General features: G+C 43.0%; 48 protein-coding genes and 1 tRNA gene (1 of these 49 cut by a window edge). 41 read left to right on the forward strand and 8 right to left on the reverse strand.

Annotated features, from left to right (window positions below; genetic code table 11):
- Window positions 1–800: the 5' portion of a glycosyltransferase family 2 protein gene (locus LDK34_RS10355; RefSeq protein WP_178942636.1), read on the reverse strand. It extends 148 nt beyond the left edge of the window; only the first 800 of its 948 coding nucleotides appear in the window; its start codon is at window positions 798–800; its stop codon lies beyond the left edge, outside the window.
- Between the two features lie 413 nt (window positions 801–1,213).
- Between LDK34_RS10355 and LDK34_RS10360 the strand changes: the two genes are divergently transcribed.
- The 17 genes from LDK34_RS10360 (at window position 1,214) to LDK34_RS10440 (ending at window position 13,935) form a co-directional block, all read left to right on the forward strand.
- The gene (locus tag LDK34_RS10360; RefSeq protein ID WP_178942635.1) at window positions 1,214–1,663 is read left to right on the forward strand and encodes an OsmC family protein; all 450 of its coding nucleotides are present in this window, start codon (window positions 1,214–1,216) and stop codon (window positions 1,661–1,663) included.
- 212 nt (window positions 1,664–1,875) lie between these two features.
- Window positions 1,876–2,076, forward strand: coding sequence for a hypothetical protein (locus LDK34_RS10365; RefSeq protein ID WP_178942634.1), 201 nt, complete (start codon window positions 1,876–1,878; stop codon window positions 2,074–2,076).
- Window positions 2,077–2,312: 236 nt separating this feature from the next.
- Entirely contained in the window at window positions 2,313–2,876 is a 564-nt protein-coding gene (locus LDK34_RS10370; protein ID WP_178942633.1) for a phosphoribosyltransferase, read from the forward strand.
- A gap of 91 nt (window positions 2,877–2,967) precedes the next feature.
- Complete coding sequence (locus tag LDK34_RS10375) at window positions 2,968–3,867, forward strand: RluA family pseudouridine synthase (RefSeq protein ID WP_236941815.1); 900 nt, start codon at window positions 2,968–2,970, stop codon at window positions 3,865–3,867.
- Window positions 3,868–3,942: 75 nt separating this feature from the next.
- Window positions 3,943–4,470, forward strand: coding sequence for a YqeG family HAD IIIA-type phosphatase (locus LDK34_RS10380; RefSeq protein ID WP_178942632.1), 528 nt, complete (start codon window positions 3,943–3,945; stop codon window positions 4,468–4,470).
- On the forward strand, window positions 4,467–5,612 hold the full coding sequence (gene yqeH, locus LDK34_RS10385) for a ribosome biogenesis GTPase YqeH (RefSeq protein WP_236941816.1): 1,146 nt from the start codon (window positions 4,467–4,469) through the stop codon (window positions 5,610–5,612). The genes LDK34_RS10380 and yqeH overlap by 4 nt, the downstream gene beginning before the upstream one ends.
- Before the next feature lie 17 nt (window positions 5,613–5,629).
- Window positions 5,630–5,944, forward strand: a complete 315-nt coding sequence (locus LDK34_RS10390) for a YhbY family RNA-binding protein (RefSeq protein WP_178942630.1) — start codon at window positions 5,630–5,632, stop codon at window positions 5,942–5,944.
- Window positions 5,945–5,981: 37 nt separating this feature from the next.
- A complete protein-coding gene (locus tag LDK34_RS10395) occupies window positions 5,982–6,623 on the forward strand; it encodes a nicotinate-nucleotide adenylyltransferase (RefSeq protein ID WP_178942629.1) in 642 nt (213 codons plus the stop codon).
- A complete protein-coding gene (yqeK, locus tag LDK34_RS10400; protein WP_178942628.1) occupies window positions 6,616–7,233 on the forward strand; it encodes a bis(5'-nucleosyl)-tetraphosphatase (symmetrical) YqeK in 618 nt (205 codons plus the stop codon). Before LDK34_RS10395 ends, yqeK begins: the two co-directional genes overlap by 8 nt.
- 26 nt (window positions 7,234–7,259) lie before the next feature.
- Window positions 7,260–7,622 carry a ribosome silencing factor gene (gene rsfS, locus LDK34_RS10405; protein ID WP_161003292.1) on the forward strand — a complete coding sequence of 121 codons (363 nt, stop codon included), beginning with the start codon at window positions 7,260–7,262 and terminating at the stop codon, window positions 7,620–7,622.
- The gene (locus tag LDK34_RS10410; RefSeq protein ID WP_178942627.1) at window positions 7,619–8,359 is read left to right on the forward strand and encodes a class I SAM-dependent DNA methyltransferase; all 741 of its coding nucleotides are present in this window, start codon (window positions 7,619–7,621) and stop codon (window positions 8,357–8,359) included. The genes rsfS and LDK34_RS10410 overlap by 4 nt, the downstream gene beginning before the upstream one ends.
- Window positions 8,360–8,363: 4 nt before the next feature.
- Window positions 8,364–9,512: a nucleotidyltransferase gene (locus LDK34_RS10415; protein WP_236941817.1), complete on the forward strand. Its 1,149-nt coding sequence runs from the start codon at window positions 8,364–8,366 to the stop codon at window positions 9,510–9,512.
- An 84-nt stretch (window positions 9,513–9,596) separates the two neighbouring features.
- Window positions 9,597–10,148, forward strand: coding sequence for a YceD family protein (locus LDK34_RS10420; protein ID WP_178942625.1), 552 nt, complete (start codon window positions 9,597–9,599; stop codon window positions 10,146–10,148).
- 64 nt (window positions 10,149–10,212) lie between these two features.
- Window positions 10,213–10,398 (forward strand): 50S ribosomal protein L32, encoded by a 186-nt coding sequence (rpmF, locus tag LDK34_RS10425; RefSeq protein ID WP_017261723.1) that lies wholly within the window; start codon window positions 10,213–10,215, stop codon window positions 10,396–10,398.
- 253 nt (window positions 10,399–10,651) lie between these two features.
- Entirely contained in the window at window positions 10,652–11,518 is an 867-nt protein-coding gene (locus LDK34_RS10430) for a sulfite exporter TauE/SafE family protein (protein WP_178942624.1), read from the forward strand.
- A 123-nt stretch (window positions 11,519–11,641) separates the two neighbouring features.
- On the forward strand, window positions 11,642–12,358 hold the full coding sequence (locus LDK34_RS10435; protein WP_017261725.1) for a response regulator transcription factor: 717 nt from the start codon (window positions 11,642–11,644) through the stop codon (window positions 12,356–12,358).
- A gap of 35 nt (window positions 12,359–12,393) precedes the next feature.
- Window positions 12,394–13,935, forward strand: coding sequence for a HAMP domain-containing sensor histidine kinase (locus tag LDK34_RS10440; protein ID WP_236357402.1), 1,542 nt, complete (start codon window positions 12,394–12,396; stop codon window positions 13,933–13,935).
- A gap of 197 nt (window positions 13,936–14,132) precedes the next feature.
- Here the strand turns inward: LDK34_RS10440 and yidC are convergent, their stop codons facing one another.
- Window positions 14,133–15,092, reverse strand: coding sequence for a membrane protein insertase YidC (yidC, locus tag LDK34_RS10445; RefSeq protein ID WP_236941818.1), 960 nt, complete (start codon window positions 15,090–15,092; stop codon window positions 14,133–14,135).
- Window positions 15,093–15,172: 80 nt separating this feature from the next.
- The gene (locus tag LDK34_RS10450) at window positions 15,173–15,448 is read right to left on the reverse strand and encodes an acylphosphatase (protein ID WP_178942622.1); all 276 of its coding nucleotides are present in this window, start codon (window positions 15,446–15,448) and stop codon (window positions 15,173–15,175) included.
- A gap of 98 nt (window positions 15,449–15,546) precedes the next feature.
- Here LDK34_RS10450 and LDK34_RS10455 point away from each other — a divergent pair, with 98 nt between their 5' ends.
- The 10 genes from LDK34_RS10455 to LDK34_RS10500 all read left to right on the forward strand — a co-directional run bounded on the left by LDK34_RS10455 (window position 15,547) and on the right by LDK34_RS10500 (window position 25,592).
- Window positions 15,547–16,317 carry a TrmH family RNA methyltransferase gene (locus LDK34_RS10455; protein ID WP_178942621.1) on the forward strand — a complete coding sequence of 257 codons (771 nt, stop codon included), beginning with the start codon at window positions 15,547–15,549 and terminating at the stop codon, window positions 16,315–16,317.
- Between the two features lie 132 nt (window positions 16,318–16,449).
- Window positions 16,450–16,953 carry an HD domain-containing protein gene (locus tag LDK34_RS10460; RefSeq protein WP_178942620.1) on the forward strand — a complete coding sequence of 168 codons (504 nt, stop codon included), beginning with the start codon at window positions 16,450–16,452 and terminating at the stop codon, window positions 16,951–16,953.
- A gap of 47 nt (window positions 16,954–17,000) precedes the next feature.
- Window positions 17,001–17,342 (forward strand): winged helix-turn-helix transcriptional regulator, encoded by a 342-nt coding sequence (locus LDK34_RS10465; protein WP_161001530.1) that lies wholly within the window; start codon window positions 17,001–17,003, stop codon window positions 17,340–17,342.
- 386 nt (window positions 17,343–17,728) lie between these two features.
- Window positions 17,729–18,775: a phenylalanine--tRNA ligase subunit alpha gene (gene pheS / locus LDK34_RS10470; RefSeq protein ID WP_017261732.1), complete on the forward strand. Its 1,047-nt coding sequence runs from the start codon at window positions 17,729–17,731 to the stop codon at window positions 18,773–18,775.
- A gap of 9 nt (window positions 18,776–18,784) precedes the next feature.
- Window positions 18,785–21,196, forward strand: coding sequence for a phenylalanine--tRNA ligase subunit beta (gene pheT / locus LDK34_RS10475; RefSeq protein ID WP_236941819.1), 2,412 nt, complete (start codon window positions 18,785–18,787; stop codon window positions 21,194–21,196).
- Window positions 21,197–21,442: 246 nt separating this feature from the next.
- Entirely contained in the window at window positions 21,443–22,561 is a 1,119-nt protein-coding gene (gene mltG / locus LDK34_RS10480) for an endolytic transglycosylase MltG (RefSeq protein ID WP_161001373.1), read from the forward strand.
- Window positions 22,562–22,581: 20 nt separating this feature from the next.
- Window positions 22,582–23,259, forward strand: a complete 678-nt coding sequence (gene udk, locus LDK34_RS10485) for a uridine kinase (RefSeq protein WP_178914931.1) — start codon at window positions 22,582–22,584, stop codon at window positions 23,257–23,259.
- 185 nt (window positions 23,260–23,444) lie between these two features.
- Window positions 23,445–23,930 (forward strand): transcription elongation factor GreA, encoded by a 486-nt coding sequence (gene greA, locus LDK34_RS10490; protein WP_017261736.1) that lies wholly within the window; start codon window positions 23,445–23,447, stop codon window positions 23,928–23,930.
- A 228-nt stretch (window positions 23,931–24,158) separates the two neighbouring features.
- Window positions 24,159–25,160: a lipid II:glycine glycyltransferase FemX gene (locus tag LDK34_RS10495; protein WP_178942618.1), complete on the forward strand. Its 1,002-nt coding sequence runs from the start codon at window positions 24,159–24,161 to the stop codon at window positions 25,158–25,160.
- A gap of 114 nt (window positions 25,161–25,274) precedes the next feature.
- Complete coding sequence (locus LDK34_RS10500) at window positions 25,275–25,592, forward strand: HesB/YadR/YfhF family protein (protein WP_178942617.1); 318 nt, start codon at window positions 25,275–25,277, stop codon at window positions 25,590–25,592.
- Window positions 25,593–25,737: 145 nt separating this feature from the next.
- On the opposite strand, the gene LDK34_RS10505 is transcribed toward LDK34_RS10500, so the two are convergent.
- Window positions 25,738–28,377 carry a YfhO family protein gene (locus tag LDK34_RS10505; protein WP_236941820.1) on the reverse strand — a complete coding sequence of 880 codons (2,640 nt, stop codon included), beginning with the start codon at window positions 28,375–28,377 and terminating at the stop codon, window positions 25,738–25,740.
- Window positions 28,378–28,547: 170 nt separating this feature from the next.
- Here LDK34_RS10505 and LDK34_RS10510 point away from each other — a divergent pair, with 170 nt between their 5' ends.
- The 6 genes from LDK34_RS10510 to LDK34_RS10535 all read left to right on the forward strand — a co-directional run bounded on the left by LDK34_RS10510 (window position 28,548) and on the right by LDK34_RS10535 (window position 32,967).
- Entirely contained in the window at window positions 28,548–30,623 is a 2,076-nt protein-coding gene (locus LDK34_RS10510; protein ID WP_017261740.1) for a peptidoglycan D,D-transpeptidase FtsI family protein, read from the forward strand.
- A gap of 98 nt (window positions 30,624–30,721) precedes the next feature.
- Window positions 30,722–30,871, forward strand: coding sequence for a 50S ribosomal protein L33 (gene rpmG, locus LDK34_RS10515; RefSeq protein WP_081495844.1), 150 nt, complete (start codon window positions 30,722–30,724; stop codon window positions 30,869–30,871).
- 89 nt (window positions 30,872–30,960) lie between these two features.
- Window positions 30,961–31,515 carry a 5-formyltetrahydrofolate cyclo-ligase gene (locus LDK34_RS10520; protein ID WP_178943466.1) on the forward strand — a complete coding sequence of 185 codons (555 nt, stop codon included), beginning with the start codon at window positions 30,961–30,963 and terminating at the stop codon, window positions 31,513–31,515.
- On the forward strand, window positions 31,515–32,210 hold the full coding sequence (locus tag LDK34_RS10525; protein WP_236941821.1) for a rhomboid family intramembrane serine protease: 696 nt from the start codon (window positions 31,515–31,517) through the stop codon (window positions 32,208–32,210). The genes LDK34_RS10520 and LDK34_RS10525 overlap by 1 nt, the downstream gene beginning before the upstream one ends.
- A gap of 39 nt (window positions 32,211–32,249) precedes the next feature.
- Window positions 32,250–32,492: a YqgQ family protein gene (locus LDK34_RS10530; RefSeq protein ID WP_178942613.1), complete on the forward strand. Its 243-nt coding sequence runs from the start codon at window positions 32,250–32,252 to the stop codon at window positions 32,490–32,492.
- Window positions 32,493–32,553: 61 nt separating this feature from the next.
- Complete coding sequence (locus LDK34_RS10535; protein WP_225439093.1) at window positions 32,554–32,967, forward strand: rhodanese-like domain-containing protein; 414 nt, start codon at window positions 32,554–32,556, stop codon at window positions 32,965–32,967.
- A gap of 107 nt (window positions 32,968–33,074) precedes the next feature.
- Here LDK34_RS10535 and LDK34_RS10540 read toward each other — a convergent pair whose 3' ends face one another.
- Window positions 33,075–33,251 carry a DUF3042 family protein gene (locus LDK34_RS10540; RefSeq protein ID WP_017261745.1) on the reverse strand — a complete coding sequence of 59 codons (177 nt, stop codon included), beginning with the start codon at window positions 33,249–33,251 and terminating at the stop codon, window positions 33,075–33,077.
- 105 nt (window positions 33,252–33,356) lie between these two features.
- Between LDK34_RS10540 and LDK34_RS10545 the strand changes: the two genes are divergently transcribed.
- From LDK34_RS10545 to LDK34_RS10575, 7 genes are all read left to right on the forward strand, one after another.
- A complete protein-coding gene (locus LDK34_RS10545; protein WP_178942612.1) occupies window positions 33,357–34,133 on the forward strand; it encodes a glycerophosphodiester phosphodiesterase in 777 nt (258 codons plus the stop codon).
- A complete protein-coding gene (gene miaA, locus LDK34_RS10550; protein WP_236941822.1) occupies window positions 34,130–35,053 on the forward strand; it encodes a tRNA (adenosine(37)-N6)-dimethylallyltransferase MiaA in 924 nt (307 codons plus the stop codon). The genes LDK34_RS10545 and miaA overlap by 4 nt, the downstream gene beginning before the upstream one ends.
- A gap of 151 nt (window positions 35,054–35,204) precedes the next feature.
- Window positions 35,205–35,579: a MerR family transcriptional regulator gene (locus LDK34_RS10555; protein ID WP_178942610.1), complete on the forward strand. Its 375-nt coding sequence runs from the start codon at window positions 35,205–35,207 to the stop codon at window positions 35,577–35,579.
- A gap of 60 nt (window positions 35,580–35,639) precedes the next feature.
- Window positions 35,640–36,980, forward strand: coding sequence for a type I glutamate--ammonia ligase (glnA, locus tag LDK34_RS10560; RefSeq protein WP_236941823.1), 1,341 nt, complete (start codon window positions 35,640–35,642; stop codon window positions 36,978–36,980).
- Window positions 36,981–37,255: 275 nt separating this feature from the next.
- On the forward strand, window positions 37,256–38,248 hold the full coding sequence (locus tag LDK34_RS10565; RefSeq protein WP_017261750.1) for a hypothetical protein: 993 nt from the start codon (window positions 37,256–37,258) through the stop codon (window positions 38,246–38,248).
- Complete coding sequence (locus LDK34_RS10570) at window positions 38,238–39,365, forward strand: hypothetical protein (protein WP_178942608.1); 1,128 nt, start codon at window positions 38,238–38,240, stop codon at window positions 39,363–39,365. Before LDK34_RS10565 ends, LDK34_RS10570 begins: the two co-directional genes overlap by 11 nt.
- Before the next feature lie 22 nt (window positions 39,366–39,387).
- Window positions 39,388–39,927 (forward strand): dUTPase, encoded by a 540-nt coding sequence (locus LDK34_RS10575; protein ID WP_178942607.1) that lies wholly within the window; start codon window positions 39,388–39,390, stop codon window positions 39,925–39,927.
- A gap of 96 nt (window positions 39,928–40,023) precedes the next feature.
- Here LDK34_RS10575 and LDK34_RS10580 read toward each other — a convergent pair whose 3' ends face one another.
- The gene (locus LDK34_RS10580; protein WP_178942606.1) at window positions 40,024–40,698 is read right to left on the reverse strand and encodes a TetR/AcrR family transcriptional regulator; all 675 of its coding nucleotides are present in this window, start codon (window positions 40,696–40,698) and stop codon (window positions 40,024–40,026) included.
- Between the two features lie 467 nt (window positions 40,699–41,165).
- On the opposite strand from LDK34_RS10580, the gene LDK34_RS10585 reads away from it, so the two are divergent.
- Window positions 41,166–41,239, forward strand: a tRNA-Arg gene (locus tag LDK34_RS10585).
- Between the two features lie 138 nt (window positions 41,240–41,377).
- On the opposite strand, the gene LDK34_RS10590 is transcribed toward LDK34_RS10585, so the two are convergent.
- Together LDK34_RS10590 and LDK34_RS10595 are read right to left on the reverse strand one after the other, a co-directional pair.
- On the reverse strand, window positions 41,378–42,505 hold the full coding sequence (locus LDK34_RS10590) for a tyrosine-type recombinase/integrase (protein WP_236941824.1): 1,128 nt from the start codon (window positions 42,503–42,505) through the stop codon (window positions 41,378–41,380).
- 425 nt (window positions 42,506–42,930) lie between these two features.
- Window positions 42,931–43,832 (reverse strand): SGNH/GDSL hydrolase family protein (locus LDK34_RS10595; protein WP_236941825.1); only part of this gene is annotated, 902 nt, incomplete at its 5' end.

Raw genomic sequence — 43,832 nt, forward strand, 5'->3', positions numbered from 1 at the left:
TGATCACCATAAATAAGTGCACGAATTACGATGAAGATTAGTGCGAAGAATGCAACAACAAAGGATAAAAAACCAGTGTAGGATGCAATAGAAAGTGGTGCATCCGAAAAATCGATAATGCCTTCTAAAGAATAGCTAAACAGTTGAAAGAATGACCAATGCGTGTCACCAGCCACCCGGTCCTGATTTTCAAATTCAATGTACTTTGTTTTGAAACCAACCCAGCTGAAAATTCCCTTTGAGAAACGATTAACTTCAGCCATTGATAAAATGGCATCAACAACTTGACGCGTCATTAAGCGGTAATCGCGAGCACCTTCAACAATGTGTGTTTGAGAAAGTCGGTTGATGACCCGATAGAATGCTCGGCTAAAGAAAGAACGAATTGGCGGCTCACCCTTGCGTGTGACCCGACGAGAACCAACGATATCATAATGCTCGTTTTCAATACCCGAAAGCATTTGGATAAGCAATTCGGGAGGATCTTGCAGATCGACATCCATTACAGCAACAAAATTACCAGTGGCGTGCTGAAGACCAGCGTACAGAGCAGACTCTTTTCCGAAGTTACGGGAAAACGAGACATAATGAACATGGTCGACATCTTGTTGCTGTAATTTTCTCAATTCATTTAACGTGTTGTCCGTTGATCCGTCATTAATAAACCAATACTCAGGTTCAAAGCCTGGAAACTGTTTGCACAGTTGGACAAAGACTTTTTGAACGGTTGGATAAAAGAGTGGAATGGTTGGTTCCTCATTATAACAAGGGACAATAATTGAAATAATTTTTTTTGACACTGAGCTTACTTCCTTGTAGTTAGTTTCAACGCCCACGTTGATATGTGTTTGCGACTAATACTAATTATAAACGAGTGCGTCCAATAAACGGGATAAAATTGCTTAAAAAGCGTCTAAATTAGCTCTTAATGAGACAATCGTGATAATATCTAATGAATATGTTGATGAATAGCTTTGTGTTATAGGCAAGCATTAAAGATGCATATGGCAAATTGCTTAAATAGGCTCATAGAATTACATGGATGATTACTTAAATATAAAAATCTTATTTGTAAGGTCACGTTACCAACGCCGCTTGAAAAGAAAAGTCTGCTGGCGCTTTTTAAATGATGATTAATTGCGATTCCCTATGAATATCGGTAGATTTGCTGTGTAGTCAAGCAAAGATGTCTAATAATAGGAGGCGCATTACAATGGCAGTAGAAGGTTCGCTCTATCACACTCACGTGGTTAATGAGAACGGCTTAGTTGGGCAAAGCTTTGTTGAAGGTAATGAAGGTTTGTCATTAGGCGTTAGTAGCTCTTTAGTCTCCGCATCAGGTACTAACCCAGAACAATTTATTGGGTTTGCACTGAGCACTTGTTTTAATGCAACATTACGCATTGTTGAGCAGCAACGTCACATGCCACAGGATACACAGGTTCGAACAAGGGTTGATATCGTTAAGGATACGATGGGATATAAGTTTATCGTTGACGCTCAGATTATGTTTCCAAACGAAAACCAAGAGGATGCCCAAGCAGTTTTAGATGATGCATTAAATCAGTGTCCAGTCGCGAAATTGTTAAAGGCAAATGATAATGTTAATTTTAGGATTGTTAACGCTTTTAATGATGAGGACGCTGAAAGCTACGGTGAATAATGCGCTAATTTTGCAGTGGTCTCATTTAACTTAAGAATTGAATCCTTTTTTCACTGGAAAACGCCCACTCGTTTGCTTACTAACGAGTGAGCGTTTTGCTTTACTTTGTTCTGAAAATGTTTAGACTGAGTATTCCAGTAGAGAAACAGGAGTTCTCACTGTTGGCGGGCTGGCGTCGATAGTTATTTGAGAGCGTAGAAAAGAGGTCACCTATGAAAACTTACAAAATGCAAACACTTGGGGAATGGAATGTTGAAGTTTGCCACGGAAGACAATGGGTTTCAATTCTTGACCACGTTTCATATGACACCGCTAAGTTAGCGTTGGATCGTATTAATGCCACACAGCAGGCCAACTACCGTCTTCATTATTTGGGACATGAAAACATGATCAACTCAACGAAAACAGCTTAAAATTGTTACGATGCGGATGTAACAGTCGTCGGTTTCGACTTTAAAAACGTTGGTGAATTAAACGTTTTTACGGGTAGGCGACGATTGAAGTCTGACAGGAAGAAATTTCCTGTCAGACTTTTTTGTTATTACTGGTTTGACTTGTGCCCGTAAAGAATTCGGGTTACGATATCGTCACCGCAATTGAATATAAAACAGTCTTTGTAACGAGTGAGACACTCAGGAAGGATCTAATTGTGAACAACGAATCTCTGAAAACGCTACTCGATGACCATATTGGTCAAATTTTTGCGACACCTGATCAGATTGAGGTGATGGTGTCTGCTGTTGCTAAACAGATCAGTGAAAAAAATAAGGCAACAAATCCACTACTTATCGGTGTGATGAAAGGCGCTGCTCAGTGGACAATTGCTGTCAGTCAACGGTTGTCGATTCCCTCTGATCTCGATTTTGTCTCTGTCACTAGCTATACTGGCGAACAGCAGAGCGAGCCAGTAATGCTTCAGGAGCCGACCATTTCGATCACGGGTCGTCATATCATTTTATTGGACGAAATTATTGATACGGGCAATACCTTGTTTTTTCTAAAACGTTGGTTATTGGCTCAAGGTGCTAAAAGTGTTGAGATAGCAGTTATGGCTGACAAACCAATGACACGCGTGGCGCCAGTTCACATTGATTATCTTGGCCTGACGGTTCCTAACGTGTGGTTGGTCGGTTTTGGCATGGATTTAAACGGAGCATACCGTAATCTGCCGGCAATAGCCGAGTATGTTAAAAATCCAGTTTCGAAGCGTTAGCTTGTGGTTTTATTGCGCTTTTGATTGGATGTTATTATTAATATTATGTTTTATATAGTAGAAACACACCAGAAAGTGGGTTAGCAAAACATTGAAATTTAGTTGGCGTTCAACCGCAACTTATGTCAGCGTCAAACAATTTTTGTTTGCACAAGGAATCAGCCATAATTTATGGACTCGTCAGCGGCATCTTGGGGGCAAGATAACGGTGAATCAGCAAACCACTCAGCCGGATCATGCAGTTGCAATTGGTGATGTTGTCACGTTGTCGTTGCCCAACGAACCTAGTGATGGAAATATTGCTGTCGATGAGGAACCAATCGATGTTTTGATGGCCGATGAAAATTGGCTGGTAGTTAATAAAAATGCAGGTGTTAACGCTGTTCCTGGACCGAGCGATCAGCAAACAACGATGGTCAATCGCATCAAAGGGTGGCTCGTGGCAAATAATGCTGATAATTTAGTGCCACATTTAATCACTCGTCTAGATCGCGATACAAGTGGCATCATGCTGGTGGCACGCAATGGCATTGTTCAGGGAATGATTGCCCCTCAAGTAGATCAGCACACAATGCGAAAAACGTACCTCGCACTGGTAGAGGGTAGATTTGAGAACGATCACGGTGTTATTGACAGTCCAATTGGGCGAGTGGATGGACAGGTTGCTAGGGCGATAACTTCAAACGGACAATCTGCAATTACTGAATATAAAGTGCTAGAACAGTTTGAAAATATCGCATTAGTTGAATTAAATTTAAAAACAGGTCGGACTCACCAGATTAGAGTGCACATGCAAAGTATTGGTCATCCGCTACTCGGTGATCGTTTATATGGCGGGTCGCTTAGGTTAATGCAACGACAGGCATTGCATGCATGGCAATTATCATTTACAGACCCTGTCACTCAACAGCGACAGACCTACACTGCGCCATTACCTGAGGACATGCAGGCGGTGGTAAATCATTTGCGTGATTCGAAACCGGTGGAATAAGCATTTTTAAGTGCTTTCTGGTATAATGATTTAGATAATTTTGTGCTAAAAATAGTCGGAAGCAAGGAGTTTTAAATGATCGCCAACTTCAAACCAACTTGGATGATTTCAGCAATATATAATGTTTCGCCTGAACAATTAAAGGCGGCAGGAATTCGTGTTATTTTGACAGACTTAGATAATACGCTGATTGCTTGGAATAATCCGGATGGAACGCCGCAGTTACGGCGGTGGATCCAAACGATGCATGCGAATGATATTCGCATTGTAGTCGTTTCAAATAACAGTGCTGCGCGTGTGTCACGAGCAGTCACGCCATTAGGACTTGAATTCGTTTCACGTTCACTAAAACCATTAACGCGCGGTATTCGTCAAGCACAACGGCGGCTCTCATTAAGTAATAGCGAAGTTGTGATGGTTGGTGATCAGTTGATGACAGACATGTGGGCGGCAAATAACGCGCATGTGCGTAGTATTTTAGTGAAGCCGTTGATCGAAACGGACAAGTGGGATACACGGATTAACCGCTTTTTTGAGCGTTTTGTGATGCAACGGTTACGCCGTGTTTATCCGACGATGACATGGCAGGAGGACTTACGATGAGTGAAGCAGTAACGAATGAAACGTCAGAGCCACTGTATTGCATTGGCTGTGGGGCCAAGATTCAAACGACAGATTCCACTGCCGTTGGCTATACACCACAATCGGCCTTAAAAAAAGGTCTTGAAAACGGTGAATTATATTGCCAGCGTTGTTTTCGTTTGCGTCATTACAACGAAATCGTACCAGTGTCATTAACGGATGATGATTTTAGACGGTTACTAGCTCAGATTCGGGATGCTAACGCCCTAATCGTCTATGTCGTTGATATTTTTGACTTTAACGGCAGTATGATTCCTGGATTACATCGTTTTGTTGGTGATAATCCGATCCTACTAGTTGGTAATAAAGAAGATGTTTTACCGCGTTCGCTCAAACGAAGTAAACTGACTGATTGGGTACGTCAACAAGCTAATGCCAATGGATTGCGACCACTGGCAACCACACTGTTGAGCGCAAAGAATGGCCGCGACGTGGATGATCTGTTGACATTGATTGATAAATATCGCGGTGATCGTGATGTTTATGTTGTGGGTGTTACCAACGTTGGTAAGTCAACATTGATTAATCAGATTTTAAAACAAAACTCTGGTGTTGCTGATCTGATCACAACCTCACGTTTCCCTGGGACGACGTTAGACAAGATTGAAATTCCACTTGGCGAAGATCATGTTTTAGTTGACACACCAGGAATTATTCATCCTGAACAGATGGCTCATTTTCTAAGTGCTGGTGCTTTAAAGTATGTTGCGCCGCAAAAGGAAATCAAGCCACGTGTTTATCAGCTACAAGGTGAACAAACGTTGTTCATGGGTGCAGTAGCGAGGTTCGATTTATTGTTTTCAACGACAGACAGTCGGACAACCGGCGTTAGTGCCTATTTTGAGAACAATCTAATGATCCATCGAACAAAATTGGCACACGCGGATGACTTTTATCGTGATCACGCTGGTGAGATACTTACACCACCTTCCCAGGAAGAGTTGGCAGATCTACCTGAATTGACAAGACACGAATTTCGCACAACGGAGAAAAGTGATCTCGTTATTGAAGGATTGGGCTGGATAACAGTTCCTGCCAATGTAACGATTGCTGGCTGGGCGCCAAAAGGCGTCAACGTCTTGCTAAGACGCGCAATGATTTAAAACGGGAGAGACATTATATGGATTTAAAGGGTAAACAAAAACATTTTTTACGTTCTGAAGCACACTCACTACGTCCACTGTTTTCAGTGGGAAAGAACGGTTTGACAGCAACGTGGTTAGACCAATTAACTGGTGCCTTGGAGAAACGTGAACTGATAAAGGTGAACTTGTTACAAAGTGCAGATGCAACCGTCGCAGAGGCAAAGACCTTTATTGAAAAAAATCCGCGGATTACTGTGGTCCAAACAATAGGTCATACGCTGGTATTGTTTATGACTGCAACGGATCCAGATAATCAACGGTTATCTAAAAAGGTTGCAGCATTGGTTTAGTGTTAGGGTAAACACGTGAAATAAGTAGGGATAGACAATGATTACATCGACGTTAACGACTAAACAAACGGGCACTCAAGTGATGACAGAAATGGTCACAGAAATGCCTAAACAACGGGTAGGCATTTTGGGTGGGACTTTTAATCCGCCACACTTAGGTCATCTTATTATTGCGGATCAAGTGGGTAAGCAATTGGGATTAAATAAGGTTCTTTTTATGCCCAACGCTCAGCCTCCGCATATTGATCCTAAACTTGCAATTGATCCTTTGCTACGTGCAAGAATGGTTCGTCGTGCTATTTTCGGAAACCCATTGTTTGACTTAGAGATGAGTGAAATTCAACGTGGCGGCAAAAGCTACACGTATGACACGATGGTGGATCTGAAGACGCGTCATCCTAAAACTGAGTATTACTTTATTATTGGTGGGGATGAAGTGGCCTATCTGCCGAAATGGCATCGTATCGACGAGTTGGCAAAAATAGTAACGTTTGTTGGTGTTGGTCGAGCTGGCTATAAGAAACAAACGCCATATCCAGTTATTTGGGTCGATGTGCCGACAATTGACATCAGCAGTTCAATGATTCGTGATCGTGTCAAACGCAGGCAATCGATTCACTACTTAGTTCCAGAGGCAGTTGAAGCATACATTAAGGAGCATCAGTTGTATCATGAGTAAGACAATGCGTTATCAGCAGCATCTTTATAACGGCACACGTGATGAACTGGTTGAAGCAGTTCATCAACAGTTGCGTGACAAACGGTTCAATCATTGTTTGCGCGTAGAACAGACTGCGATTCAGTTGGCTGAAGAAAATGGTGTTGATTTGGAAAAGGCTAGTATTGCTGGCCTGGTCCATGATTATGCTAAAGAGCGTAGCGATGAAGCGTTCATCGGGATGATTAAAAAACATCAAATGGATCCGGATTTACTGAACTGGGGCAATGCCGTTTGGCATGGTATTGTGGGCGCAGAATTTATTCATGATGAGCTCGGTATTGATGATGAAGATATCTTAAATGCTGTCCGTTATCACACCACGGGCGCTGTGGAAATGTCTCCGTTGGCGCAAGTTGTTTATATGGCGGATTACATTGAGCCCGAGCGTAATTTTGATGGCGTCGATGAGGCTAGACAGATAACCCACAAAGATTTGCGTGCTGGTGTTGCTTTTCAGACGAAGCACACAATGCTGTATTTAGCTGAAAAGAATGCGCCGATTTATCCGGCAACCTTATTAACGTTTAATCGTTGGGTCGCTCAGAAGCAAATGAAATATAACTATTAATCAATTAAGTGAAATGAGGAACTATTTTGGATAGTAAACAAATGTTGGAAGTGGCTGTTAAGGCCGGAGATGCTAAACGTGCTGAGGATATCGTGGCGTTAGATGTTGAGCAGGTTAGCTTAGTGGCAGATTATTTTGCCATTATGAATGGTGGTTCTAAGCGTCAAGTTCAGGCGATTACTCAGGCTATTTTGGATGCTGAAGGCGAGGCTGGTGTGACGGTTCGCCGTGTTGAGGGTAAAGCAGAAGGCACTTGGGTTCTGCTAGATTTCGGTGACATTGTTGTTCACATTTTCCAAGAAGAACAGCGTCATTACTATGATTTAGAAAAATTATGGTCAGATGCGCCGATGGTTAACCTAACAGATTGGTTGGGCGAAACAGCATGATTTACGGACAGTTTGCCGATTTTTATGATGAACTGTTTGACCCAGCTATGTATGACTCATGGCTGGGTTTTGTGCGTTCTCGAGGAGTCACGAAGGCTGATAGTGTGCTGGACTTAGCGTGCGGTACTGGGCGATTAGCGATTAAGATGATTCAATCAGGATACCAAGTGACCGGCCTGGATCTAGCACCAGAAATGTTGAGTATTGCCGCAAGCAAGGCTCAGACAGCCGGTGTTGAATTGCCATTGATTCAGGGTGATATGACTGCATTAGGCGATCTTGAAATGTATAACACAATTACTTGCTTTGACGATTCTCTTTGCTATTTACCCAATGAAAATGAGATGGCGGAGGCGTTTCGCGAGGCCGTTGCACATTTGACTGCCAATGGTCATTATCTTTTTGACGTCATTACACCGCATCAAACAGATGACGTCTATCCCGGATATATGTACAATTTTCACGATGATCATCGTGCGTTCATGTGGACTAGTTATGAAGGCGATGCCGAACATCAGGTTGAGCACGATTTGAACTTTTTTATTTGGAATGAATCAATTAAGGGTTATGACCATCACGCTGAACTGCATGTGGAAAGAACGTATCCACTGGCAACATATCAACGATTATTGACGCAGGCAGGCTTTAATCAAGTTCAGGTGTTTGCCGACTTTGGTAAAGCTGGACCGGAGGCAGACACAACGCGTTGGTTCTTTGACTGTCGACGGGAAGGATGACATTATGCAGGCAGTAGGTGTTGTGGCGGAGTATAATCCATTTCATAACGGTCATCGATACCATTTGCAGCAAGCACGAGCGGTTACAGGTGCTGACGTCGTTATCGCTGTCATGAGCGGCAATTTCGTTCAACGTGGTGAAGCAGCCATATTCAATAAGTGGCAGCGAGCGTCAGAGGCACTTCACAATGGGGCTGATCTCGTAGTAGAGTTGCCATTTCACTGGGCCGTTCAGCCGGCTCACTTGTTTGCACAAGGGGCCTTGTCATTGTTATCTGCCATGCAAGTATCGACGCTGGTTTTTGGCGCCGAACATGAGCAAACGGACTTTGCAGCGTTGGCTCATGCGACAGTCAATGATTCGCAGGCGTTTAAGACGTTTAATGAAACCTATGCCACTTTATTTAACGCGCAATTAGAGTCACAAACCGGATTTCGTTTGGACCAACCCAACGATATTCTTGGCTATGGTTACGCCGTTGCGAACGCAAAGTTGTCGTCACCGTTGAAGTTGATGCCGGTGGCAAGGGTTGGCAGTGAGTACCATGATGACCAAATGAATCCACGGGGCTATTCGAGTGCAACTGCCATCAGACAGACCGTTCTCGGTCATCAGCGCGGTGTTAATGTGGCGGCGAATGTGCCAGCTGAGACGTTTGCTGATATTCGCCATTTGACGCCACTGAAGGGGTGGTCACCCAAGATGTGGGCGTTGTTACGGCATACTCTATTGATGATGCCAATGGCGTCTTTACACCAAATTTATCAGATGTCTGAAGGCTTAGATTATCGTTTGAAAGAAGCTGCAGAAACGCAGTCACACTGGGATGATTTCTTAGCCGCTATTAAGACAAAACGATATACGTATTCACGATTACAACGGGTTTGCTTGTATGCTTTAGTTCACGCGCTTGATAACGAAATGACACCCGGTCAAACAGATTACTTGCGGTTACTTGGTTTTACATCAGCTGGTCAACAGTACTTAAACGCACATAAAAAAACGTTTGGACTACCCGTCGTAACTAGGTTTGACCAGAACTTAAAAAAAACGACGTTAAATTTAGACTATCGTGCCGGCATGCTATACGAAATGTTAACGGGGCAGTCACAGGACTTTCGTCATGACCCGATCCGAATAGGCACCAAATAGAATCATTTGGCTGTCAAGGATTTTACGTTGACATTGTATTAATGCGCCGGTATAATGAAATTCGTTGCATTAGGAGGTTTATCGATGAAATGGTCGCTCAAAGAGCTTGAAAAGTATCGTAATGAGCCACTGTGGATCGACGAAACTTTAGATGTGAAAGTGAAGATGCTTGATCGGTTCGCCGATCAGGTTATCGACATCGATCCCGTTAAAGTGGTTGGAACCGTTATGGTTGATCGTGACGATGTGCTACTAGATGTTAAGGTTAGCGGTAAAGTTATAGTGCCTTCGAGTCGTTCGTTGGCACCGGTGGATTTTCCGTTTGACTTTGACATGAACGAGATTTACATCACGGAAGAGAGTCACTTTGATCGCTATGAGGAAAACGAAACGGTTTTACTCTTGGAGACTCAAACTGTTGACTTAGATGAGGGTGTGATTGACAATATCATTGCCCAAATTCCTATGCAAATTCTAACTGAGTCAGAACGTAATGGTCAGGACATGCCAACTGGAAATGGTTGGGAAGTTATTTCTGAGGACGATTACACAGCTGAACAGGAAGAAAATCAACCCATTGATCCACGTCTCGCTAAGTTAAAGGGATTGTTCCCTGATCAGGACCAAGACCGGTAGGATGGCTTAGCAGATTTTAAAAACACATGTGTGGATAAAATCATTCAAGGAGGTGCTCGTTCACATGGCTGTACCAGCACGGAAAACATCTAAAGAAAAGAAGTTGAAGCGTCGGGGTCACATCAAATTAGCAACGCCTAATTTGGCTCCATGCCCAAACTGTGGTGAATTACGGATGTCACATCGTGTCTGCCCTAGTTGCGGATACTACGATGGCAAGCAAGTCGTTAAGACTGCTAACAACGCTTAATTCATTATTGAAAACATCTGAGAGGCCTAGGCTCTCAGGTGTTTTTTTCTCGATTTTTTACCAATCAGTTTAAAAGACTCACTTTATGTTGAGCCACGGGGGAAGGCTGACAATACACCACCGGTTAGCTTGTTGTGTTACTGGCATTAAATATTAGTGGTGATGTGGATTTGATTCTTACCTTTGGGTCGAAAATACTGTGACAAATACGGTATAATCATTGCTTGTAATCTTTATGAACGGAGTGTGATCCATGCGAACGGGACTATTAGCAGTATTAATCATCGTGGGCGTGTGCTTTGCAGCATATGTTGGTGTCGACCTTTACCGTCACTGGGATACGGTACGTCGCTCGCCCGCACCGACAATTGGGGTAGCGTTGAGTGGAATGCTGATTTTCTTTTTATCAACATTAGGGGTGTCCGACTTTGCGGTCAGCACAGCCATTTATACGCCAACTAAATGGGTGTCCGTAAAACGACTGCCAGGAACACTCAATGTTCAAGGCGTCGTGCCATTTGTTCTGATGGCTGTCGGGTTCATTGGTGTCGTTAAAGTAGACCCGGTGACCTTATTGGCATTAGTAGCTGCGCAAGTAGTAGGAGCGGTGTTGAGTCCTCGCTTTGTTGTGAAATTGCCTGAAAGGACGATCAAACGATGGATTGCATGTGGTTTGATTATTGCAGGTCTATTCATTTTAGCTGGCCGGTTACATTTAATTGCTGGCAATGGGACAGCCTTGCGACTCAGCGGTCTGTCACTGATTGTGGGTTGTGGGTTGCAGATACTCTACGGGGCACTGAATAATATCGGTATCGGATCTTATGCGTTAACGACAGCTACTATCTACGCGCTAGGATTGAACCCCTTAGTCGCTTTTCCAATTATGATGAGTGGATCAGCATTATCAGTTGCAGCGGGCAGTAGTCTATTTGTGTACTATGAGGACTATGATCGCAAGGTAGCCAGTATTGCATCATTGTCTGGTATCGTTGGTGTCCTCGTCGGGTTGATGGTATTTGCACACTTCAATGTGGCGATTGTTTCTTGGCTTGTAATTGGCGTGCTTTTTTACACGTCGTTTAACCTATTTTATTCGCTGTCTCGGACAAGACATTGAGACTTCAAACGGACAGCCGGTGATGCTAGCAGAAATGGCGGTTAAATGATAAAATGAGAGCGTTGTTAAAAATTGAACCGTTCAGACTTAGAGAACGATAATAAAATGCGGAGTGTTAATTAAATGGAAAACACGGAACAAACAAATGCGAAGAAGTATAGCATTCTCATTATTGAAGATGAGAAGAACCTAGCTCGCTTTGTTGACCTTGAATTGAAACATGAAGGGTACACAACCCAAGTGGAATATAACGGTCGGACAGGTCTGGAAGCTGCACTTGAAACCGACTTTGATGTTATTTTACTTGACTTGATGCTACCGGAATTAAATGGTTTAGAGGTTTGCCGACGAGTTCGGGAAGTAAAGAGTACACCAATTGTGATGATGACAGCACGTGATTCAGTGATTGATCGAGTTTCTGGTCTTGATCACGGAGCTGACGACTACATCGTTAAGCCATTTGCCATTGAAGAACTGCTGGCTCGTGTCCGGGCACTGCTACGGCGGATCGATATTGAAGGTGAACAGAAAAACTTCAAACAAACGGTTGTTGAATATAAAGATTTGCGAATCGAAAAGGAAAACCGAATCGTTCGTCGCGGTGATGAAATTATTAATTTGACTAAGCGCGAATACGAGCTGTTACTGACACTGATGGAAAACGTCAATGTTGTGTTAGCACGTGATGTACTGTTACAAAAAGTATGGGGTTACGAATCAGAGGTTGAGACTAATGTCGTGGATGTTTACATTCGTTATCTGCGTAATAAAATCGATCGCCCAGGTGAGGAAAGCTACATTCAAACAGTTCGTGGAACAGGATATGTAATTCGTTCATGATGACTGATAAACAAACAACCAAAAAAAGACGACGCATGTCGTTAAAATGGAAGTGGGCACTCGGTACCGGTACGGGTGTCTTTGTCATTTTTACGATTGTATTAGGATTATTATTTTCTAGTTTTACCTCAGTCCTCTTACGTCAGGAAAAACGACGGACGACAGATGCGATTAATGTCGTGACCCAACGGTTAAATGACAATGTTAAGGACTTGACGAGTGACGATGTTGAACCGGTCCTTCGCCCTCGTGAAAATCCTTATTTACCGCATGATCCAAGTAAGCCGGATCAACAACATAATTTGTATAATGATGCGATTATTCGAACGTTGGCCAATGATAATTTAGCCGTTAGCGTTTATGACCGTAGTGGCTCTGAAATTTTCGCATCAAGAGTTGATCCACAGCCGTTTGAGTCCGTTGGCAAACGCCAATTGAAGTTAAGTCATTTGAACGGTCACGTTGTGTATGTTGGTCGCGCTCCGATTTATCAACACGGCACCAAGCGAGTTGTTGGTTATGTTCAGGTTACTAATCAGCTCAATGGTTATTGGCGAACGTATCAACGAACTGGGTCTATCTTGATTGTGCTGTTACTAATTGGTTTACTGGCAATATCGGTATTTGGTTATATTTTAGCTAGCTATTTCCTGCGGCCAATTTCTGATATTAGTGCGACAATCACTAAGGCGAGTGAAGATCCCCAGTCTAGTACGCGGGTGCCGGAGTCTCGTCGCAATGACGAGTTGTCTGATTTGTCGGAATTATTGAATCGGATGCTGGATCAAATGCAACGATATATTGATCAGCAGCAACAGTTTGTGGGCGATGTGTCTCACGAATTACGGACGCCGGTAGCCATCATTCAGGGTCATATGGAGCTGTTAAATCGCTGGGGTAAGGATGATCCTGAGGTGTTAAACGAATCCATCCAGGCTTCCTTAGCTGAGACCAAGCGGATGAAGAGTCTCGTACAAGAAATGTTGGATCTTTCCCGAGCTGAACAAGTTGAAATTGATTTTCGTAATCAGGTTACGGATATTAAAATGGTGGTCAACCAGGTCTTTAACAATTTCAAGATGATTCATCCGGACTTCACGTTTTCTTTGGACGATGATTTGCGTAAGCCAACCTACGTTTCGATGTTTCGTGACCATTTGGAGCAGGTGCTCATTATTTTGATGGACAACGCGGTTAAGTATTCGCAAACTCGCAAAGAGGTTCACGTATCATTGTCAGAAGACGGTCGAAACGCTCAGGTGTCGGTACAGGACTTTGGAGAAGGGATTGCGCCTGAAAACATGGATCGGGTCTTTAATCGTTTCTATCGTGTCGACAAGGCGCGTTCACGGGAAAAAGGCGGCAATGGACTCGGATTATCCATTGCTAAACGATTGGTCGAAGGGTATAACGGTCATGTTTCTGTTGAGTCCTCACTTGGTCATGGCTCGATCTTCCAAATTTCTTTGCATATCTTGAATGACCAAGAACGGCACCATTTGGAGGAATTACAAGCAACACAAGAACCAAGCAAGCCGCTTGATGAAACGCTTAAAGACAGCAATTTACTTGAATAATTCATTCCTTTACCATGAAAATTTTGAATTGAGTGAAAAACAGTATTTCCCAATTTTTTACCATAAGTTTTACTAACTAATCAGTATTTTCAATATTCAGTTAAATAGCACAAAGATAAGAGGTCGTCCTTCGAATTGAAGAACGGCCTCTTATCTTTGTGCTATTAGTGAAACATCACAATCATTGCAACAAACGGTTAGTCATTATGATGCTGTTGTTTCCCAGCATTACGTTTGCGATTGTTATGATCCATATTGTCACTAGTTGACTTTTCTTGTGGTTGACGTGATGTTATTGGCGTTGCACTGATTGGCGTTTCCGTTGCCTGAACAGGCTTTGGTTGCACATGAGTTGCATTTTCAGCTTGTTTCTTTTCAAGCTCTTTAGCCACTTGTTTCCGTATCCGTGGTCGGTACCAAGCGATGATGAGTGTTTGCAAACAAGCGAACAGACCACCGACGAAGAAGTACAGACCTAAGGCTGCTGGAGTGGAGAAAGTAACAAACAAAATCATAATGGGACTCATGATCATCATGGAACGCATTTGTTTCTTTTGATCTTCCGGTAACCCAAGTAGTGATAGATAGCCTTGTAACAGATAAGCGAGGAATGACAGGATCGCCAGGATAATGTTGGGCTTTCCTAAATGAATGCCATAGAATGTGGCATTTACTAATTCAGGGGCATATCGGATTGCCGCATACAGGGCTGCAAAAATAGGCAGCTGAATAATCAATGGTAAACAACCGATGCCGCCAGTCATTGAAATACCGTTATCGCGGTATAGTTGCATCATTTCTTGACTGATTGCATTACGTTCTTCAGGCGTTTTAGCAGCTTTCTGACGGGCCTGAATGTCATTCATTTGAGGCCGTACCATTGACATCTTTTCTTGTTGAACCGTTGCCTGTCGGGATTGACGGACCATTAATGGGAGCAAAATGAGTCGAACGATGACGGTCAGGAGAATGACGGCCCAACCATAGCTGCCGCCAAGTAGCTTAGCAGCCCATTCCATAAAGTGAACCATTGGCTCGCCGAGATAGTTCCAAATGTAGCCAACGGGTTTTCCGTGACTGGTACGCACACAGCCACTTAAAAGTAGGGTGAGGGTGCCGAGGGCCGTGATGACCGCTAGGCGGTTTCTTTTTTTCATTATTATCTGTGAATCCTTTCAAGTTAAACTTCATTAACTTGCTAAGAATACTAGATAATCAGCGTGATTTCAATGCTTAGTCAGTAAATGTCAAACTTTTTCAACGGCTGAATGGTTTGTTTTGTTTGTTCAAGTTGAGTCACATGAGCCCAACTATTAGGTGATTTTTTGATTGCTTCAATGAAAGCGTTCACCATGCCAGTCGACCCCTGTGCGAGGATGGTAACGGTGCCGTCTGTATTGTTGCGGGCAAAGCCATAGATGTGGTGACGCACAGCCAATTGGTAAGTTGAGTAACGAAAACCGACTCCCTGAACACGACCATGTGCGGTAAGTAGGACAGCTGTTTGAGCCATTGTTCGATGCCTCCCTAAAGTTTAATCGTGCTTTAACGTCCATGCTAGCATGAATGGCTTCTGACTATGCTATAATTTTGACCAGCGAGGTAAAAATTATGGAAAAAATTGTATCACTTCAAAATGGTCGGGTTAAGACTTGGAAAAAACTAGCAACTAAAAAGGGCCGAGAACAACAGCAAACGTATTTGCTGGATGGTTGGCATCTGGTTAAGGAAGCAATTGGTGCTGGCACTACATTGGTTTCTGTAATGGGCACGCATGAGGCATGGCGTGAGTATCGTGATGAACTGCCAGCAAATTTAAACGCATTTGAAATTAGTGATGAGGTGGCTAAGACCATCGGTGACACGGTTACGCCGCAAGGTATTTTTGCCGAAGTCAAAATGCCGGCGACAAGCACGACGTTGCCAGAGGTCGTTCACCAACCATGGGTATTTTTGGATGCCGTCCAAGACCCAGGCAATATTGGGACCATTGTTCGGACAGCCGATGCAGCGGGATTTGAGGGTGTTGTCTTTGGTCACGGCACAGCAGATCAATTTTCTCCTAAAGTTGTTCGGGCAATGCAGGGTAGCCAATTTCACGTCAAACTGGTATCTGAAGATTTATTTTCTGCAACCCGCTATTTTAAACGATCTGGTATCGAGGTCTATGGTACTCAGCTCAATCCAGAGGCTAAAAATTATCGCGAATTAAAGCCAAAAGGTGCATTTGGACTCATTATGGGTAATGAGGGTAATGGTATGACACCAGCGTTAGGGGATGTTACGACAGCAAATTTATACATTCCAATTCTGGGTCAGGCGGAATCATTAAATGTTGCTATCGCTGCCGGTGTTCTTATGTTTCGGTTGAAAGAGCAATAGTTTCAAGCAAGACAGTGACTTTTCCGAAAGTGAAAATATTAATGCATAAGACTATGCAAAAGTAAGCAAACCTGCTACAATACCTTTCAGATTCAAATGGGCACTTCATACAACTTAAAAAGGAAGCATTGAATGAAACCAAATGAGTGGAAACAGGATTCTGAGTATGTTGCATTAGTGAGTGATTTATTGGCTCGTCCAGAAGTGCAACGTTTAGCGAACTTCACCCAACATCATCACAGCAATCGATTGGAACACAGCTTAGGTGTTTCGTTTGATAGTTATAAGATTGCTAAACGGCGGGGCTGGAATTACCAAGCCGTTGCACGCGCTGGGTTACTTCACGACCTGTTTTATTACGATTGGCGGACAACCAAGTTTGATTTAGGCACGCACGCCTTCATTCATCCACGGGTGTCATTACGAAATGCCGAAAAAATAACGGAATTGTCGGACATGGAAAAAGACATCATTTTGAAGCATATGTTTGGTCTAACCATGGCGATGCCAAAATATAAGGAGAGTCTGTTGGTCTCGCTAGTCGATGACTATGAAGCCTCTCATGAATATTTTGGGCCCTTACGTTCAAAAGTCGCAGGTCTTGTTGCTCGTATGAAAACGGCGGCGTCTTTTTAATGGAAAGGAACAATTAGCATATTTTAAAGAGGAAGGGGGCGTACGTAATGTCAGAGACAATGACAGCAATGACAGATTTTAAACTCTGTCCAAAGTTTGAACGCACCTTTTCAATCTTGGGTAAAAAGTGGAATGGGTTGATTATTGAATCACTGTTGGCTCAGGGTGCTTTGCGTTTTAAGGACATTGCCAGTTCAATTGACAAGTGTTCTGATCGGATGTTGGTCGAACGGTTAAAAGAGCTGGAAGAGGCAGGTATTGTATCTCGTACAACGCATGATGATTCTGCGTTGATCGAATATCGACTGACCGATAAAGGTCGCGATATGCAAGACATGATGGATACGATTCACGCGTGGTCGGACAAATGGAATGGCGAAGGTTGTTAGTCTGCCATTGACTACGTGGCACCATTAGCATAAAATTAATTTTTGTAAACTTACTCATAATTAAATGCGACGATAAAAAAGAGTAACTGTGTTGAGTTAGCCAGGAAGAACGACCATTGATTGAAAGTCGTTCATGAGAGGCACAGCGAATTCACTTTTTGAGCAGAAGTTGGGCGCTTATATCTGATAATGTAAGCAAAAAATTCTCCGGGACCTCCGTTAACGGTTTTAAGTGGTGCATTATTTGTGTTTGTAAATGATGTGCAACGAGGGTGGTACCGCGATTCGTCGTCCCTTTCCTGATTTTTATCAGGAAAGGGATTTTTTTGTTTAACAAAGATTAAGCACACATTTGGGTAGATAGACTAACTTTTAGGAGGCAGCACATGGCATTAAGAGAACGACTGCAAGAATTGCATGATCGGGGATTGGCTGACATAAAAAAAGGTGACAGCTTAGACCGTATTAATGAAATTCGCGTTCAATTACTAGGTAAGAAGGGGCCAATTACGCAAGCTTTACGTGGTTTGCGTGATGTTTCAGCAGAAGAGCGTCCCAAGATTGGGAGCTTCGCCAATCAAATTCGTGACGAGTTGACGGCGGCTATTGAAGAACGGAACCAAGAACTTAAAAAGGCGGCGATTAATGCTAAGCTGGCATCTGAAACGCTGGATGTTACATTGCCTGGCACGCCGGTTGCACAGGGTCAACCGCATGTGATTCAACGAATTATTGATCAACTGGAAGACATGTTCTTAGGAATGGGTTACCAAGTTGTCGATGGACCAGAAGTTGAAGATGATCACCACAACTTTGAAATGATGAACTTGCCAAAAGATCATCCTGCCCGTGACATGCAGGACACTTTTTACATTACACCGGAAATTCTCATGAGAACGCATACCAGTCCTAATCAGGCGCGGGCAATGGAAGCTCATGACTTTAGTAAGGGACCGTTGAAGATGATCAGTCCCGGCCGGGTTTATCGTCGCGATACTGACGATGCTACCCACAGCCATCAATTCCATCAAGTGGAAGGGCTAGTAATTGACAAACATGTAACCATGGCAGATTTGAAGGGAACGTTGGAAATGGTTGCCGCTAATCTGTTTGGTGATGAATTTGATGTTCGTTTGCGACCAAGTTACTTCCCGTTCACGGAACCTTCTGTTGAAGCAGACATTACGTGTTTCAACTGTATGGGCAAGGGCTGTGCCGTCTGCAAGAACACCGGTTGGATTGAAGTGCTAGGAGCCGGTATGGTGCACCCTAATGTGCTGAAGATGGCAGGTGTCGATTCTTCCGTTTATGGTGGATTTGCTTTCGGTCTAGGACCTGATCGCTTTGCTATGTTGAAATACGGTGTCGATGACATTCGTAATTTCTATTTAAACGACACACGCTTCTTAACACAATTTTACAAACGGGGGTAAACTACAGCGATGAAAGTTTCAATGGATTGGTTAAATGAATACCTCACCCTGGACGTGGACCCACAGACGTTGGGTGAGAAGATTGAACGAACAGCGGTCGAAGTCGACCAAGTTTATAAAATGAGCGATGGTATGAGCAATCTGGTGGTGGGTGAAACGCTCAGCGTTGAGCCACATCCAGATTCAGATCATTTGCATATCTGCCAGGTTGACGTTGGCGAAGATGAGCCATTACAAATTGTTTGTGGTGCACCAAATGTTGCCACGGGACAAAAAGTAATCGTTGCTTTGCCGGGGGCCTGGATTGCCGGTCATCACAAAATTAAAAAGAGCAAGATGCGGGGCGTTGCTTCAAACGGCATGCTGTGTGCGCTTCAAGAAATTGGGTTCGACGAGAAGATTGCACCTAAAGCTTATGATGAGGGTATTTACATTTTGCCTGCAGACAGTGAGAACGGTTCATCTGTCTTTCCAATTTTGGGGATGGATGACGACATTGTTGAGACTGACTTAACCCCTAACCGTGGTGACATGAACTCGATGAACGGAACTGCTTGGGAAGTTGGCGCTATTTATGGCAAGACACCTAAAATGCCAACGTTCTCGCTAAATGAAGATGGCTCACGCAAAGTCAGTGACCTATTACAATTTTCAGTAGATGAGACATTGGCACCAACGTATAAAATGCGGATCGTCAGTGGTGTCACCATTCAGGATAGTCCGCTGTGGCTACAAAAACGGCTGTGGGAAGCCGGTATGCGGCCAATCAATAACATTGTTGATGTGACAAACTACATCATGTTGACATATGGTCAGCCATTGCACGCGTTTGACTATGACAAACTTTCTAGTCATCACATTCACGTTCGTTTGGCATATGAAGGCGAACACTTAACGACTCTCGATGGTGAAGATCGCAAATTGCGTGATAGCGATATGGTTATTGCTGATGACAAACATGCAATTGCCCTTGCCGGCACGATGGGTGGTTTGGACACGGAGATTGACGATAATACGACGACGATTGCAATCGAAAGCGCCATTTTTGACCCAATTAAGATTCGTAAAACAGCGCGCTTCTTTAATCTCCATTCAGAGGCTTCAATGCGCTTCGAACGCGGTGTTAATAAGGACGATAATCAAAATGCCTTAGACCATGCTGCAGCACTTATGGCTGAACTTGGACAGGGACAGACGGAACAAGGGACTGGTGTTGGCAGCGACACGCCTGTTGAACCTGCAAAGGTTAGTGTGACGTTAACGCGGATTAATCATGTGTTAGGCACTCAATTGACAGTGGGCCAGGTTCAAACCATTTTTGATCATCTTAACTTTCCGACTGAAAACGATGGTGAGACATTTAACGTCACAGTGCCGGCTCGTCGCTGGGATATTCATATTGAGGCTGATCTATTTGAAGAAGTCGCTCGCTTATATGGCTATGATAATATTCCATCTACGTTGCCATATGGCACGATGACGCCAGGTGCATTAACATTTAAACAACGGATTATTCGTGACTCACGACGACTATTAGAGGGCGCTGGGTTAAATCAGGCGATTAGTTATGCTTTGACAACAACCGCTAAGGCTGAACAGTTCATGATGCGTGATAGCGAACCTACTGAGCTGGCTTTTCCAATGAGTACTGACCATACAACCGCCCGGATGAATTTAATCAGTGGGTTGCTGGATGATATTGCTTATAATGTTGCCCGTAAACAGAAGAATGTCGCCCTTTATGAACAAGGTCGCGTATTCTATCGCGAAGGTGATGCAATTCGACCATTGGAAGTTGAACACATTGCTGCGGCAGTCACCGGTACACTGACAACCAAAACGTGGCATGCAGAAGCCGATATGATTGATTTTTACGGTATCAAAGGAATTGTTGACTTATTCTTGCACGACATGGGTCTGTCAGAACCAGTTCACTATGAAGCAACTCAGGCTCATGCGCAGATGCATCCGGGTCGGACAGCCGACATTTATGTTGGTGACCAGGTTGTTGGATTTGTCGGTCAAGTTCACCCTGAGGTAGCCAGCGATTATAAAATTCCTGACACTTACGTATTCGAATTGAATCTGCAGGCACTTATTGACGCACCACATGATCAACAGCAGTATGAACCGATTTCGAAGTTCCCGGATGTTACACGTGATATCGCCATTCTTGTGGATCAGTCCGTGACTAACGCGGATGTTGTTGCTTTAATCAACAAGCGTGGTGGCGCACATTTGGCAGGCGTTCAACTGTTTGACGTCTACGAAGGCGTTCATTTACCAGCTGGCAAGAAGTCACTGGCATATACGTTGACCTACCGTGACCGCCAGGCAACATTAGTTGAGGCCGATGTGACTAAGGCGTTTGACAAAGTAACCGCTGCTTTAGAAAAGGAATTTGATGCTGAAATTCGTTAATACGAATTCAGATTGAGATTTCGAATGAATTAGTTACTTGTTCCATAAATTAAGTGCCATGGTATTCTCAATTTGAGAAATCACCATGGCACTTTTTGCTGTCCTAAGGGAAGTATGACCGCAAAAAAGCAATTTGTGATTAGCAAATGTGTCAAAAAGATGTCATTGCTATGTGAAATGTGGTGTTGCAGTCTGTTTTTCGCTACAATGTAAAAGATGATTTTTTAAGAGGGGGAACTTAATATTATGCAACGTCGCAGGCGTCGCCGGTCACATGCCGGCCGTTACTGGTTAATTGGTATCTTCATTGCGATCGTGCTCATTATTGTTGGCGTGGTCGTTGGCCGCAATATGACTTACACCAATAACTTGAAGGCCGTTGATCCGAAGAGTCACAAGAAAGTTCAAATCGAAGTTCAGCAAGGAGCAACTTCAGATCAAGTTGCCTCTGAATTGCAAAAAGCTGGTGCCATCAAGAGCGCATCAACTTTTAACAAGTATATTGCTGATCATAATCTGGCAGACTTCAAGGCCGGTTATTTCGTTGTGACAAAGAATATGGATGTCAAACAAGTGGCTAAGCAATTGAATGGTGTTGGGTCAGACACACCACTTATTACAACATCTAAAAATTCACTTCTTATTACCGAAGGTGAATCTGTTGATCAGATTGCAGCATCTTTGCCAAAGCATTCTAAGTATACAAAGCAGGATTTCCTAAACTTGATGAAGGATCAAGATTTCTTGAATGGTCTTCAAAAGCTTTATCCAGATCTGTTGTCATCGACGATGTCGGCTTCAGATGTTCGTTACCATTTGGAAGGTTATTTGTTTCCAGCCGTATATGATACTAAGAAACCAAAGAATTTAAAGGGACTAGTTGAACAAATGGTTGCCGCTACTAATCAACGCATTCAACCATACTTGTCCGAATTCCAGCAAGAAAATTTGACCGTACAGCAGGCCATGACACTCGCTTCATTGGCTCAGAAGGAAGCTAATACGCCAAGTGATATGCAGAAAGTGGCTGGCGTATTCTTCAACCGGATTAAGGCCAAGATGCCGTTACAATCAGATGTATCCGTTCAATACGCTTTGCAGACGCATAAACCTAACTTGTCACTGGCAGATTTAAAGGTTGATTCGCCTTATAATTTGTATGCCAATACTGGTTACGGACCAGGACCATTTAATAACCCTGGGATATATGCTATTAAAGCTATTGCTCAGCCAACTGATGAAGATCAAGATTACTTGTACTTTGTAGCTAATATGAAGACAGGTAAGATTCATTTCTCCAAGACGTTGGACGAACAAAATGCATACACGCAAAAGTATCAAAACGATAATAATAAACAAAAATAATGAGCAAGAGGGCATCAGTGATGACAGAGCAGACAAAACGGCCAATTGTAATTGGTGTTACCGGCGGGTCTGGTAGTGGTAAAACGACAGTTAGCCGGGCAATCTATAACCAGCTTGCCGGCCATTCAATTCTGATCATGCAACAGGATTCTTACTACAATGACCAAGCTGAAATGACCATGGCCGAAAGAAAAGCAGTTAATTATGACCATCCGTTAGCGTATGACAATGATCTTCTTATTAAGCAGCTTGATCAGTTGATTCACTATCAAGCCATTGACAAGCCGGTTTATGATTATAAAGAATCAACACGCAGTGCCGAAACTGTTCGGCAGGAACCACGTGACGTGATTATTTTAGAAGGTATTTTGATTCTTGACGATCCGCGTCTGCGTGACTTAATGGATATTAAGGTCTACGTGGATACGGACGATGACATTCGGATCATTCGACGGATTCAACGTGATATAAATGAGCGAGGTCGGACATTGGATACTGTTATTAAACAGTATTTAGCAACGGTTAAACCGATGTATCACGAATTCGTGGAACCAACTAAGCGTTATGCTGATATTATCGTTCCTGAAGGTGGCGAAAACACAGTCGCCATTGATCTTCTGTCAACGAAGATTCGTGACATTTTGGCGCGTGACGGTAAGGATAACCTGTTTAAGCAGGCCAATCATAAAGAAGCATAAATAGTTCACCTTAAACGGCAAAGACAGGAACTCTATCTGGATTTGCCGTTTTTTTGTCTTTTGAGGTTGTGATTTACATAATTCAATCGGAGAATGTGCGTTTTTTTACAGGAAGCCGTTTACAAGGTGTAGATCACATGGTAACCTTGTGACTGTCGAAATTAGTTACAAAGGAGCCTCTAACTATGGCTGAAGAAAAAACATACCCAATGACTGAAGAGGGTAAAGCTAAACTAGAAAAAGAATTAGAAAATTTAAAAACAGTAACCCGTCCGCAGATTATTGAACGTATTAAGATTGCGCGTGGTTTCGGTGATTTGTCGGAAAACTCTGAATATGAATCTGCCAAGGATGAACAATCTAACATTGAAAGCCGAATTTCATTGGTTGAAACAATGTTACACAATGCTGAAATCATTGACAGTAACGCAGTGGCTGCTGATGAAGTTTCAATTGGTAAATTGGTCAGCTTTAAGGAACTGCCTGATGAAGAACCAGAAAGTTACACTATTGTCGGTGCTGCCGAGGCTGACCCAATGAGCGGCAAGATTTCTAACGATTCGCCAATCGCTCGCAGTTTGATTGGTCACAAAGTTGGGGACGAAGTAGAAATTAAAATTCCTGCTGGGTCAATGAAGGTTTCAATTTTATCCGTTAAGAACGCTGAATAAGTTTTTAGTAGTACTTAGCGTCATTAACACTGAACAAGGCCTATCTCAGAGGCTGTGAAAAATCAGGTTGTATCGCCGTTTAGTTTTTATCGGTGATACTGCTTGGTGATTTCGCAGCTTCTTTTGATTACCTTAAGGTAGCCGTCCGCTGTTTGTCGTCATACCTTAAATACGGTAAAATAATGAACAGGTTTACACCAATTAGTTAATTTTGAAAGGAACGACAACATGCCGATTATCAATGAACAAGATCATGATGCAATGACGCGTTACACGGAATTTGTGCGACGCGCACCCTTTACTTCAATTACACAGGATCCAGGTTGGGGAGAAATTAAGAACAACTGGGAACCGTTACATGTCACCCTTGAGAAGGACGGCAAGATTACAGCGGCGATGTCTATCTTAATGATTGCAAATGAAGACGGTGAAAAGCTCGCCTATTGTTCAAAAGGACCGGTTTGTGATCCAACGGATGTTGAGACTATCGATGCATTGGTAGCAGAAGCAGAGCCTGCCTTACGAGAGAACAATGTGTATGTCTTACGGATGGACCCTGAAGTTGTTTACGACGATGCCCTAAACGATACGTTTAAACAACACGGTTACCAAGTAAGAAATCGTAATGTCGGCATGCATGATACAATTCAGCCGCGGTTTAACATGGTGATGGATTTAAAAGATAAAAGTATTGATGATGTGTTAATGACATTTCGGCCAAATACACGTCACGATGTGCGTCACTCAATCAAGCCTGAATTAACGGTAGATTCTGGTAGCAGCATGGCAGAAATGGACCGATTCTACGCGCTTTATGAGGCAATGAGTCACCGACAAGGAATCACCTACCGTCCGCGAGATTATTTTGATCGAATGGTAACGGCCTTCGAAGGCACTGATATTTTACGCATCTTCGTTGCCCATTCTGAAACGCAAGATTTAGCCGGTTCATTAGCGTTCAAGTATGGTGATAAGCTCTGGTATATGTACGGTGGTAGTATTAATGAAGAACCGAAGTTACTTGCACCATACCGAATTCAGTGGGCGATGATCAACGAAGCCGTTGATGCACATAAGGACCGTTATGATCTAGGCGGCGTCTTTGCATTAGACAAGAGTGACGGTTTGTGGCTGTTTAAGCACGGTTATGTGCGCGAAGCCACTGAATATATTGGTGAAATTGACAAAGTTTATGACGAGCAGGCCTACCAAAAGTTTGTTAACCGTTAGTACTTGTGAAGGCTGTCACATCAACGTTTCACAGGAATGTATTCATTGGTTTTCCACTTCATTTGTGCTAAAGTATACGCATGAAAGCGAATTCATTAGAGTGGAGGCCCACGTATGCAAATTACAGTTACAGACGCTGCCAGCAAATGGTTTCAAGACGAAGTTGGTCTAAAACCAGGTGATGGGATGAAGTTTTACGGTAAGGTTTATGGTAAAACACCGATTCATGATGGTTTTTCAATGGCAATGGTACCGGATAAAGATCCTGATCGACCAGTTGGCGAGACTGAAAAAGATGGGATTAAGTATTTTGTGAATTATGGTGATGCGTGGTTTTTCGCTGGTTACGATTTTGTCATTGATTTTGACGAGAAAAATGATGAACCTAAATATGAATATGTTGCGCAAGAACATGATTCACGGTTACAGTAGGCTACTTGAGATTAAGAGTAATGATGCTGTTGCTTAGCTTAAAATGATGAGAATTAAAAAGCGTTCTGCCTTTTCCAAACGGAAAAAGCAGAACGCTTTTAGTATTGATGACTATAATAACGAAACAGTTAGATGGCTGGGCCCCTCATTTGACGAACTCATCGTTATCGCGGCGACGCTTTAGCCATTCGCTAGCACCTAAGACAGCGAGACTAACTAACGAGATGAAAATGCCGGCACCAAGGTAAGGTGTTCGATAACGAAGGGTAATGTGATGAGGACCAGGTGCGAGTCGTAATGCAATAAACTCGTCGGCGATTGTATGGGTGCTGACACGATGACCGTCAACGAATGCTTGCCAGCCGTCTTGAGCAGGAATGCTTGTCATTAGAACCGGTTGTTTATGAGTAGCAATGACATGTCCGCTAACGTGCGTTTGTCCCCAGTCCGTAACTTTCAGGGGATGTTGTTGCAATTGCTTAATTCCCGTTTGAAATGATTGCTGCGGCAATTGGTACAAAGTGACATTTTGAAGCCAGAGAGCATTTTTTTTGAGGACAAACGTGATTTTTTGTGGTTCATCTTTTTGTTGATTTGCGATATTGACCAAAACTGTATTTCGGAATGTTTGATACTGTGCCAGCGGTTGACCATTCAACAGCATTTTAACGTTATCCTTTTGTAAATTAGCACCAAGCGATAAATAGTAAGCGTCGTCAGTTTGTGGCGTGAAGGTCAAGGTCATTTGCGCAGGTTTCCGCGGCTTGATTTTGGTCAAGGTAGACCCGGTGATATTGGTCAGACGGTTTGTGTTGGTAAACGTTACACCGTTGAAATTGGCGGCCGTGAATAACTTTGTTTGCGAGGATTGGCCTAATAAAGCATTCCATAATTGATTTTGATTAGTCATAGGATCATGAATAATTTGCTTGATGTTAAGCGTTTGTTTAGCCGCCATGAATCCCATTCCTAAACTATTGGGATTTTGATAAATGGTTGTCTGTGGCAATTGCTTGGCAGCTGAGTAGTCGTGAAGATCTGGCTTACGAGTTAACGTTGGTAAGTATTTGTATTCTGAATGATGACCAACAAGAGGAATGTCATTGACGCTCCAGAAATATTTCATATTTAGTAATGCGTCCATAAATTCGGTTCCGTTAGCGTATGTGACGAAACCATCGCCATCAGGATTACCTGTCAGATCGTAGAATCCCGTTGTTTTACGCTCTAGCGTTGATCCAAAATGTGAGCCACTGAAGTAATCGCCTTGCATGGGATCATCTTTTGTCCGTTGAAAGGTGGTGCCAACACGGTACAAACCAGAATTCAATTTCTTTGTCCCTTGGCTGGTCTGATCGAGAATATTGGTATAGATTGCAAACTGGTTCTGCGGTACATAGCTAATTTTATTGAGTGATAAAACCGCGTTAGTGCCCATGTCAGCGAGCGTCAGCAGAGAAATTAGATAGAGTAACCAGTGGAACCGGTGTGCCAATGGCGACAAACAAATAAGTGCAATCAGCATCATGACAGTGCCGGTGATGATTTGGCCTGTCGTGATGAAGTTTAACCGATGACTGTTTGTAAAGACGTAGGTATCGGTTGCGACTAAAAGCAAGGCTGTAACGCCAATTGACCACCAATTGAGGTGCTTTTCCGGACGCCACGTTATGGCTGCTAGCCAAATAAGCCAGAAACTAACGATAAATGAAAAACGGTAAGGATACCAAATTGGGAACTGCCCCGCATGCCATAATAAATTTAACGGTGTGAATGAAACAGAGAGGACAAAGAAAATTGTGATGAGGCTGGCTACTAGCTTAACTGACCAGTGAAATTTGCCTTCTATGAAAAAAGCAACGACTAGGATAAGAACGGCAGCGCCGACAAATAAATTAGGTTGTCCCTTAGGCATTTGAGCAAAATTAAAACCGCCTGGATAAAGTTTGCCCAACATTTTTAATGGCGCATAATCCCATGTCCATTTAAATTTAGTGAGGGTGTAACTTGCCTTACTTAGCTGTAACGCGAAATATGTGGGAAGCAGGATAAATGCTGCGATGCCACCGGCTAATACGGAGGCGCCAACGTACTGTAAACCATTAATGAGCAGGCGATGCCATGATTGCCAATGCCAAACAACACTAAAGATGAAGTACAAAATGGTGAGCAAACTAATCATGTAAGCCATGTAATAGTTCACGATGAAGGCTACTGCTAGCCAACTTACGTATGGCAGCCAACGCTGGTGCTTAATGAGACACTCAAGACCATAAACAACTAATGGCAAAACAATCAGTGCATCTAACCACATAAGGTTAAGTTGATTGGCAATGGTCCAACCAGACAGAGCATATATGGTACCAAACATGGGTAACCGCCAACCAGATTGAATCTGCAACCGGTTTAATACCCAGCCCAAGCTGAGACCCGCACAACCGTATTTGGCAACGGTCATTATGAGAACGCCGGTTGAAAGGCCACCTTTGCTAAAGGGGAGCAGCAATAAGTTAAACGGACTCATTAAATAGTAAGCCCATAAGCTGGTTGTTTCTCCGCCGAGGGCTTTACTAAAACTATAAAAGAAACTACCAGGGTGATGTAGCAACGTATTTCTAAAGAACGCAAAAAAATCGATGTATTGTTGCCCCATGTCAACAGTTAATAAAGAACTACGGCCAAACGGTGCCATGCCGCGGCTGGCAAAATAAATTAACATGAAAAGACTGGGCACAAGAAAGCTCAGTAATAATGGCCATGTTTTGTTGATGAAGTGTTTGATCATTGTTTTAGCGGATTCCTTTCTCTCAAAAAAAAGTAAAGTTTGGCTTGGCCACTTTAGCTTTTTGATAACTTCCTATACAATGATAGACGATACTTTTCGACTGGCAAAGTGCTTTGCCGAAATTTTACGTATATCGTGTTAAAAGATGTGCAATTATGAATTAGATAAGGATGGTTGAGGATTCAGTGTTTAATAAGTTTATTCAGCGCAGAAAAACGCAAACCAATCACGATGATCAAACGACGCGGATTCCGTTTCGGTTAAATTTACTGCTGGTCATTGTGTTTCTTTTGTTAGCAGCCTTGGCCTTTCAAATGGCTTATTTACAGTTGAAAAAAGGTTCAATGTTTAAGGCAGAAATTAACCGTACGGATAATACGATTGAAACCAACAATGTGCAACGTGGGATGATCTACGATTCAACAGGTAAAGTGTTAGTCGGCAATGAAGCCCATCAGGCTATCAGTTATACCAAGGGAATCAATGTTACTGCTGAGGATATGTACAAAGTGGCGAACAAGCTTGGCGATTATCTGACGGTGCCGACGAATACATTAACAGATCGTCAGGCAGCGATTTATTATTTGGCGGATAGCAAACACAGTGCGGCAGTCACTGCTAAAATTCCTAAGGCTAGTTCCATGAGCACAACTGCTTTGCAGGCCGCTCAACAGGATTACGTGGCCAAACACAAGCCTGAACTGTCTGACAGTCAGAAAAACGCTGCCACGATTTTCACCAAGATGAATGGTGCCTATGCCTTGTCCACGACTTACATTAAAGAGACGGACGTAACGCCCACGGAAGTGTCGCAAATCGGTGAACACATGTCTGATATGCCCGGCGTAAAAACGGCAACCAGTTGGTCGCGGTCGTACCCTGCAGGGAATTCCGTCAAAAGTTTCGTAGGGACTGTCACGACTGAAAAGCAAGGGTTGCCGGCTGATGAGGTTAATGAGTTGCTCTCACAGGGTTACTCACGTAACGATTCTGTTGGGTCGAGTTACTTGGAGAAAGCTTACGAGCCAATTCTTCGCGGAACTAAGTCCAGAACGTCGGTGGAAGTTAGCAATAATAGCAAAATCACTAAGGAAACCAAAGAATACGCCGGTGCCAAGGGTTCTAATTTGGTCTTGACGGTTAATTCTAAATTCCAGGATGATGTTCAAAAAGTCATTGATAAACGCTTGCCAAGTGGCACTTGTCAGGGTGCTTATGCAGTGGTCATGAATCCCCAAACGGGGGCTGTGCTAGCAATGGGCGGTGATTCCCGTGATCCAAACACTGGCAAAGTGACAACTGATGCATTAGGTGCAATTAACCAACCAATCGTTATGGGGTCTGTTGTTAAGCCCGCTATGTTGACTGGTGGTTTCGAGAGTGGCGCCATTACGCCGTCGAACAATACACTGGTTGATCAACCGATTATTCTGACAGGGACGTCGAAAATTACGACTGACTGGAACCAAAACGGTGCTTTCCCGATGGATGCTGCACTGGCACTAGAAGAATCCTCTAACTCTTATGCCGTTCAGGTTGCGATGAAGATGGTTGGTTTCAAATATTCGCAAGGTGAATCCATCAATGGGTTACCAAGCACAATGTTCCAGACGCTTAGAAATAATTTCAGTCAGTATGGACTGGGTGTTAAGACGGGGATTGACCTACCAGGTGAGTCGGCAGGTTTAAAGGGGCTGTCTGGTCGTGCCAACATTGGATCAGCCTTAGTTGAAGCGTTTGGTAACTATGACGCGTACACAACGTTACAATTAGCTCAGTACGTGTCAACGCTGGCTAATGGTGGTTATCGGATGCAGCCATACTTAGTCTCACAAATACGTGGAACTGACAAGAATGGTGGATTAGGAAACGTTGAATATCAGGCTCATCCAAAGGCATTGAACTACGTTTCAGCAAGTGCTGATGCCAAGAAGATTATTAAACAAGGGATGTGGCAAGTGGTTAACGGTTCCTCAGCACATAAAACTGGGGCTGAAGTGCTAACTAAATTGAAGCCTGGGATTGCTGCCAAAACGGGGACTGCCGAAACATTTGTTAACGGTAAGCAGACTGTTACTTCCAGTATCATTAGTTTTGCACCAACAGATAATCCACAAGTTGCTGTTGCTGTTGCGGTTCCTGGATTGCCGGAAGAAACTGCTTCATATCTTGTCAACCAGGATATTGCAGCTGACATTTATAATTTGTACTGGAAAGATATTCAAAGTTCTGACGGATTTAAATAATCAATTGTCAGAAAATACTGGTCAACAATGAATAAAAATGATAAAATTGTTCGAGTTGAGGCGTCTTCGCCAATTTCAAGCAGAGTGGAGGGTTAAAGATGCGCGTACACATTACCTTAGAATGCACCGAATGTGGTCGGCAAACATACTTGTCATCAAAGAATCGGCGCAACAATCCAGACCGGATCGAATTAAACAAGTACTGCCCTCACGATCGCAAAGTCACTTTGCACCGTGAAACTAAGTAATGACTAATTAGCGCCTGGGATTTCCTCGGGCGCTTTTTTGTTTTCAATAGAAAATAATCGCAATCATTATCCGCTGATGGAGGTGCATGATGCAAACAAAAGATGTAATCAGAAAAAACGTAATTAATGCATTGGACAGAATGGTGCCGGCGGATAAGGCGGCTGAAAGCCAACAACTCATCGATGGGCTGGTTGGGAGTTCAATTTGGCAAGATGCTAAATCAATCGGCTTAACCATGAGTGCAGCAGTTGAGTTAGATACGCGTCCGTTAATTGCTCAGGCGTTGGCAGCTGGCAAACAGGTTAGTGTGCCTAAAACACGCCCACATCGTCAGATGACGTTCATTACGTTAGGGGCGGGTGTTTCTTTTGAGGCGTCTGCATTTGGCATTCAGGAACCTGTTGGGGGTCGGAGCATTGACCCTAATCAGATGGATTTAATCGTTGTGCCCGGCGTTGCCTTTGCTGATGATGGTAGTCGTATTGGCTTTGGGGCTGGCTATTATGATCGTTATTTAGCTGCGTTTAAAGGTGAAACAGTCAGCTTAGCGCTGTCACCACAACGTTTTCGTAAACGGACGTGGACAGCCGATTCTTTTGATATAAAGATAAAACAAATCATTTCGCTCAAGGAGGCAGATTAATGAACGTTTGGCAACGCATACGGCGAGGGTCACCCGTAACAGTCGGACTAATTATCATCAATGTACTCGTTTTTTTGTGGATGCTGTTTGAGTTTGGCATTCAGGGCATTTCATTGGCGAGTCCATTTTCTGTCCAATCGCTGGATCAATCAGGCGCATTGTCTGGAACCGCCGTTCAAGCTGGTGAATGGTGGCGGTTAATTACACCAATGTTTATTCACGTCACGTTTGAGCATATTGCGCTGAACATGATTACGCTTTATTTTTTGGGTCGTTATGTGGAGATGACGTTTGGTCATTGGCGGACGTTGGTTATTTACTTAGTCAGTGGTTTTACCGGTAATGTTTGGAGTATGTTCTTTCATCCGGCAGGATTGTCTGCAGGCGCTAGCACAGCCATTTTTGGTCTGTTTGGTGCGTTTATCGCATTAGACGTCATTGAACAAAATAATCCCGCGATTCATGCAATTGCTCGGCAATTCTCAATCTTAGTGGTCGTTAACTTGGTGTTTGATATCTTTGCCGTTGGTATTGATATCTGGGGGCACATTGGTGGGTTGATTGGCGGAATTGCCGTGGCCTTCTTGCTGAGTGTCCCAAAGCGTTATAACAATCCAGCCGTTTCACGCTGGCTGCGTGTGGTTGGCCTAATTGGTGTGGTTGTTGCAAACTTTGGACTCATTCGTTTGTTTTAATCTGGATGAGTTGAAATCGTCAAAAGTGAGGCAAAATTTATGTATCGGGACAATCCGAAATCATTACGCACGTTGTACGATGTTCAGCAGGTGTTAAAGGCATTCGGCATCTATGTCTATGTGGGCAAACGAATGTGGGATATTGAAGTCATGACACTGGAGCTGGATAATTTGTACCGGATGAACGCCATTGACAAACCAACGTGGCTACAAGCGAAAGTGGTGTTGACACATGAACACCGAATTGAAGAGCAAAAATCAAAAAAGACTAATGAGCACTAGGCACTGTTTGAACAAATGTGTACAATGTGAGTATTGAGTTTAGAAGATGGAGGGATTGTTCGTGTTAGTTGCTGCTTCTGTAGGAGAAATAATTTTTGACGTTGTTGGCCTGTTGATTGTGTTCGGTTGGATTGGATGGCGTGTTTATCTAGTTATTAAACGTCGGCAGGTTTCAACGTTGTTAACACAGGAAGAATTTCAGGCAGGAATGCGTAAAGCACAAATTATCGATGTTCGTGAAAAAAAGGACTTTGATTCTGGCCACATTCTTGGCGCCCGCAGTGTGCCTTATTCAACCTTTAGTCAACGTTATAAAGAAATTCGTGACGACTTACCGGTTTATCTTTACGATGAAGGTAAGGCGTTGAGCACACGGGCAGCCCTTCGTTTAGCTCGCAATGGTTACAAACAGATTTTTATCTTGACGGATGGCTATGGCCACTGGGAAGGTAAAACGAAAGCTAGCAAGTATTAGATTTGGTGCATTTAAGTTATTAAAAAATCGGTATCCATCATGAATTCAAACGAATGCATGATGGATACCGATTTTTTGTGTAAAATAAATTGGAATATGCGAAACTACTAGTTGAGGTGAGATGAACGGGATTTACGGACAGCCCGTCGACGATTGTCATCCACGCGTTGTTCTTCGTCCTCAATAGGTGAAACAACGGTTTTGTGGAATGAAAAAACACCAGCGGCTACAGCACCAATAGTTGCTAATGTGCCTAATAAAAATCCTTGTGTAAATTTCTTCATGGTTTGACCTCCTCAATTTTTTATAATAATCAAGATGCGATTTAAACTACACGTTTATTATGTCTTTTTTTAACCGTAACGTCCAGTGAAAGGGGGTACATTTCGGTGACACTGATTATCGCTCATCGCGGTCTTGCCCGTCAACATCCTGAAAATACAATGGCTGCGTTTAAAGCAGCCTTGAGCAGTGGTGCTGATGGCCTCGAAACTGATGTTCAGGAAACGGCAGATCACAAGCTGATTTTGTGTCATGATAGCCGTGTTGATCGGACAACAAATGGCACTGGTGAAATTAGTCGGCTACGGTTGACGACAATTCAACACTTAGACGCAGGCTGGCGGTTTTACGGCCATAAATCTGACATCAGAATACCGACACTGGTCGAACTCTTGGATTATTTAGAAAAACAAGCTTTTCACGGCGTTCTCAATTTAGAAATTAAGGTCCCAAAAAATGGCAGTGCATTGGTAGCACAACATTTAGCCGACGTGTTAGCCAGTTTTCCGACGTTACTATCGGCCATAGTGGTGTCTAGTTTTAGCTATCAGTTACTCGCAGTTTTTCATCATGCCTTACCCGTCGTTGAAACGGCTCTATTAACGCGTTGGCCGATGCCAGTTGTGAGACTTACTCATTGTGGGGAGTCAGTAACCAGCGTGCACCTTAAGTGGTGGTGGCTGTTTATGGATAAGAGATGGATTTTCAATAATCGGGCCATTGTTAGAGTATGGACGGTTAATCAATCATCATTACTCAAAAAATGTTTCCAGCTAGGTGTGGCCGCTGTTATTACAGATGAACTTGAGCTTTCCCAAATGTTACGATCAGTTTATTCAACAAATGAATTTCCAAAACGTGAATCAAAGGAAAATAGAAAATGAAACCAAAGGTATTAATGATTGTTGGTCCAACGGCTGTGGGTAAAACAGATTTATCCATCACACTGGCGAAAAAATTTAACGGGGAGATTATTTCCGGTGATTCAATGCAGGTATACCGTCATCTTGACATTGGCACGGCTAAAGTGACTGCTGAAGAACGCCAAGGGGTACCACACTTTTTGATTAATGAATGTGACGTTCAGGATTCTTTCACGGTAGCAATGTTTGTTGAACGTGCCGCCACGCTTATCTCTGAAATCACTGCGCGCGGTCATCTGCCAATGATTGTTGGCGGGACCGGCTTTTATTTACAAGCATTGCTAACGGGGCTACAACTGGGAACACCGGCAAATCAGCAATTTCGTGATCACTGGCAGACATTGGCTGTTGAACATGGCAATCAGTGGGTTTGGGACCAGCTCAAACAGCGGGATGAAATCGCCGCTAGCAAGATTCCTGCTGGCAATGTTCGCCGCGTGATCCGGGCACTGGAAGTCTTTGAGACAACCGGAAAGTCCATTGAGATTCAAACAGACCATCCGAATCGGTATGATGCGTTCATCGTTGGTTTAAATACGGATCGAGCGGTATTGTACGAGCGGATTAATAAACGGGTTGATTTGATGCTACAAGCTGGCTTGTTGGATGAGGCGCACTGGCTTTTTGAACAGGGCGGTGAACACCTGCAGGCTGGCCGCGGTATCGGCTATAAAGAACTGTTTCCCTATTTTCGCAAAACAGAATCGTTAGACCAGGCGGTGGGTATATTGAAACAAAACTCTCGTCATTATGCCAAACGGCAGTTAACATGGTTCCGTCATCAATTACCAGTTAACTGGTATGATTTGATCCAGCAGCCTGAGGAACTTGAGGCTATAGAAAGGCAGACGCAAGCGTGGTTGGCAAACCAAATTAATTGATTGCACAAGACTGATATGACTCAATTTTGTTGTTTTTAAATTAAAGTCAATCTTTCGTGTCAGAACTTATGACATGAAAGATTGACTTTAATACTTTGCGGTGGGATGATGCAGTTGTTCAAATGTTTGTGAGTTTTTGGGAGGCTGACTGATGGCGGAAAAACAGTTGCGTCGGTCATTGGCAATTTTACCGATGAGTACGGTAATGGCGCTGACTGACCTTTCAGCACGACAGATCCGGTATTATGAGACACAGGCGTTAGTTCATCCAGCACGGAATGAGGGCAATCGTCGGCGTTATTCATTGAATGATGTGGACCGTTTGCTGGAAGTGAAGGATGGTCTGGCAAGCGGGATGGACTTTGCGACAATGCGCCGTTTGTATGCAAAGACACATCAGGTTGAGTCTACACAATTGGAATCGAAACGGTTGTCAGACGAACGTGCACGTCATTTACTTGAGGCTGAAATGCAACAGTTAGCAGGGATGCGGCCGCCACAGTCTGGTCTTCAGCAACGCTTATAAGCGCTTTTCTTTAGCAACAACAGTTGGCAATCGAGGTTAGTCGAAAGGATAGGCAGGAGCATGGCAAAGAAGACATACACGAAGGATGAAATTCGTGAATTGGTTAAGACGGAGCACGTGGAGTTTTTACGATTAATGTTTACTGATCTGATGGGTTCAATTAAGAACGTTGAAGTGCCGACGAGTCAATTGGACAAGTTGTTAGATAATAAGTTAATGTTTGACGGTTCATCCATCGATGGCTTCGTTAGAATCGAAGAAAGTGATATGTATCTTCACCCAGACCTGTCGACGTGGATGGTTTTTCCGTGGGGCAGTGAGCATGGTCGGGTAGCCCGAGTGATTTGTGAAGTTTATACGACGGACGGAAAACCATTCGAAGGTGACCCGCGTAACAACTTGATTCGTGTCGTTGATGAGATGAAAGCCGCTGGTTTTACGTCTTTCAACATTGGCCCAGAACCAGAATTCTTCCTGTTTAAGATGGATGAGAATGGCGAGCCAACATTGAAGTTAAATGACAAGGGAAGCTATTTTGATTTGGAGCCAATGGACCTTGGCGAGAATTGCCGTCGTGACATTGTCCTTGAACTCGAAAAAATGGGCTTTGAAGTCGAAGCTGCCCATCATGAAGTTGCACCTGGTCAGCATGAAATCGACTTCAAGTATGCTGATGCACTGGAGGCGGCCGACAATATTCAAACGTTTAAACTCGTGGTTAAAACAATTGCAAGAAAGTACGGACTGTTTGCCACCTTTATGCCCAAGCCACTTGAAGGTATCAATGGGTCAGGCATGCATATGAATATGTCATTATCAACCGCTAAGGGCAATGCGTTTTACGATGCTGACGGTGAATTGGAACTCAGCGAAACCGCTTATCATTTTCTTGGTGGACTGCTGGCTCATGCCCGTAATCTAACTGCTGTTGTAAATCCAATCGTGAACTCCTACAAACGTCTGGTGCCAGGTTTCGAAGCCCCAGTTTATGTAGCCTGGTCAGGTTCCAACCGTTCACCACTGGTTCGTGTGCCCAGTGCACGTGGCAATTCGACACGTTTAGAGTTGCGTTCAGTTGATCCTGCTGCCAATCCATATCTTGCCATAGCTGCGATGTTGGAAGCCGGTTTGGATGGCATTCGTAATGGGATGACGCCAAACGATTCTGTCGATCGCAACATCTATTCAATGGACGAAAAAGAGCGTGATACTAACCACATTAGCAATTTGCCAGACAATTTACACAATGCCACCAAAGCTCTGCAAAGTGATCCCGTCATGAAGGCGGCTTTAGGCGATCATTTATTCCAAAGCTTTATTGAAGCCAAAAAGCTGGAATGGGCATCGTATCGTCAGTCTGTCACTAAGTGGGAACGTGATCAGTATCTGGAACAATATTAATATTTGAGGGCTGTTTCTTGGCGCGACAATGTGCTCTTAAGTTTAGGTTAATCAGTCATCAAGTTATAGTAAAATAAATAAACATTTAACCGTGATGAATAGCGTCGCTTTTTAGCTGAAAGTCGACTGCGGATATTCATCACGGCTTTTTGTCTAAAAAATTCTAAATTTAAATGTTAAGAAAACGTTTGCAACACTGCCGGGGCGATTGTCGACATGATGGCAGTAGTGTACGATATAAGTGTATGAATTTAGTGAACAAGGGGTAAGACGGCATGGATAATCCACAAACGAAAAAAGTCGGATCACGTAATGTACGTCCTGAGTTGTCTGGTAAACTCGGACAAAAGTCACGTTATTTGGATGAATTAACCGGCGCCATTAATGATTTTAATGATCGTCGGGTCTACGAATTAGTTGACCCACAACGTTACAACACGTTGATTAGGGGCAATAAACAGACGGAAGGCAACCAATTAGCACGTTTGGTCGATGATATACACCCTGAACTCAGTCATTATTTGAGTGCGGAGCTTATTGCTTATTTAAAGCACACATACCCATTCTTTTATTTTGAAGAACCGGAAAACGGCAAATTCAATGTATTCTTTGGGAACTGGTGGGATCGACGCCAGTTTGGTGAATTAGACGTTTTAAACGCACAATTCATTTTTGACAGCGAAGAGTATGAAAAATTGACACAGTCGTTTGCACTTGAATCAGAGGGCAAAAACTACAATTCGGACCGCATCAAAGACATTGCTCGGCAAAGTCAAGAATTGCAGGAACTGGTCAAGAACCAAGAACAACGAGATTTGCAAAAAGAAAAATTACGTTCACAACTTAAAGAAGTTGGGGAATCGCGCACGTTGTTTAACGGCGGTCATTCGAAGGCTGAACGTCAAGATATTTTGGATCAGTTGACGAAGCTTGCTGACGAGGATGATCAGGCAAACAACGCTTATAAAGGGATGAAAGCCAACGAAGATGAGTCGTTAGTTTTGTCCAAGGAAGACACGATTCTAAGCTACGAAAAGCAAGCGATTCGCAAAGTGTTTGGTGACTTTGCAACGTTTAAAGATCGTAATGCTAGCTTATATGTTGACTATATCAGTCATCTAATTGGTCGGGCAATTGAAGCAGGGCAAGCTGACCCGGATGAAAAAATGCCATCCAGTGAAATTCGTTCTCAGGATAGTGCACTTGCTGCTAACGCAGAGAGCGCAAGCAATTCAGCAACTAGTGAGGTGACTTCAGATGACAAGTGATGATAAAAGAGATTTGACGTCAGCTAGTGCTGAATCTACTGAAGCAAGCACGGCCAAAGATGTCCATTCTGATCAGACTGTATCAACGGCAACTAAGCAGCAACAATCTTCCAAGACTGATTCGGAAGCAACTACAGATTCTGTAGCTGTCAGTGCGGCCAAAAAAGAAGCTGAGTCTGGCACCAGCAAAGAGACAAAGGTAGATACATTAACGCCAAGTCAACGTTTTAGAATCTACAACAACAACATAAAAGATGGTTTGCAAAACGGCATTCAGTTCACTAAGTACTTGGATCAACTGACTGAGACGCAAGATACTGATGAATTGTTAGATTCGGCTACGCATTTATTTGATTTTAAAATGGATACCGCGTTTGTAACTTTTCCACACCAATACACGGCTTCCGACTATTATTTGCTCTTTATGAGTCGCTTACTGGAGATTCACGAAGAAAAAGGGTTAATTCTCACCAGTGCGGCTGATCATGAAGAATTAAGCGTTACGTTTGACGCGTTAGGCACACAACCTGACTTTAAGTTTGTATTGGTTGGTGGTCGCAATGGAGGTGCCTTCTTCACAGATAAGGCTTCCGGTCTCCACTTGTTCTATATGAACCTGGAACGTCAGCAAATTCGGTTCAACAGCAAAGCATTTACTGACCTATTTGCGGTGGCGTTAGCTGATCAACCAGCAGACAAGAAGATGGCTGCAATTGATACGCTCATTACGTTTGCCAAGGATTTACAGCGTGATTATCACTTTACGGCTGACTATAACTTGTTAGAAACTGACAATAATGCGGAATATCAAACAAAACATCCAGCATTACCAGCAGGTACAGTGGACAAGCTCTTCGTGGCCTCGGCTGACAGTCATTATATGCTACAAAATGCCCCCGCAGGCAATGGCGCTATCATTGACTTAGAAGATGATCTTGTCTTTGGTATTGCGGACGCTGGCACGCAGACAGCACCTAAGTGGGTCATCACCACGACGGATCCTAAGAACCAAATTTCTTTGATGGCAGTGTTGTTGAATTATGATTTCATTCGTCAATGGTACTTAGCTAATCGCGATGATTTAGAGATTCAGTCCGATCCGTTAATTTTTGCTTAATAGACAGGTTAGGGGAATTACAATGTTAGATTTAGCGATGCTCTTGCGCGAATGCATTGAGTTTGATCAACAAGTACATGATGCAAAGCAATTACAATGGTCGCGTGAGGATAGTCTACAGAACGCATATTTAGCCTTAGACGTCGAGCTGGCCGAGATTGCGAATACGAGTGAATGGTTTAAGGTGTGGAAAACGCACCGCGGCAAAAGTAATCCTGGTCAAACGTCCCATCAGACGCTGTTAGAAGAATATGTCGATGCATTGGATTTCTTCTTGTTGATTTTCCATAAACAGCAATGGACACATTTAACAGTCTTAACGCCTGACGAATTGACTAAGCTGACAAAGGGACCAGATCTTAATCTAACCAAGACCTATTTGGCCATTAACAGTATGATTTTATCCAGTTTAAAAGAACATCGTCAGGGCGATTTTGGCCATGCGTGGCACTTATTCTTAACAATGGGTTTGCGTGGTTTTGGTTTCACGCAAGATGAAATTCAGGAAGCTTATCAAGCAAAGCGCGAGAAAAATTTAAAACGTCAGGCTGATGACTATTAGTCTTTTCGTGACAATATAGCAATCAAAATAAGGCTTAACGTTGGGGATAAAACCCCAACGTTAAGCCTTATTTCGTGTTCGTTAGCACGCTCACGCCTACCAGTTATTAGTTTGACGAGTCAATAACTGCGGATCTGAATAAAAAAAGTTGGTAAACGTAACTGTTTTTGGAGAGCTGGCGCTCACGAGCGAAATCATTTTATGAACTGATCCTGTCATATAATGTGGTGTATAAATCATGCCTTCAATGAGCCAATTTTTGATTAAGCCAACATAAGCAGATACTGTAAAGGCAATTTGAATATTGATTGGTACGCCGATGTCAGCAAACGCCGGTTTCATCTGATCATAGAAACGATTTAGATAGCCAGTCATTCGAGCATATAATTCATGTTCAAATAACCCATTTTCCTGTGTATTCAACAAAACGTTGAACATCTGAGCGTCTTTTTCAATGTAGTTAAAGGCGTTGTTTAAGTAAAAGACATTTACTGCATGACCGTTCAGAAAGGCGTAATGCTCTGGTAAACTATCAGTGCCGTCATCAATGACGGCATCGAAAAAGTCATCCAAAATTTCGGTCATGGCACGTGAAATGAAATCTCGCTTGTCTTTATAATGTAAATAAAATGTTCCTCGAGTAATGTGCGCAGTTTCAGTGATCTTTTGAACACTGATATTTTCAATTTTGTATTGTTGCATCAGACTGATTAGGGCAGTTTTTAAACTTGACCGCGTTTTAATCACCCGAGGGTCCAAATGTTTAACCATGATGCACCCCCAAGTTGCTCAATTTATTAGACAGCACTCTGATAAATGTTTACAAAGCCTATTATATAAGAAATGAAAGCGCTTCGTCAACAGATAAATAGACTATATTACACATTCTTGCAAGCGAATACATTTGTGCAGTATAGTGATCTTTTAGCTTATGTTTTGTGGCCGGCATGTGTAGTTCAAGAAATTTAGAGATTTAAAAAACGGTTTGTCCTTTTCTTTGTGGTTCTGACTGTGATACACTGTTCTAGTCCCGAACTTATCCGTTTGGGATCATTCCAGGCGGTCACTTCGGTGATCGTCTTTATTTTTGTATCAGCACTATACGTGACCAAATTTGATTTTATTACTTGGACAATGTGTGCAAGAGCAACTGGTTGCTTGGCAATTATATTGAATAATCTTCTAAACTTAAATTGACACTGTCGATTCCATTTTTTATACTAATAAGGTTAAGTTTTGCAACAGTAGCTCAGTTGGATAGAGCATCGGTCTTCTAAACCGAGGGTCGTGGGTTCGAACCCCACCTGTTGCATTTTTGTATCATCGGTTAGTATGTGATTAACCGTTGTTATCGTTGAGATATCGGCATTTGTAGTCGATTAGCATATTGTTAAAGGTCACGAGTTTCGTGACCTTTTCGTGTCCTTTCGTGACTTTTTCGTGACCAATATCAGATGATTCCCTGATCAGCTAGAAATGCTTGCCTGAGCGTTTGATTTTCTCGTTTGAGGTCGTCAGTCTCTTTTACATAATATTTTTCTAAAGTTTCGACAGTATGGCCGAGAAAACCTGCAATAAATTTATCGTCTAATTTCGCGAGTCTCATCATTGTTGCCTGCGTGCGTCGCCAAGCATGTGATGTAATACGAGTTACACCAGCTTTTTGACATTGATGGTCAAGAAACTTGTTGACCGCATTCGGTGTGATCGGTAGACCGTCATCGCCAATAAAAAGATACTGACTCATAGGAACGACCTTAGAGCCGTATACGGACGTTTGTTGCCAATGACGGTAATCATTCAGATAATCAAAGAGGGAAGCCTCTACGGTGATTTCTCGTGGTCTGGTGTGGTCCTTTAGATGAATCCGACCTGTGTTCTCCATGTAATCGTATTGACCATCAATGAGAATCTTGTGTTCTGATGCGTTAATCTTCGACCATGTGAGGCCAAGTAGCTCACCAATTCGCATGCCAGTGAACGCTTGAACGATGCACGCATACTTAGAGGCACAGTCTGGTGACTGCAATATTTGATTGAGCAGTAATTTATAATCATGAATATCTAACACAGTTTGCTTAGGATGCTTCAACTTGCGTGTGACACCAGTAAAACGAGCACCTACACAAGGGTTGCGCAAGATGATGCCTTCGTCGACAGCGTTCTCCATCATTGACTTAAACGTTGTGTGCATCGTCCTCACAGTCTCGTGTGAGTGCGTTCTTGCCTCTGTATTGAGCCACAACTGATAGTTTGCTTTAGTGATCATATCTAGCTGCTTACCGGAGGTGAAAAAGGTGAGAGCGTGCTTCATGTCAACTTCTATGCGAGAAATTGTACGTTTTTCTACAAATGGCTTCTTATACAATTCAAGCCAATGTGTATAATACTTGCCTAACGTAACGGCCTTACTACTGTGACCCATATTTGCGTCTGCGATAACTTGCGCTTCATATGCACGAGCTTCGACCGCAGTGTCGAATGTCTTCTTGCCACCGATCCATTCACCGGTAACGATGTCTTTGTAACGTGGGCGGATTTGCCACCGTCCGTTGGCTAGTTTTTTAGGTTTTGCCATTTTATTGTCTCCTTTGTGAAGACAGGTCAACCATGGCAGATTCAGTTACCCTAATAGCGGTTAGGGTAGGTTGGTACTTTCGGCATCACTCCTTTCAGTGATATAATAAAAACATCGCGGAGACATAAGCGCTCCACCAAAATAAGACTCATTGAGTCTTTACATGTCGCACACTCTCAAAACTTTGGTCGGGGATGAGGGTGTGTTTTTTATTTGTGCAAATTTCTGCCAAACGAGTTGCACGTTTGATGATGATCTGTCACAGAAACCGGTAGCAGCCAAAGGGGCGTTCAATGATCTCAAGGGAGAGAGACACTGCTACCAATAGACCCGGTGGACTCGAACCAACCACCTCGCAATTATAATTAAGTGCTCTAACCGACTGAGCTACGGGTCTGTGTTGCACATCCGAAAGGGTGTGCTTTTTAAAAAGTATTCTGTGAAATGAAATTTTGAATTTGCAGAGCCATTTGGTAGTAAGTGGTTTGAGTTGGATGAATCCAATGATCTCCAGTAGTTTGATTTGCATTTGATGCAGTCACAACTGGGTCTGTTCTCCAGTCTAATGATGGAATTTTAAGTTCCTTATAAGTGGTTGCTAGACCATCACATAGTTGATCGTAATTATAACCACCTGGGCCACCATAAACTGCCTGATTCGTAACCGCGTATGATGGCAGAATTCCAAAAAGTCTTATTCTAGGATTTTTTTCACGAATCTTTGTAACTTCTTCTGTTAATTTTTCTTCAACATCTGGGAGAGTTGTTTGCATGCCATCTAGGTCGTTGATTCCATAAGCAATAGTTGCCGCATCAAATTGAGAAAAATCAGTATTCGCAACGACTGTTTGTAAGTCTTTGTAAGTTGTGTTAGTGATTGTCCCACCACCAATGCCTAGGTTAATAGTTTTTAGGCCAGAGCTCTGATTTAAAATGTTTGCGATTGGAAATCGGACAACGGTAGTACCATTGTATCCTTCAGTAACTGAATCTCCCAGAGTTGCCAAATAGCTAAATGCATTCTTGATGTTGTTTGCACTATTCTGTTCATCGTAAGATTGAAGAACACCCATAGAATTAAAAACATAATTTTTTCCATTAATGGTAGTTGATCTATTCCACATTGATCCATATTGGTTGAAGTAATACCAATCTTTGTTTAGAATCATCCAGCCAGTTTGAGTGTCACCAGATGGGTTTAGGTAGTACCAGTATCCGTTATAGTATTGCCAACCGGTAAACATTGATCCATATCTATTGAATAAATACCATTTACCGTTGATGTATTGCCAACCAGTTAACATTGCACCATTACCATCAAGGTAGT

The organism is Furfurilactobacillus milii (assembly GCF_021654115.1).
Lineage (GTDB): Bacteria > Bacillota > Bacilli > Lactobacillales > Lactobacillaceae > Furfurilactobacillus > Furfurilactobacillus milii.

Excerpts from the sequence above, each read along its gene's own strand:
- LDK34_RS10360 (WP_178942635.1), top strand. The coding sequence starts at position 1,214 with ATGGCAGTAGAAGGTTCGCTCTATCACACTCACGTGGTTAATGAGAAC.
- LDK34_RS10365 (WP_178942634.1), top strand. The coding sequence starts at position 1,876 with ATGAAAACTTACAAAATGCAAACACTTGGGGAATGGAATGTTGAAGTT.
- LDK34_RS10380 (WP_178942632.1), top strand. The coding sequence starts at position 3,943 with ATGATCGCCAACTTCAAACCAACTTGGATGATTTCAGCAATATATAAT.
- yqeH (WP_236941816.1), top strand. The coding sequence starts at position 4,467 with ATGAGTGAAGCAGTAACGAATGAAACGTCAGAGCCACTGTATTGCATT.
- LDK34_RS10390 (WP_178942630.1), top strand. The coding sequence starts at position 5,630 with ATGGATTTAAAGGGTAAACAAAAACATTTTTTACGTTCTGAAGCACAC.
- LDK34_RS10395 (WP_178942629.1), top strand. The coding sequence starts at position 5,982 with ATGATTACATCGACGTTAACGACTAAACAAACGGGCACTCAAGTGATG.
- yqeK (WP_178942628.1), top strand. The coding sequence starts at position 6,616 with ATGAGTAAGACAATGCGTTATCAGCAGCATCTTTATAACGGCACACGT.
- LDK34_RS10410 (WP_178942627.1), top strand. The coding sequence starts at position 7,619 with ATGATTTACGGACAGTTTGCCGATTTTTATGATGAACTGTTTGACCCA.
- LDK34_RS10415 (WP_236941817.1), top strand. The coding sequence starts at position 8,364 with ATGCAGGCAGTAGGTGTTGTGGCGGAGTATAATCCATTTCATAACGGT.
- LDK34_RS10420 (WP_178942625.1), top strand. The coding sequence starts at position 9,597 with ATGAAATGGTCGCTCAAAGAGCTTGAAAAGTATCGTAATGAGCCACTG.
- rpmF (WP_017261723.1), top strand. The coding sequence starts at position 10,213 with ATGGCTGTACCAGCACGGAAAACATCTAAAGAAAAGAAGTTGAAGCGT.
- LDK34_RS10430 (WP_178942624.1), top strand. The coding sequence starts at position 10,652 with ATGCGAACGGGACTATTAGCAGTATTAATCATCGTGGGCGTGTGCTTT.
- LDK34_RS10435 (WP_017261725.1), top strand. The coding sequence starts at position 11,642 with ATGGAAAACACGGAACAAACAAATGCGAAGAAGTATAGCATTCTCATT.
- LDK34_RS10440 (WP_236357402.1), top strand. The coding sequence starts at position 12,394 with ATGTCGTTAAAATGGAAGTGGGCACTCGGTACCGGTACGGGTGTCTTT.
- yidC (WP_236941818.1), bottom strand. The coding sequence starts at position 15,092 with ATGAAAAAAAGAAACCGCCTAGCGGTCATCACGGCCCTCGGCACCCTC.
- LDK34_RS10450 (WP_178942622.1), bottom strand. The coding sequence starts at position 15,448 with ATGGCTCAAACAGCTGTCCTACTTACCGCACATGGTCGTGTTCAGGGA.
- LDK34_RS10455 (WP_178942621.1), top strand. The coding sequence starts at position 15,547 with ATGGAAAAAATTGTATCACTTCAAAATGGTCGGGTTAAGACTTGGAAA.
- LDK34_RS10460 (WP_178942620.1), top strand. The coding sequence starts at position 16,450 with ATGAAACCAAATGAGTGGAAACAGGATTCTGAGTATGTTGCATTAGTG.
- LDK34_RS10465 (WP_161001530.1), top strand. The coding sequence starts at position 17,001 with ATGTCAGAGACAATGACAGCAATGACAGATTTTAAACTCTGTCCAAAG.
- pheS (WP_017261732.1), top strand. The coding sequence starts at position 17,729 with ATGGCATTAAGAGAACGACTGCAAGAATTGCATGATCGGGGATTGGCT.
- pheT (WP_236941819.1), top strand. The coding sequence starts at position 18,785 with ATGAAAGTTTCAATGGATTGGTTAAATGAATACCTCACCCTGGACGTG.
- mltG (WP_161001373.1), top strand. The coding sequence starts at position 21,443 with ATGCAACGTCGCAGGCGTCGCCGGTCACATGCCGGCCGTTACTGGTTA.
- udk (WP_178914931.1), top strand. The coding sequence starts at position 22,582 with ATGACAGAGCAGACAAAACGGCCAATTGTAATTGGTGTTACCGGCGGG.
- greA (WP_017261736.1), top strand. The coding sequence starts at position 23,445 with ATGGCTGAAGAAAAAACATACCCAATGACTGAAGAGGGTAAAGCTAAA.
- LDK34_RS10495 (WP_178942618.1), top strand. The coding sequence starts at position 24,159 with ATGCCGATTATCAATGAACAAGATCATGATGCAATGACGCGTTACACG.
- LDK34_RS10500 (WP_178942617.1), top strand. The coding sequence starts at position 25,275 with ATGCAAATTACAGTTACAGACGCTGCCAGCAAATGGTTTCAAGACGAA.
- LDK34_RS10505 (WP_236941820.1), bottom strand. The coding sequence starts at position 28,377 with ATGATCAAACACTTCATCAACAAAACATGGCCATTATTACTGAGCTTT.
- LDK34_RS10510 (WP_017261740.1), top strand. The coding sequence starts at position 28,548 with ATGGTTGAGGATTCAGTGTTTAATAAGTTTATTCAGCGCAGAAAAACG.
- rpmG (WP_081495844.1), top strand. The coding sequence starts at position 30,722 with ATGCGCGTACACATTACCTTAGAATGCACCGAATGTGGTCGGCAAACA.
- LDK34_RS10520 (WP_178943466.1), top strand. The coding sequence starts at position 30,961 with ATGCAAACAAAAGATGTAATCAGAAAAAACGTAATTAATGCATTGGAC.
- LDK34_RS10525 (WP_236941821.1), top strand. The coding sequence starts at position 31,515 with ATGAACGTTTGGCAACGCATACGGCGAGGGTCACCCGTAACAGTCGGA.
- LDK34_RS10530 (WP_178942613.1), top strand. The coding sequence starts at position 32,250 with ATGTATCGGGACAATCCGAAATCATTACGCACGTTGTACGATGTTCAG.
- LDK34_RS10540 (WP_017261745.1), bottom strand. The coding sequence starts at position 33,251 with ATGAAGAAATTTACACAAGGATTTTTATTAGGCACATTAGCAACTATT.
- miaA (WP_236941822.1), top strand. The coding sequence starts at position 34,130 with ATGAAACCAAAGGTATTAATGATTGTTGGTCCAACGGCTGTGGGTAAA.
- LDK34_RS10555 (WP_178942610.1), top strand. The coding sequence starts at position 35,205 with ATGGCGGAAAAACAGTTGCGTCGGTCATTGGCAATTTTACCGATGAGT.
- glnA (WP_236941823.1), top strand. The coding sequence starts at position 35,640 with ATGGCAAAGAAGACATACACGAAGGATGAAATTCGTGAATTGGTTAAG.
- LDK34_RS10565 (WP_017261750.1), top strand. The coding sequence starts at position 37,256 with ATGGATAATCCACAAACGAAAAAAGTCGGATCACGTAATGTACGTCCT.
- LDK34_RS10570 (WP_178942608.1), top strand. The coding sequence starts at position 38,238 with ATGACAAGTGATGATAAAAGAGATTTGACGTCAGCTAGTGCTGAATCT.
- LDK34_RS10575 (WP_178942607.1), top strand. The coding sequence starts at position 39,388 with ATGTTAGATTTAGCGATGCTCTTGCGCGAATGCATTGAGTTTGATCAA.
- LDK34_RS10580 (WP_178942606.1), bottom strand. The coding sequence starts at position 40,698 with ATGGTTAAACATTTGGACCCTCGGGTGATTAAAACGCGGTCAAGTTTA.
- LDK34_RS10590 (WP_236941824.1), bottom strand. The coding sequence starts at position 42,505 with ATGGCAAAACCTAAAAAACTAGCCAACGGACGGTGGCAAATCCGCCCA.